Below are 57,244 nucleotides of genomic sequence, written 5' to 3' on the forward strand. Positions count from 1 at the left end.
AGCCCCACCGCGCCCCAGACGCGCAGTCTCTGCCTGCAATCGATGCGCATCCACAACCCATGGAGCATGGCTCCCGCGATCAACCGGCTGACGCGCGCGCCGAGCCGATGATATGAGGTTACGCGGCCGTTCATCATGACCGTGCGATCGCCGTCCATTTACGGTCGTTCGCACCATGACAGTCGCGTGACATGCGGACGTGACGCGGTCGGCGCGGCGTCCTATATCGCTCGTCTGATCAAACGGATGGCCCTTATGCTCGACACACCAACCGCGCTGGACGCACAGGTTCCGACGCTCAGCCTCGCCGACCAGGCGCGCGACCCCGACGGCTTCGCCAAGGCGTTCGGCGAATCGTTCGAACGATTCGGCTTCGCGATCGTCGCCGACCACGGCATCCCGCAGGATCTGATCGACCGTGCCTGGTCCGAAACCGAGGCGTTGTTCGCGCTGCCCGAGGCGGAAAAGCGCGACTATTTCGTCGCAGGCGGCGGCGGCGCGCGCGGCTACACCCCGTTCAAGACGGAGATCGCCAAGGACGCCAAGCACGTCGACCTCAAGGAATTCTGGCACATCGGCCGCAATCTGCCGGAGGGGCATCGCTACGCCGACAGCATGGCACCCAACATCTGGCCGGCGCGGCCCGAGGGGTTCAAAGACACGTTCCTCGAACTGTTCACCGCCTTCGATCGCGCGGGCGACAAGCTGCTCTCTGCGATCGCGCGCCATCTGGGCCTCGCCCCCGACTGGTTCGATCCGGCGGTGAAGGACGGCAACAGCGTGCTACGCCTGCTCCACTATCCCCCCATCCCCGTCGATGCGGAGGGCGTACGCGCCGGCGCGCATGAGGACATCAACCTCATCACCCTGCTGCTCGGCGCCGAGGAAGCGGGCCTCGAACTGCTCGACAAGAACACCGGCGACTGGCTGGCGATCAAGCCACCCGAAGGCGCGATGGTCGTCAACGTCGGCGACATGCTGCAGCGGCTGACCAACCACGTCCTGCCGTCGACCACGCACCGCGTCGTCAACCCGCCGGTCGAACGCCGCGGCCATTCGCGCTATTCGATGCCCTTCTTCCTGCACCCCGCGCCCGATTTCCTGATCGAAACGTTGCCGCAGACGATCAGCGCCGAACGGCCGAACCGCTATCCCACGCCGATCACCGCGCATGACTATCTTCACGAACGGCTCGTGGAGATCGGCCTCATCAAGAAGTAACGGCAGAAAGAGCCGCGACACCCACTTCGTCACCCCGGGCCTGATCCCGGGGTCCCGCTGTTTCGCCAGGGCCGCAAAAGAAGCGGGACCCCGGCTCTTCGGTCGGGGTGACGGGTTACCAGATAGCAGCCCGTCCCCCGCCCTCGCTCAATCGAACCCGGTCTCCAGGAACCGCGTCGCAATGGCGCAATGCATCGCCACCCCCTTCGCCATCACCGATTCCTCGATCGTCATCCGCGTATTGTGCAGCGGCGGATTGGTCGCGGGGTCGCTGCCCACCGGCGCGACGCCGATGAAGGCGAAGGCACCGGGCGTCTCACGCAGCACGTAAGAAAAGTCTTCGGCACCCATCATCGGCTGCGGCATCGCCGCAAAGGGCTGGCCGAGCGTGCCCGCCACGCCCTCGATCAGCGCTGCGCCGCGCGGGTCGTTGACCGTCACTGGATAGCCCGCCTCGATCCGCGTCTCCGCGGTCGCGCCATGCGCGGCGGCGATATGCTCCGCAATCCGCCGGAACGCCGCCTGCATCGTCGCTCGCGTGCCCTCCGACAGCGTGCGCAGCGTGCCGAGCATCGTCACCTCGCCCGGCACGATATTGTGTGCCGACCCCGCCTGGATCTTCGTCACCGACAGCACGGCAGGGTCGGTGACGGGAATGGCTCTCGCGATGTAGGTCTGCAGCGCGGTGACGATCTCGCAGGCGACGGGAATCGGATCGATGCAATCGTGCGGCATCGCCGCATGCCCACCCGCGCCGCGGATCGTCGCGTGGATCGTGTCCGCCGACGCCATGATCGGCCCGCCGCGTGTCACGACGACACCCGCGGGCGCATTGGGCGTGATGTGCAGCGCGAACGCCGCATCGGGCTTGGCGATGGCGAGCAGCCCGTCGTCGATCATGAAGCGAGCGCCGTGATAGCCCTCCTCGCCCGGCTGGAACATGAAGACGATCGTGCCCGGCAGGCTTTTCCGGCGCGCGCACAGCGCCTTGGCCGCGCCGACCAGCATCGCGGTGTGCGAATCGTGCCCGCAGGCATGCATGCGGCCGGGAATGGTGCTGGCAAAGGGCAGCCCCGTCTCCTCCTGCATCGGCAGCGCATCCATGTCGCCGCGCAACAGCACGGTGCGGCCGTTATCGCCCGCCTGCCCCTTCAGGATCGCGATGAAGCCTGTGGTGGACGTGCTGTCGTGAATCTCGAGCGGAAGGCCGGCGAGCGCCGCCTTGATCTTTGCGGTGGTCAGCGGACAGTGCAGTCCGACTTCCGGTTCGGCATGGATCGCACGGCGCAATGCGATCGTATCGTCCAGCCCCGCTTCGCCCGCAGCGGCCCAGTCGGTGGAAAACGTCTCGTCTAGGGACATGAATAGGCTCCGTTACTTGAGGCACATGGTGCGCCTCAGGAGCCGTTTTGTCGAGGTGGGGGGCGGCACGGCGCGCAGCCGAACCGCCCCGAAAAGACCTCAGCCGATCTGCCCGAACACCCAGCGCAGCACCGCCTTCTGCGCATGCAGCCGGTTTTCCGCCTCGCGCCAGATCAGCGACTGCGGCCCGTCGATTACTGCATCGACCACTTCCTCGCCGCGATGCGCGGGCAGGCAGTGGAGGAAGCGCGCGTCGGACTTGGCGCGCGCCATCAACGCCTCGTCGACCTGGAACGGCATCATCGCGGCAAGCTTGGTATCGGCATGCGCCTGGCCCATCGAGATCCAGGTGTCGGTGACGATCACGTCCGCGCCCTCGACCGCCTCGGCCGCGGTGCCGACGACACGTGCACGGCCCTTGCCCAGCGCGACGTCCGCCTCGTTCGGCTGATAGCCCTGCGGACAGGCCGCGACGACGTCGAACTGCATCAAGCCCGCCGCTTCCATGATCGAGGCGAGCACGTTGTTGCCATCCCCCAGCCACGCGACCTTCAGCCCGGGCAGCGCCTTGCCGTCCTCCAGGATCGTCTGCAGGTCGGCCATGATCTGGCAGGGGTGCGACGCGTCGGTCAGACCGTTGATCACGGGCACGCTGGCGTGACGCGCCATATCTTCGACCTTGGCGTGATCGTCGGTGCGGATCATGATCGCATCGACATAGCCCGACAGCACGCGCGCCGTATCCGCGATGCTTTCGCCGCGGCCTAGCTGCATGCTGCCCGCATCCATCACGATCGACGTCCCGCCCAGCTGGCGGATCGCCATGTCGAAGCTGACTCGCGTGCGCGTCGAGTTCTTTTCGAAGATCATCGCCAGCACATGACCGGCCAGCGGTGCGTCGGCATCAACGCGCCCCTTGGGCCAACCAGCCCGCGCCGCCTTCCGGGTCAGCGCATCGTCGAGCATCGCGGCAACGCCATCGGCGCCGGCATCGGTGAGATTCAGGAAATGACGCACTATTTATCCTCCCCGGCATGGATTGGCAGGTGGATTGCCCCCCGGGCAATCCAGATCATGCCGGGGGCATGATCGGCCTGCCAATGGGACCGCTCGGCGCCAGCCGAGGGGTGGAGGGGGATCTCCGCGAACGATCCCGCCTGCCGCACTCCCCCTCCACCATGCCCTTTGGCATGGTCCCCTCCCCGCGAGCGGGGAGGATGTCAGTTGTTCAATCGTCGCTCGCCGGCGCGAACACCCGCGCCGCCGCACTCAGCTTGTCGATACACTCGGCGACATGCGCATCCTCGATCACCAGCGGCGGCAGCATACGCACCACATTCTCGCCCGCCGCGACCAGCAGCAGGTTGTGGTTGTCGCGGGCATGCGCGACGAACTCGCGCGGCTCGACCCCAGCCTTGAGCTTCAGGCCGAGCATCAGCCCCTTGCCGCGCACGCCTTCGAAGACGTGGTCGTGGTTGGGGATCATCTGCTCCAGCGCGCCGCGCAGCCGCTCGCCCATCGTCGTGACGTTCTCAAGGAAGCCGTCCTCCAGCATCACGTCGAGCACCGCCTGCCCCGCCGCCATGGCGAGCGGGTTGCCGCCATAGGTCGACCCATGCGTGCCGATCACCATGCCCTTCGCCGCCTCCTCGGTGGCGAGGCACGCGCCCAGCGGGAAGCCGCCGCCGATGCCCTTCGCGACCGACATGATGTCGGGCTCGATGCCGTAATGCTCATACGCCCACATCTTGCCGGTCCGGCCATAGCCGCACTGCACCTCGTCCAGGATCAGCAGCAGGCCGTGCTCGTCGCACGCCTTGCGCAGGCCCTGGATGAACTCGGGCGTGCTCACCGACACGCCGCCCTCGCCTTGGATCGTTTCGACCATAAAGCCAGCGGTCGTGTCGTCGATCAGCGCCAGCGCGGCGTCGAGGTCGTTGAACGGCGCATAGGCGAAGCCGGGCAGCAGCGGCTCGAACCCGTCACGCATCTTAGGCTGATTGGTCGCCGAAATCGCCCCCATCGTCCGCCCGTGGAAGGCGTTGTTGAAGGTGATGATCGTGTGCCGCTGCGGATTGCCGTTGGCGAAGTGATAGCGCCGCGCGGTCTTGATCGCGCACTCGACGGCCTCGGTGCCCGAATTGGTGAAGAACACCGTATCGGCAAAGCTGTTCGCGACGATCCGCTCGGCCAGTGCCTCGCCTTGGGGGCTGCCGTAGAGGTTGCTGACATGCATCAGCGTCGCCGCCTGCTCGGCGATCGCCTTCACCAGATGCGGGTGGCCATGTCCCAGCGCATTGACCGCGATCCCCGCCGCCATATCCAGATAGCGGCCGCCATCCTCGCTGATCAGATAGCACCCCTCACCTCGGACCGGACGCACCCCGCACCGTGGGTAAACGGGCATGAGCGGCGTAATGGTCACGAGAGGTCTCCTCTTCTCTTCAACGAGAAAGGGCGGCCCGTGGTGGCCGCCCTTTGCTGTCTTACTGGAGGGGGAAGGGCGGGGTCAACTCGCCAGGATGAGTCGTTTATCTAACTCGCAGCAGGATGGCGGTACGCTAACGTGATGTCCGTAGTCTCTAGCTGACCCCTGCCCGATCGGATCGGTATGCGCGCCCCTGTCGCTATGCCGAGCGGATAGACCATCGAATAACGCTCGACTTTGTACACGCCCCGACTGTCGGTCGTGCCTTTAAGCGGTGCATATCGCCTGCCGGCCACCGCTTTCAACTTCCGCGCAAGCCAGGACCCCGGCGGGCTCTTCGATCGCCCCACGACATCGACGTCCGCGACGGACCCATCTGCCCGCACCCAGAATGCGACGTCCGCCCATTCGGGATCGGTATTGCCGCCATCCTTGCCATTCAATCCGTTCTCGGATGCCGTGAACCGTGTTTCAGGTTCACTGAGCAACACTGCTTCGTCGCCGGTGACGGGCTTGGCGCTAGCGACTATGCGGTCCCGATCACGCGGCTTGGCGTTCAACGCCGCGATCTGCGTATCTAATAGTCCCAGGGCTTCGCGATACTCGGCGAACTCGGACTCGGTCCGCTTGGCAATCCGATTGCGCCATAACTTGGCCGTATCCCGATAATCCGGGTTGGCGTTGGCCAAGGCGGCGTACAGCGTCGCACCGCGGAACAGCGCCTGTGCCTCGACGCCGTAATAGCCCTTTTTATGCGCCTTCGCCGCGACATCATCCAGGATCTGGCGTGCCGCGATAATGCGCCCCTCCTTCGCAAACTGCCCAGCCGTATCAAGGCGCTGTAGCAAAATAAGGGGATCGTCCGGCGACAATCCTGCCTTTAGCGCATCCGCCGCATCCAACGCCGAAAGTCTGGCCGAATCGGGTCGGCCATCAAGATTTGCAAGAGTGTTCAGGGCCCGATGGAGGTCCGAGACCTCCATCGGATATTTGGCATCGAATTTGGCGGTGCGGCTGCGGGTCTTCAGCAATGTGTGCCGTGAGGACGCATAGTCCCCCGCCAAGAACTGCCGTGTCGCATAGACCAATGCCGCTTTAATCTCTTCATTGGGCGGACATTCCCGCGCGATGCAGGCGTCCAGTGCGCGCTTCGCCCCTGCAACGTTACGCGCTACCACGATGATGTCGCTTTCGGGGGGCGGAGCAGGCGCCGCAGCAGTTACTGCCTGAAGTAAAAACGCCCAACCGATCATGATTTAACCTCCGAACGCGACACCTCGTAATATGAGCGAGGATCAGGCGTTCGTCCAGCGCTTACGCATCGATCGCCTCTTCATCCATCCGCGCCGCATTTTCCTGAATAAACGCAAAGCGGTGCGCCGGATTGTTGCCCATCAACCGATCGACCAAGTCCTTCACACCCGCCCGTTCTTCATATTCTTGCGGCAGCGTCACGCGGATCAGGCTGCGCGTGTTGGGGTCCATCGTCGTTTCGCGGAGCTGGCCCGGATTCATTTCGCCAAGCCCCTTAAAGCGAGCTACATCGACCTTCTTGCCCCTGAACGCGGTGCGCTCCAGCTCGGCGCGATGGGCGTCGTCGCGGGCGTACAAAGACTTGGCGCCAACGGTTAGGCGATAAAGTGGCGGCTGCGCGAGGTAGAGGTGTCCGCGCCGCACCAAGTCGGGCATCTCTTGGAAAAAGAACGTCATCAGCAGCGTCGCGATATGCGCGCCATCGACGTCGGCGTCGGTCATGATGACGATGCGTTCGTAACGCAGCTGGCTGGCGTCGCAGTCCTTGCGCGTGCCGCAGCCGAGCGCCTGGATCAGGTCGGCGATTTCCTGATTGGCGACGATCTTCGCACTCGTCGCGCTGGCGACGTTGAGGATCTTGCCGCGGATCGGCAGGATCGCCTGCGTCTTGCGATCGCGCGCCTGCTTGGCGGAACCGCCGGCCGAGTCGCCTTCCACGATGAACAGCTCGGTGCCTTCCGGTGAGTCGGCCGCGCAATCGGTCAGCTTGCCGGGCAGGCGCAGTTTTCGCGCGCTGGTGGCGGTCTTGCGCTTGACCTCGCGCTCGGCCTTGCGGCGCAGGCGCTCGTCCATCCGGTCGAGGACATAGCCGAGCAGCGCCTTGCCGCGCTCCATATTATGGCCGAGCCAATGATCGAAATGATCGCGCACCGCCTTTTCGACGAGGCCCGCGGCCTCCGGCGACGTCAGCCGATCCTTGGTCTGGCTCTGGAATTGCGGATCGCGGATGAAGACGCTGAGCATCAGTTCGCTGCCGACCATCACGTCGTCGGCGGTGATATCCTTCGCCTTCTTCTGGTTCACCAGGTCGCCGAACGCGCGCAAGCCCCGGACTAGCGCCTGGCGCAGGCCCTGTTCGTGCGTGCCGCCGTCGGGCGTGGGGATGGTGTTGCAATACCAGCTGTAGCTGCCGTCGCTCCACAGCGGCCAGGCGACCGCCCATTCGACGCGCCCCGCGTCACCCGGAAAGTCCTGCCGCCCGGCAAAGAAATCGGCCGTCGCGCATTCGCGACCACCGATCTGTTCGCGCAGGTGGTCAGCAAGGCCGCCCGGAAACTGGAACACCGCCTCGGCGGGCGTGTCGCTGCCCTCGACCAGTTCCGGCGCGCAATGCCAGCGGATTTCGACGCCCGCGAACAGATACGCCTTGGATCGGACGAGCTGGTGCAGCCGCTTGGGCTTGAAGCCAAGCTCGGGCCCGAAAATCTCGACGTCCGGCGTGAAGGCGACCGACGTGCCGCGACGATTGGGCGCCGCACCGACATGCTCGAGCGGCCCCAACGTCTGCCCGCGGCTGAACCGCTGCCGGTACAATTGCCGATCGCGCGCGACCTCGACCACCGTATCGCTCGACAGCGCATTGACCACCGACACGCCGACGCCATGCAGGCCGCCGCTGGTCGCATAGGCCTTGCCGGCGAACTTGCCGCCCGAATGCAGCGTCGACAGGATCACCTCCAGCGCCGACTTGTCGGGAAATTTCGGATGCGGGTCGACGGGAATGCCGCGACCGTTGTCGACGATGGTCAGGCGGTTGCCCGGCTCCAACGTGACTTCGATCCGCGTCGCATGGCCCGCCACCGCCTCGTCCATCGCATTGTCGAGCACCTCGGCGGCAAGGTGGTGCAACGCGCGTTCGTCCGTACCGCCGACATACATGCCGGGGCGGCGACGCACGGGCTCCAGCCCCTCGAGCACCTCGATCGACGAAGCGTCATAGCTGTTGGCGGGGGTAGCGGACGAAGCGAACAGATCCTGGGCCATCGCGCGGAACCATAAGGGAACATCCACGCCGATACCAGCATCGCGCGATACAGCGATGTTGCTACAATATGTCTCAGGTGATGCATGAAAGCCACAGGTTCAGCATTTGGCTGATCTGACGCATATTTTCCGTCGGAGTGGACGTTCCTTGCCCGACTGTCACGTCTGTCGGGAGAGACATATGCGTTCTATTCTGGTCGCCGGCGCGCTTGCCGCGGCTTCGTTCACCACCGCCGCGCAGGCGCAGGAGATGACCGACGATACGCCGTTCAGCGGCATCTATATCGGTGCGGCCGGCGGTTACGACGTGCAGCCGAACGATGTCGGCTCGTCGATCCTGTTCGATCGTGGCTCGAACGGCAGCTTCGGCGACACGGTGTCGACCGCGGCGGGCGCCAACGCCTTCTCGCCCGGCTTCTGTAACGGCCGCGCGCGCGGCGCGACGCCGACGCCCGGCGGCTGCGCCAACGATCGCGATGGCTGGTCGTACTACGGGCGGATCGGCATGGATTCGCAGCGCGGCAACATCGTGATCGGTGCGGTCGGCGAATTCGGCAAGAGCGAGATCACCGACAGCGTCAGCGCCTTTTCGACGACGCCGGCCAATTACGTCATGACCCGCAAGCTGGATTGGGAAGCGAGCATCCGCGGCCGCGTCGGCTACGCGCCGGGCACGACGCTGTTCTATGGCACGTTCGGACCGGGCTATGCGCGCATCGACCGCGAATTCACGACGACCAACACCGCCAATGCCTTCAGCCAGTTCGGCAAGCGCAACCAGTGGGGCATCGTCGGCGGCGGCGGTATCGAACAGAAGCTCGGCAAGAACTTCTCGATCGGCATGGAATATACCTATCACCAGTATCGCGACGACGATGCGCGCGTGCGCGTGACGCAGGGTGCCGCGCCGACGACGAACCCGTTCGTGCTGGGCGGCACGACGACGGACTTCCGCCGCTCGGACACCCAGTTCCGCTGGCATTCGCTGCGCGCGACGGCGGCGTTCCGGTTCTAAGGCGCACGGCGGCCTGAGCCATGCCAAGCGTGGCTCAGGACTCGCCCAGGCCCGGCCAGCGTACCACAGAGCGGACACGACTGACGACGCGGCGTCGCCGCGGCGAGGGCCGAACAGGTGGAATGCACCGTGACCACCGCGAGGGTGGCGTATGTGGAAACGCCCCTCCACCACCCGCTGCGCGGGCGGTCCCCACCTCGCCGGCCTTTGACCCTTCCGCCCGAAGACGTCACCCCAGCGCAGGCTGGGGTCTCTCTCGGCTCAGTTGCGCTCCTAACGGCAAGATCCCAGCCTCCGCTGGGATGACGAGTCTAATGCGGCTGGGTCGGCCTCCCGCGCGCGGAAGAACAGAAAAAGGCCGCATCCCCGAGCAGGGAGCGGCCTTTTCTCTACCAAGCCCGTCATGGGGCTGAACCCCATGACGTCGGACGCGGCTTTCCGCCGCGCCGGCCGGGCGGCCCTCAAGCCGCGTCCGCTGAGGCTGCGCCTCAGCGGACGCGCGGGCCGCCGAACGGCATCGGCGGGGGCGGACGGCGGTCGCGGCGCGGCAACTGCGCCTGATACGCGTGGCCACAATGTTCGACGCAATAGGGGAAACCCGGGTTCACCTTCTCGCCGCAGAAGTGGAAATCCGGTTCGCCCGGATGGCCCAGCGGCCACTTGCAGATGCGGTCGTTGAGGTCGAGCAGCGTCGTCTTGCCCGCGATTTCGGGCGAGGGCTTGGCCGGCACCAGCCGGCGCGGCGGCGCGGGCGTGGCGGGGGGCTGCTGCTCGCCGGGCGACTGGCGCACGAAACCACCGGGGCCAACCGACCGCAGGATCGGCTGCGGCTCGCGACGCGGCGCGGCGACGACGGCGTCCGTGTCGTCGTCATCCTCGTCTTCGTCGTCATGCACGTCCGCCGCGACCACGACAGGCTCGGGCGCCGGCGTCGGCTTCGGCGCGGGCGGCGGCGGAGCGGGCGGCGCCGCGACGACGGGTTCCGGCTCGGGCGCGGCCGGCACCGGTGCGGGGGCCGCAGCGGGCTCGTTCGGCTTCACCGGCGACGGGCGCGATTGCAGCCCCAGGCGATGCGCCTTGCCGATCACGGCGTTGCGGCTGACGCCACCCAGCGCCTCGGCGATCTGGCTGGCGGTCTGGCCCGCTTCCCACATCGTCTTGAGCGTGTCGATCCGCTCGTCGGTCCAGGACATTCGTACTTCCCTATATTCTCACAGCCGGGTTGCGGGCGGCTGCGCAGGCGATTACCCGCTTCGCTCATGAGCAGCCAGCCCCCAATCGGCGAAATCCAATCGGCGATCCGGTCCGCACCCGGCGTGCCGGTGATCCGGAACGTAAATTGGGGCGGCCTGAAGACCCTCTATGTGAAGGAGGTGCGCCGGTTCTTCAAGGTGCAGCTCCAGACGGTGTGGGCGCCGGCGATCACGACCTTACTGTTCCTGATCGTCTTTACCATCGCGACCGGCGCGAAAAGCCCGGTGCAGGTCGGCGGCACCATCGTCCCCTTCGCCGATTTTATCGCCCCCGGCCTGATCATCAGCCAGGGCATGGTGGGCCCCGCCTTCGCCAACGCCAGCTTCTCGCTGCTGGTCGGCAAGATCCAGGGGACGATCGTCGATTACCTGCAACCGCCGCTGTCGACCGCGGAGCTGCTCGCGGCGCTCGTGGGTGGCGCGATGACGCGCGCGTTCCTCGTCGGCTTCATCTGCTGGTGCGCGATGGCGCTGTATCCCGGCGTCCACGTGACGCCCGCGCATCCGCTGGCGATCCTGTGGTTCGGCTTCCTCGGCGCGGCCTTCCTGTCGTTCCTCGGCGTGCTGACGTCAATCTGGGCGGAGAAGTTCGACCATGCCGCCGCGGTCACCAATTTCGTGATCGCGCCGCTGTCGCTGCTGTCGGGCACCTTCTATTCGGTCGATCGCCTGGCCCCCGCGTTCCGGGCGTTCAGTCATGCCAACCCCTTCTTCTATATCATCTCGGGCTTCCGATACGGCTTCCTCGGCACCGCCGATTCGCCCATTATGGTCGGCAGCATCGCGATTCTGGCGGTGGACGTCGTGCTGGGGGTGACATGCTACGTGCTCTTGCGAAAAGGCTGGAAGCTCAAGAACTGATCGCCGCGCTGGCGCTGGGCTGCCTCGCGCCCGTCACGGCGAGCGCCCAGACGACGCCGCCGCCCGCCGCGGCCCCCGTCGCAGCGGACGCCGATCCGGCACTGCGCACGCAGGCGGAGGCGCTGCTGCCGATACTCGCCGGTCGCACCGGCTATGACACGCTGTTCGCCCCCGCCTTTCGTCAGGCCGTGCCGCTGGGCCAGTGGCAGGCGCTCACCGCGCAATTGCGCGACTCGCTGGGCGCACCGCAGCGGATCGCAACGCTGACCCCGAAAGGCCGCTACGCCGCGCAACTGCTGGTCGGCTACGAGCGCGGCACCGCGACGATGCTCATCGCGATCGATCCGGCCGGCCCCCACGCGATCACCGGCCTGCGCATCACCGGCACCACTCGCAGCGACGACAGCGCCGCGACGATCGAAAAGGACCTGTCGGCGCTGCCCGGCACGACACGGCTCGGCGTCTACGCGCTGGACCGCGCGACGCCGATGCCCGTGCTGGCGATCCGCGACGCCCAGCCTGCCCCGCTCGGCTCCGCGTTCAAATTGTGGGTGCTGGCCGAAGCCGCGCGGCAGGTCGCCGCGGGTCAGCATCGCTGGGACGAGGTGGTGCCGGTGGCCGCGCCGTCCCTCCCCTCCGGCATCCTGCAAGGCTGGCCCGTGGCGACGCCGGTGACACTCCAGACGCTCGCGACGCTGATGATCTCGATCAGCGACAATACCGCTACCGACACGTTGATCGGCGTGCTGGGCCGCAGCCAAGTGGACGCCATGGCCGCGCGTTTCGGCGCCACCGGCCCGGTGCTGACGACGCGCGAGGCCTTCGCGATCAAGGCCGATCCCGCGCGCATCGCCGCATGGAAGGGCGCCGACGCCACCGGCCGCCGCGCCCTCCTCGCCGCGCAGGGACGGGCGATGGCAACCCAGCGCATCGACCCGATGATGTTCTCGTCGGGTCCGATTGCCAACGACAGCGTCGAATGGTTCGCCGCGCCGCGCGACATGGCGCGCCTGCTCGCACATTTGCGGGACGCGGGACCGGTGGTGCGCGGCATCATGGGCGTCAACCCGGGCATTGACCCCGCCACCGCGGCGCGTTTCCGCTATGTCGGGTTCAAGGGCGGGTCGGAGCCGGGGGTGATCACGCTCAACCTGCTGGCGCAGGCACAGGACGGGCGCTGGTATGCGGTGGTCGGCGACTGGCACCGTCCCGATGCGGCGGTCGATGATGCCGCCTTCGTCGCATTGGTATCGCGCGCGCTGGCGCTGGTCGCTACGCCCGCCACTCGTCCCTGAGCAGGCCGTAGATCACCGTATCGCGCACGCCGATATGCGTCTCCCATTCCGCACGCAGGCGACCCTCCAGCGCGAAGCCGAGCCGTTCGACCAGGCGGATCGAGGGAGCGTTGTCGGGGTCGATGTCGGCAAACACCCGCCGCTGCCCCTCGGCGAACAGCTGCGTCAGCAGCGCGCCAAGCGCTTCGAAGGCGACGCCCTGCCCCCAGGTTTCGCGCGCGAACAGATAGCCGATCTCCGACACGCCCGCCCGACGCTGGCCAGCGGCAACGAAGCCGATCGCGCGGTCGTCCTCCCGAAACGTCACGGCCCAGCCGCGCCAGTCGGGATGCACCTTGGCGAAATGCGCGCGCAGATCGTCGACCTGCGTGAACGGCGGATAGGACCACCAGCGCATCGCCTCGGCATCCGCCATAGTGGGGAACAGCGCCTCGGCATCGTCCGCCACGCGCGGCCTGAGCGTCAGCCGCGCCGTCTGCAGGATCGGCGTCACGCCGTCAGCGCGTCGACCAGCGCCTTCACCTTCGCCTGCCGCCATTGCGGCAGCGGCGCGACCAGCCAATAGCCAAGCCGCGACGGCTGCGCCTCGCCGATCGTCACCAATTGCCCCGCCGCGATCGCCCGCGCCGCCAGCAGTTCGGGCACCGTCGCGCGCCCCAGCCCCGCCACCGCCGCATCGATCGCCAGCCCTGCGTCGGCCACCTTCACCAATGCCGCCCCGTCGCCACCCGGCGCACCCGGCCAGCCGATCGCCGCGTCCCCGCCGCCCGGCGCCGCCACCGTCACCATGCCTTCCGACTCGAGCGCCTCGCCCTCATGCTCGCCCGGCCCCTCGCCCCAGCGGATCGCCAGGTCGAGGTTCGCCTCGGTGAAGTCGCCCGTATCGTCGGCGGCCAGCAGCACGAAACGCAGCTCCGCATCCGCCTGCGCCACCTCGGCAAGGCGCGGCATCAGCCATTTCTCGGTCAGGTCGCGCGGCGCGGCGATCGTCAGCGACTTGGACGATTGCCCCGCCTGCATCGCGCGCACCGCTTCCTCGAACTGCAGGAAGCCATCGCGCAGCGCCGGCAGCCCCGCCTCCGCCTCGGGCGTCAGTTCCAGCCCGCGCGTCGTTCGGCGGAACAGCACCACGCCCAGCGTATCCTCCAGCGCGCGGATCTGCTGGCCGACCGCGGCCGGCGTCACCGCCAGCTCGTCCGCCGCGCGCGTGAAACTGAGATGGCGGGCCGCCGCATCGAGAACGCGCAGGCCATTCAGCGGCAGGTGCGTGCGCTTCATAGCCGCTCCCTATCCGTCACCCCAGCGTAGGCTGGGGTCTTTCGCGAGTGAAGCGGATCACGCGCCACGAGGATACCCCAGCCTGCGCTGGGGTGACGTGCGGAGGGGGCAGTCCAACCCCTCACGTTTCCACCGCCGGCGCCAGGAGCGCAAACCTGGGGATCGACGCGTCGAACGCCTGCCCGGCCTCATCGATCAGCCGGTAACTCCCCTGCATTGCGCCACTCGGCGTTTGCAGCGGGCAGCCGGACACGTAATCGAAGCTGCCGCCCGGCGCGATGACCGGCTGTTCGCCGACGACGCCCTCGCCCTCCACCGAATGGCGCGCGCCGCGGCCGTCGGTGATGATCCAGTGCCGCGTCAGCAGCTGGATCGTCCGATCCGAATCATTCTCGATCCGGATATGATAGGCCCAGAACCAGCGCCCCCGCTGCGGCTCCGACTGTTCGGGCAGATAGCTGACCGCGACGCGCACGGTCACGCCATCGGTGGTCGCGGCATGGGGGAACAGCTGCTTCACGGCCGTTCTACAGCCCGACCGCGCGCAGCGCCTGGTCGAGGTCGTCGATCAGGTCCTGCGGGTCTTCGAGCCCGACGTTGAGCCGCAGCATGCCCTCGGTCACGCCCATCTCGGCGCGCGTCTCCGCCGACACGCCGGCATGCGTGGTGGAGGCCGGGTGCGTCATCAGCGAGCGCGAATCGCCGATGTTGTTGGAAATATCGATCAGCGCCAGCGCATCGAGCAGCCCGTGCGCCTGCGCGCGGTCGGCGACCTCGAACGCGAAGATCGGCCCCGTCGCGCGCATCTGGCTCATCGCCAGCGCGTGCTGCGGATGGCTCGGCAGCCCGGGGTGCAGGATCTTCGGCACGCGGGCTTCCAGGAAACGGCCGACCGTCAGCGCACTTTCCGACTGGCGGGTGATGCGCAGGTCCAGCGTCTCCAGCCCCTTTAGCACCACCCAGGCGTTGAACGCCGACAGCGTCGGGCCGGTGTTGCGCGTGAACGGCAGCAGCGTGTTGGTGATGAAATCCTCGGTCCCGCAGACCGCGCCGGCTAGCACGCGACCCTGCCCGTCCATCATCTTGGTCGCGGAATAGGCGGTGACGTCCGCGCCCATGTCCATCGGCCGCTGGAGCGCGGGCGTCGCAAAGGCATTGTCGACCACTGTCGTGATCCCACGCTCGCGCGCGATGCCGCAGACGGCGCGGATATCGACGACGTCCATCGTCGGATTCGCCGGCGTTTCGAAGAAGAACACCTTCGTCTGGGGCCGCACCGCGTCCAGGAATTGCTGCGGGTCGCGCGCATCGACGATCGTGGTCTGGATGCCGAACTTGGGCAGCAATGTATCGGTCAGCCAGCGGCACGATCCGAACGCCGCGCGCCCGCCGACCAGGTGATCGCCCGCCTGCAGCTGGCACAGCAGCACCGCGGTCATCGCCGCCATGCCGCTCGCCATCGTCCGGCACGCCTCGGCACCCTCCAGCAGCGCGATGCGCTGTTCCAGCATCTCGACCGTCGGGTTCTGCAGGCGGGAATAGGTCATCCCCTCCTGCTCGCCGGCAAAGCGCGCCGCGGCGTCGCCCGCCTTGTCGTAGGTATAGCCAGAGGTGAGGAACAGCGCCTCGCTCGTCTCGCCATATTCGCTGCGTGCCGTGCCACCACGGACGGCCAGCGTCGCGGGGCGCCAGTTGGCGGTGATCGAACGGTCCTGACCTGCCTTGCGCTTCATGCCGCCCGCTTTGCCGGACGGCGACGGGGGGTGCAAGGGTGAGGCTGCCTTCCAGTCCTCCACCGCCACGGCAGGGCAACTCCCAATCGTCCATGCCCGTCACCCCGGCCTTGAGCCGGGGTCCCGCTTTTTACGGCCGACTTAAAGCGGGACCCCTGGTCGAGCCCGAGGTGACGATCAGATAGGTCGGCCCCCTCATGTCGATCATCCCCCACGCAACGCTTGCCAACCAGCCCCGACCTGCGGACAAGCCCCCCGTGCGCCTGTTCCACCGCCCCCTCCCCGCTGCGCTCGGCCTCGGCCTGATCGCGCAACTGCTGTTCAGCTGGCGGCTCACCACGCCGCACACTTTGGTGTTCGACGAGGTGCATTACGTCCCCGCCGCCCGCATGCTGCGCGACCTCGGCGGGCCGGTGAACATCGAACACCCGCTACTCGGCAAGACGCTGATCGCCGCCGGCATGGCGCTGTTCGGCGACGATCCCCTCGGCTGGCGGATCGGTTCGACTCTGGCAGCGACCGCGGTGGTCGTCGGCGTCTTCGCGATCCTGTATCTGCTGTTCGGCCGCGTCCGCACCGCCGGCATCGGTACGACGCTCGCCATCCTCAACTTCACCGTCTTCGTGCAGGCGCGCACCGCGATGCTCGATGGCTATATGGCCGCCTTCGTCGTCACCGGCGTCGCGAGCTTGCTGTGGGCGATGCAGGCGGACACGCGCGGCGCCGCGTGGCGACGCTGGATCGCGGGCGCGGTGCTGCTCGGCCTCGCCCTGGGCACAAAATGGACCGCGCTGCCCTATATCGGATTTGCGGGTCTGGCGTTCCTGCTGACGCATCGCACGCAGCCGCGCCTGAACCCACTTGCCGCGCTCGCAGTGCTCGGCGCGGTCGCCGCCCTCACCTACGCGCTCACCTTCTGGCCGGCCTTCCTCTACCGCACCCAGCCGCTCACGCTATCGACGCTGCTCCCCTTCCAGCTCGAAATGTACGCGCGCCAGACGCAAGTGCTGCCGCCGCACCCCTATCAATCCGCCTGGTGGACCTGGGCGTTCGACTGGCGGCCGGTCTGGTATCTGTACGAACCTGTCGACGGCGCGCAGCGCGGCATCCTGCTGCTCGGCAATCCGGTGGTGATGTGGGGCGGCCTGATCGCCGTCCTCGCCTGCCTGTACGCCTGGGTGCGCGGCAACGTTCGCGCCGGCGGCGTCGCGCTGCTATGGATCGCCAGCGTCGCGATGTGGGCGCTGATCCCCAAGTCGCTCGGCTTCTTCTATTATTACTATCTGTCCAGCATCTGGCTGTGCGTGGTCATCGCCGCCGCCTTCGACCATTGGCGCGCGCGCCTGCGCTATTGGGACGAAGCCTTTCTCGCCGCCGCCGCGGTGCTGTTCGTCCACTTCTACCCCATCCTCGCCGCGACACCGCTCAAAGGCGCGGGCTCGTTCCACGGCTGGATGTGGCTGAAGAGCTGGATCTAGTAGCGGCCCCAGACGAACTTCGACGACAAGGCATAATTCCACACCGCACCGACCAGGATACCGATCAGCGCCGACGCCGCCGCGCCGCCGTTGCGGAAATCGTGGACGAAGGCGGCGATGCCGACATTCGCCACCAGCCCCACCGAACACACGACGCAGAACGACACCCAGCCGTCGAGCAGCTGGCGGAAGCCCTTCAACCGCCGGTCGCGATAGGTCAGCGCATTGTTGAGCGCGAAGTTGAACGTCATTGCCGCCATCGCGCCCAGGATCTGCGCGAACAGGAAGTCCGCACCCGCCAGCATCGCCAGCCCCAGCACGCCCATGTGCACGCCGACGCCCAGCACGCCGATGCCGGAAAACATCGCGAAACGCACCGGCACGAACCGCCCGAACATCCGGTCGTACAGCGCGATCAGATATTCCATCGCCACGACGTGATCGAGCTTCGATTCGCCCTCCGTCCGCACCCGGAACGTATAGGGCAGCTCGGCGAAGTTGAGCGGCCGCGTGCTCGTCGTCATCAGGTCGAGCAGGATCTTGAAGCCGATCGCCGACAGGTCGGGCACCAATTCGCGCACCACTGCGGTGCGGATCGCGAAGAACCCGCTCATCGGATCGCTCAGGTCGCCCTTCAGCACGCGGCGCGACAGCTTGGTCGCGAACGCCGACTTGGCGACGCGATCGCGGTCCCAGTCGCCCGTGCCGCCGCCATCGACGAAGCGCGATCCGACCACCACGTCGAGCGCCTCGTCCGCCTGCAACAGGTCGAGCATCTTGGGCAGCAACGTCTCGTCATGCTGCAAATCGCCGTCGATCACCGCAACGACGGGCGCCGCGGTCGCGCACATCCCCTCGATACACGCCGACGACAGGCCGCGCCGGCCGATACGGTGGATCACTCGCACCCGCGGATCGATCCGGCCGAGCTCGCGCGCCACGTCAGCGGTGCCGTCGGGGCTATCGTCATCGACGAAGATCGCTTCCCAGCGCCGCCCGGCGAGCGCCTGGTCGAGCCGCGCGATCAGCGTCGGCACGTTGGCGCGCTCGTTGAAGGTCGGGATGACGACCGCGATCTCGAGGAGCGTGCTCATGCGCGTCGCTTACAGCGCGGCGAGGACCGCGTCGCCCATCGCGGCGGTGCTCATCGTACCGCCCAGGTCCGCGGTGCGCGCGCCGTCGCGGATCGCCTGCGCCACCGCCGCTTCGATCCGGTCCGCCGCCGCGGGCTGTGCCAGCGAATGGCGCAGCATCATCGCCGCCGACAGGATCGCCGCGCACGGATTGGCCTTGCCCTGCCCCGCGATATCGGGCGCCGAGCCGTGGATCGGCTCGTACAGCCCCTTGCCCGCGTCATCCAGGCTGGCCGACGGCAGCATGCCGATCGAGCCTGCGCACATCGATGCCTGATCCGACAGGATGTCGCCGAACAGATTGCCGGTGACGATCACGTCGAACTGCCCCGGATTGCGCACCAGCTGCATCGCGGCATTGTCGACGTACATATGCGTGAGCTGCACGTCCGGGTATTCGGCCGACACCTCGATCACCACGTCGCGCCACAATTGCGAAGTTTCGAGCACGTTCGCCTTGTCGACCGAACACAGCTGCCCGCGCCGCTTCGCGGCCGCCTGGAAGCCGACATGCGCGATGCGGCGCACTTCGGTTTCGTCGTACGACATGATGTCATAGCCTTCGCGCGCGCCGTTCTTGCCCTCGCGCCGGCCCTTTTCGCCGAAATAGACGTCGCCGTTCAGCTCGCGCACGATCAGCAGGTCGATCGCCTTCGCGACCTCGGGCTTCAGCGCGCTCGCATCCTCCAGCCCTTCGAACAGGGTCGCCGGTCGCAGGTTGGAAAACAGCCCGAGGTGCTTGCGCAGGCCCAGGATCGCCTGTTCGGGCCGCAAGCCCCGCTCCAGAGTGTCGCACGTCGGATCGCCGACCGCGCCGAACAGCAGCGCATCTGCGCGCCGCGCCACGTCCAGCGTCGCCTCCGGCAGCGGATGGCCCGCCTGATGATAGGCGACGCCGCCGACCAACGCCTCTTCATAGGTAAGGTCGAGGTCGAGCGCGTCGAGCACGCGGCGCGCCTGTGCGACGACTTCGGGACCGATGCCGTCACCGGCGAGGAGAGCGATCATTGCCATGGCCGCTGCCTAGCCGCGCGGGCCTTGCTCACGCAACGGCCCTTTTCAGCATGGCGACCAGCCGTGCGCGTGCGGCGAGCGGATCGGCGTGGGCGTGGGTCAGCACGTCGCGGCTGAGGAAATGGCCGGTAATCGCCAGCCCCGCAAAGATATCCGGCCACTCCGCCGCCCCGCCCGCGTGCAGAAACGCCGGCAATGCGAACAACTTCTCCTCATAGCCATAGGCCGCCCCGCGCGACACCGCCCCCCCGCTGCGCGGCGAGACATAGGCCAGATCCGCATCGCCGCCCCTCACCACGCACCGTTCAAGGTCCAGCCCGAACCCCAGTTCCGCCAGCAGCAGCAGCTCGTACCGCACCAGCACGCTCGCCCATCCACGCGCCGACGGCGCCGCCTCTACCGCGTCGAGCACCGCGCTTAGCCCGTCATATATCCTCGGATAGGGTTGCGCCTCGGGCAGCGCCGCCGCGGTCAGCGCGGTCACCCAGGCGAGCGCCGCCGCCGCCAGCGGCTCGCCGTGCAAGGCGGCGCGACTGTGCAGCGGTTCGATGGTCAGCGCCGGCAATTGCTCCCCCGTCCGCGCCCGCCATTCCCCTTGAATTGCATTGGCCGGCTGCAGGATGGGCCGCATCTGCCGCGACCGACCGCCCCGGACATAGCCCGGCTGCACGCCATCGTCGCGCGTCAGCGCCCGCACCACGGCCCCATGCTCGCCATGCGCACGAACAGCGAGAACGATGGCAGGCGTACGCAGATGCATAGCGCCGATATAGGCGCCCGGCGGGGAGAAGTCGCGGGGTCGTGGTGGAGGCAGAAACAGCGCCCACTCCACCCGTCACCCCGGCCTTGAGCCGGGGTCCCGCTTCTTCAACCGCGCGGAGTAGCGGGACCCCGGATCAAGTCCGGGGTGACGAAATGGGTGGGGCAAAGCTCCCCGTCACCGCCGCATCAAATTCCCCAGCACGCTCCGCAGCACCGTCCCCACCAGACCGCCGGACGACGACGACCGCCGCGATCCCGTACCGAACACCTGCTTGCCGATCTCGTTCGCCACCTGTCGCCCGATCGACGAGCTCGCCGCCCGCGTCGCGGAGGTCATCGCCTTCGCCCATGGAGAATTGGCCGCCTCGCGTTCCGCCGCCCGCTGCGCCTGCGCCTCCGCCTTGGCCTGCGCCGCCGCGGCCCGCGCCGCTTCCTTGGCGGCCTGCGCGTCCTGCTTGGCCTGCACCGCCGCCGCCTTTTCCGCATCGTCCGCAGCCCGGGCCGCCGCCGCCGACGCCGCCGCCTCCTGCGTCTTGGCGGCGAGGATTTCCTCGGCCGATTCGCGATCCACCGCCGTGTCGTATTTGTCGCCAATCGCGTCGGTCTGGATCATCACGCCCCGCTCCTGCGGGGTCACCGGGCCGACGCGGCTGGCGGGCGGCTTGATCAGCGTACGCTCGACGGGCGACGGCGACCCATCGGGCTGGAGCAGCGACACCAAAGCCTCGCCGACCTTCAGTTCGGTGATCGCGGTCGCCACGTCGACGCCCGGGTTGGCGCGAAACGTCTCCGCCGCACTGCGCACCGCCGCCTGGTCGCGTGGCGTGAAGGCGCGCAACGCATGCTGCACGCGATTGCCCAGCTGCCCCGCCACCGTATCGGGAATGTCGATCGGATTCTGCGTGATAAAATAGATGCCCACGCCCTTCGACCGGATCAGCCGCACGACCTGTTCGATCTTGTCGAGCAGCGCCTTGGGCGCATCGTCGAACAGCAAATGCGCTTCGTCGAAAAAGAACACGAGCTTGGGCTTATCGGGATCGCCCACCTCGGGCAGATGCTCGAACAGCTCGCTCATCAGCCACAATAGGAAGGTGCTGTAGAGCTTCGGCGCCGCCATCAATTTGTCGGCGGCAAGCACGTTGACGATGCCGCGCCCCTTGTCGTCGGTGCGGAGGAAGTCGTCCATCTCCAGCGCCGGCTCGCCGAAGAAATGCTCGCTCCCCTGCGTGCGCAACTGGAGCAGCGACCGCTGGATCGCGCCGATCGACTGTTTCGACACGTTGCCATAGGTCGTCGTCAGCTCGTCCGCCCGCTCCGCACAATGCGCCAGCATCGCCTGCAAATCGTCGAGGTCGAGCAGCAGCAGCCCTTCCTTGTCCGCGACGTGGAAGGCGATCGTCATCACGCCTTCCTGCACCTCGTTAAGGTCGAGCAACCGGCTGAGCAGCAGCGGCCCCATCTCGCTGACGGTGGTGCGGATCGGATGCCCCTGTTCACCGTACAGGTCCCAGAATTGTACGGGATTGTCGGCATAGGCCCAATCGCTCTCGCCGATCTCCGCAGCGCGCGCGGCGAAGGCGGCGTGCGTCTTGGCGGTCGGCGATCCGGCCATGGCGAGGCCGGACAGGTCACCCTTCACGTCGGCGACAAAGCTCGGCACACCGACCTTGCTGAACCCCTCAATAATCCCCTGCAACGTCACCGTCTTGCCGGTGCCGGTCGCCCCCGCGATCAGCCCGTGGCGGTTGGCGCGGCGGAGGTCGAGCACCTGCGGCTTGCCGCCCTCGCCTTCGCCGGCCCCGATGAAGATCCCGTCCGCCATGCCTCGCGCTCCTGCTTGTTCTCGGCGGCAGACGTAGCGCGGCGGCCCGGCAAAAGAAAAGGGCCGGAGCTCCGGAGAGCGCCGACCCTATTCTCGTCACCTCGGGCTCGACCCGGGGTCCCGCTTTTTCAAGCCGTCCGGTGAAGCCAGACCCCGAATCTTCGGCCGGGGTAACGGCGTGCTGAAAGCGATTACTTCACCTTGAGCGGGATGAAGCCCGGCGCGCCGCGGCCACGCTGCACCAGCAGCAACACCTGCGGACGGCCCGCCGCCTTCGCCTGCGCGACGATCCGCGCAACGTCCGCCGCGGTGCGCACAGGGTTGCCATTGATGCCTTGGATGACGTCGCCGCGCTTCAGCTTGCCGGCGGCGTCGCTGCTCGCGTCGACCGTCGCGATGACGACGCCCTGCACCGTCGGATCGACGCCGATCGCGCGCGCGATACCCGGCGTCAGCGGCTGGACGTTCAGACCGAGCGGGGCCGTCGTCCCTTGCGTCGTGCCGTCATCCGACCCGTCATCGTCGCCCTGACCACCGTTCGGCCCGAAGCCGCCCGAATCCTCGCCGCCGTTGGCGCGCGCCTGCAACTGCTCGTTCGACGGACGCGTCGCGACGGCGATGTTGATCGTCATCGGCTTGCCGCCGCGCAGGATATCGAAGCGCGCGGTCGTGCCCGGCTGCAGGTTCGACACCAGATAGGTCAGCGTCTGGTTCGGATTGACGTCCTGGCCGTTGATCCGCGTCACCACGTCGCCCGAGCGCAGGCCCGCCTTCGCCGACGGCCCCGTCGGTTCGACCCCGGCGATCAGCTCGCCCTGGCCCTTGGGAATGCCCAGCGCCGCCGCGGCATCGTCGTCCACCGCGCCGCCGATCGTCACGCCGATATAGCCTCGCGTGATCTTGCCGCCCTTCATGAACGTCTCGATGATCGGCTTGGCGGTTGCCGCAGGAATCGCGAAGCCGATGCCGATATTGCCGCCCGACTGGCTGAAGATCTGCGAATTGACGCCGATCACATTGCCATTGAGGTCGAACATCGGGCCGCCCGAATTGCCCTGGTTGATCGAGGCGTCGGTCTGGATGAAGCGGTCGTACGCACCGCCCTGGCCGGTGACGCGGTTGATCGCCGAGATGATGCCGGCGGTCACCGTGCCGCCCAGGCCGAAGGGCTCGCCGATCGCCAGCACCCAGTCGCCGACCCGCGCCTTGCTGCTGTCGCCCCACTTCACATAGGGCAGGTTGGTCGCATCGATCTTAAGCAGCGCCAGGTCCGAATCCTGATCCTTGCCGATGACGCGCGCGGTATATTCCTTGTTGTTGTTCAGCGTGACGGTGATCGAATTGACCGTCGCGCCCTGTGCGCCCGGCGCGATGACGTGGTTGTTGGTCACGACATAGCCGTCGGGCGAGATCAGGAAGCCCGAACCCAGCGACGCGCCTTCGCGCTTCACCGGCGCGCCCTGCCCGCCCATGCCCATGCCACCGAACAGGTCGCCGAACGGCGTGCCCGCCAACGGGTTCTGCTGGCGCTGCACGATCGTCTGCTTGGTCGAGATGTTGACGACCGCCGGCTGCAGCTTGGCGACCATGTCGGCAAAGCTCATCGGCGCGCCCGAGCGCGGCACGCTCGCCTGGATGGCACCCGGTTCGTTCTGGGCCTGCTGGGCAACGCTCGGCTGCAGCGCGAGCGTGGCGGTCGCACCGCCGAGGAGAAGCGCACTGGTGATGGCGTAGGCGTAGCGCACTAGGGGGAAATCCTCTTCTTGAATGGCGTCCCGGAGCGGGGCCGTACTGGCCCCGAACGCCTGAACGCCGCTTGAATGTTCATGGCATAGAAAGCCCGGACTGTTCAGCTGGGGAGCGGGGCTCCGACAATCAACGCCCCGCTGGCCTCCCCATTACCGACCACGCCCTTCGAACTCGCGCAAGTAACTGTTGTTCGGCGACAGGATGATGTTCGTCGACCCGCTGGGGGCCGGGCCGCCGTCTGCCCCGAACGTGTGACGATACGACTGCATCGCACGGTAGAAGTCGTAGAAGTCCGCATCCTTGGTGAAGCTTTCGGCATAGATGCGCGCGGCCTGCGCATCGGCTTCGCCGCGGATGATCTGCGCGTCCTTCTGACCCTGCGCGCGGATCGTGATCGCCTGCTGCTGGCGCGCCGTCGCCATCCGCGCGAGCGCACGGTCGAGCGGGCTGCCGTCGGGCAGGTCGGCATGCTTGATGCGCACGTCGACGATCTGGACGCCATATTGGCTGGCGAGCCGCTGCAGGCGCGCCTGGATATTGTCCATCACCTGATCACGCTCGGGGCTGAGCAATGTCGCGAACGGCTGGTTGCCGAGCTCGTTGCGGATCGAGCTGCCGAGCAGCGGCCGCAGCGCGTCGGTGATCGCGCTTTCGGTCTGGGACGTACTGCCGGTCGCATTCACCGCCTTCAGCGGATCGATGATGCGGAAGCGCGCATAGGCATCCACCTCGAGCCGCAGCTGGTCGGACGAGAGCACCTGCTGATTGTCGTAATCGACGTCCAGCACGCGCTTGTTGAGCCATACCAGCCGGTCGACGAACGGAATGCGCAGGATCGGCCCCGCGCCGGTCCGCCCGAACTGTTCGTTCGGCTTCCACGCGTTGACCGTGCGCACCGGCTGTTCGAAGCGCAGGATCACCACCTGCTGCGTCTCGGGCACGATCACGATCGTCGCGGCGAGCAGGATGACGAGGATCAGCGCCGCCATGCCAAGCGCGATCGGGTGCCGCCAGAGCCCCTTCACTGGCCGCCTCCCGTCGTGGTGACGGGCTGGGTCGGCGTCACCGCGGCCGGTGCCGCCGGCACGCTGTCGGGCAGGCGGCGCGCGCCCTGCGACTGCAGATAGGGCACGACGTTGCCGGGTTCGACGATCGTCTTGTCGGACTTGGCCAGCACGGCCTCCATGGTCTCGTAATACATGCGGCGGCGGGTGACGGCGGGGGCGAGCTTGTACTGCTCGTACACCTTGTCGAATTGCGACGCCTCGCCCTCGGCGCGCGCGATCACCTGCTTGGCATAGGATTGCGCCTGGTTGCGCACGCCCTGCGCGTCCTGCTGAGCGGCGGTGACGTCCTTGAACGCATCGTTGACGCGCGCGGGCGGATCGGCCTGCTTGATGCCGACGCCGACGACGACGATGCCCGACTTGTAATCGTCCAGCACCTTCTGCATCCGCTCCTGCGCCTGGTTCTCCATCTGCGCACGACCCGGCCCGAGCGCCGCGTCGAGCGTCTGGTTGGCGACCACTTCGCGCATCACGCTTTCGGCCGTCGCGCGCACCGTCTCGCGCGGCTTGTCGATCTGGAACACGTAATCCTGCGGGTTCGCGATCTTCCAGCGCACCGCATAGGCGAGGTCGATGATGTTCTGATCGCGCGTCAGCATCAGGTTTTCCGAGCCGGTCTCGGGAAAATTCTCGATGCGGATGTTCTGCACGTCCACCTTCACCACGCGCGCGATCGGCGCGGGCATCGTCATTGCGATGCCGGGATCGAGCGTCCCCGAATAGCGGCCGAGGTAGGTCACCACGCCGCGCTCCTGCGGCGCGATCGGGTGGATCGAGGTGTAGAGGATCCAGGCGAGCAGGATGATCCCCGCCCCGATCAGCCACAGCGCGCGCGGATTGGGCGACACGGGCAGGCCGCCGAAGCCGCCGCCCCCACCATTGCCGCCGCCACCGCCGCGCGCCTTCTTCAGGAATTCGTCGAGCGCCGTCGGCTTGTTTGCGGGCTTGCGACCGCCCGGCGGCAGCGCCCAGGGGTTGCGCGGGCCACCGCCCTGATCGTCATCGCCCGATCCCCACGGGCTCTTCGGCGGTTCGGCGGCGAGAATGGGAGGGCGATTGGTGTTGCCCGGCAGGATCGTCATACCCTCTGTTATAGGAGGGTGTTTGCGGAAAAACAGTGCCAAGCCGCAGGCGGGCCCCTATCTGCGCCGCCATGACACAAGACGTTACGATCGCCGCCGTCCGCGCCGCCGCCGGCAGCCGCGCCACCTTGCGCTTCGAGGGAGACCGCGCCGGCATCGTCCTGGACGCGACCGGCCTGTCGGCAAGCGAGCGCGCGACGCTGGAGGCGGAGGTCCGCGCCGCCGCCGAACGCAGCTGGGCCGGCGAGGTCCGCCTCGTCGTCACCGCCGAGCGCGTCGCCCGTCGGCTGATCGCGGTGGCGAGCGGCAAGGGCGGCGTCGGCAAGTCGACGCTCGCCGCCAACCTCGCCATCGCCCTGAAGCAGACCGGCCGCCGCGTCGGGCTAGTCGACGCCGACATCTACGGCCCCTCGCAGCCGCGGCTGATGGCCGCCGAGGGCCAGCGCCCGACCGCGAAGGACAAGGTGCTCAATCCGGTGCCCACGCCCTATGGCGTGCCGATGCTGTCGATGGGGCAGCTGGTCGAAGACGGGCGCGCGCTCGCCTGGCGCGGGCCGATGGTCGCGGGCGCGCTGACCCAATTGGTCGAGGCAGACTGGGGCGCGACCGACACGTTGGTGCTCGATCTGCCGCCCGGCACCGGCGACGTGCAGCTGACGATGGTCCAGAAGCACAAGCCCGCGGGCGCCGTGATCGTCTCCACCCCGCAGGACCTCGCGCTCATCGATGCGACGCGTGCGATCGACCTGTTCGACAAGGCCGGCGTGCCGGTGATCGGCCTCGTCGAAAATATGGCGGGCTATGCCTGCCCGCATTGCGGCAAAATCTCCGATCCCTTCGGCCAGGGCGGCGCCGAAGCCACCGCCCAGCGCCTCGGCCTGCCCTTCCTCGGCCGCGTGCCACTGGCGATCGACATCCGCACCGCCTCCGACGCCGGCAAGCCTCCCGCCGCTGACCCGAACGACACGATCTTCGCCCCCATCGCCGCCCGCGTCGCGGATTGGCTCGCGACGCACTGACGCCTCCCCGCCGCCCCGCCCCCATACGCCCCCAAGGAACCACCGCCCCCGGCAACGGTATATCTCCCACCCAGCCGGAGACGCACCGATGCCCCTCACCGACGATGCCGCGATCAAGACGCTGCTCGAAACCGCCCGCACGATCGCGCTGGTCGGTGCGTCCGATCGCCCCGATCGCCCGTCGTACCGCGTGATGGCGACGCTCCAGAACCACGGCTATCGCGTGATTCCGGTCAATCCGCAGATCACCGGCGAACATCTGCATGGCGAATTCGTCTTCCGCGATCTCGACCAATTGGGCGACCCGATCGATATCGTCGATATCTTCCGCCGGTCGGACGCGGTCGGCCCGATCGTCGATCAGGCGATCGCGATCGGCGCCAAGGCGGTGTGGATGCAATTGGGCGTGATCGACGATGCTGCCGCCGCCCGCGCCGAGGCCGCCGGATTGCAGGTCGTGATGGACCGCTGCCCCGCGATCGAAATCCCGCGCCTGCAGGTCGCCCCGGTTAGCGCTTGATCGTCGCGCCGTTTCGGCCAACATTCGTTCCCACCAAAGCCGTTCGGGAGTGCCCGTCCCATGTTCGCGCTGCTGTTGCTGATCCCGTCCGCCCCCAGCGACGCCGTCGCGGGCTTCAAGCTGACGCCCTCCAAACCGACGCTCGGCTGCATCAGCGGCGCCTGCACGCCGCCGCCCCGGCAAGAAGACTATCGCGTTCCCTACGAACCCGATCCCCTCGCCCGCACGTCGAAGGATCGCGCCTTCGCCAATGACGGCACGAAATGTCAGGTTGTCGGCGACAAATTCTGCACCAGCCGTGGGCGCACGATCTTCAAGACCGACTTTGACGACTGATCGGAGACGATTGACCGAACGCGATCGACCCGCGACGATAGGCCCTGCCCGCATGAGGGGGGATGCATGATCTGGATGATGCTGCTGGCCGCACAGGCGGGTGACGATGCGCAGGGGCTGATCGGGCGATCGCGCGACGTGATCGTCGGCGAACGCTGCGTCGCCGATCCCAACACGACCGACATCACCGTCTGTGGCCGTCGCCGTGCCGACCGCTTCCGCGTCCCGTTCATCGTCCATGACGCGGGCGATCCGCGCTACGAAGCGGTCATCGTCGAACGCGACCGCCTGCTCCACCGCACCAACCCGGTCGAGGAGCTCTCGCCCTTCAAAGTCGGCGGCGGCATGGCAGGCGTGACGATGAACAGCCGCCACGGTCTGACCGGCGCAACCGACCGGCCGCTCGCGCCATGATCCTGCTCGCCCTCGCCCTGCAGGCTGCCGCCCCGACGCAGCCGGTCACCGCCTCGCAGCCGGCCGCCACGCCGCAGCGCTTCTCGATCCTCGCCAAGCAATGCGGCCAGCCCGACGACAAGGGCACGATCGTCGTCTGCGGCAATGGCGACACCGGCAATCGCCTGCCCCTGCCCGACGAACGCGACCCGGCCCCCGGCCGCGGCGCCAACCCCGAACTGTCGAGCGTCCGCGCGCTGGAGTTGCAGGGAACGCCCTGCGCAGCGCGCCAGGGCGGCTGCACGGTGGGCTTCGGCCCGCCGATCGTGCCGATGGCGATCGCTGCGGCCAAAGCGCTCAAATCCGCCTTCGCCAAGAAACCCGACAAACGCGGCCGCATCGCCATCCCGCTCGACGACCCGGCGCCCACGGGAACGGTGACGGTCACGCCGTAGGCGCCACTTCCTCCCATTCGTCATCCCGGCGCACGCCGGGATCCATGGATACGATGTAAGCTGTGGCTCGCGTAAAACCGCCCGCACCGCGACCATGGATCCCGGCATTCGCCGGGATGACGAAATTGGAGGGAGCAACACGTGCCAACGAAAAGCGGTGGGACACTGCCCCAAGAGCTGGCCCACTTACCGTCATCCCAGCGAAGGCTGGGATCTCTCGGTTGCACGGCCCGACAGGAGCCGCGAAAGACCCCAGCCTACGCTGGGGTGACGTATCGAGCGGGCACGCTCAATCCCCAGGACCAACCCTGTAGGATCGCACACCCGGCAAGCCAATGACTCGCCACGCAAAATCACCCACCCCTGTCCTACACACGCCGACCGGCGTAAACCAAAGCCCAGTCCCGACCCGCTCTTTCTCAAAGCTCCATTTCGGAAACGATAGCCCCCGAACGTTTCCGTTCAGGTGTTCATGTTGTCTATCTTCCTCGAAATGGCGGACATCACCCCAGGATCGGCATCCACAGCGGCTGGCCGGCAAGGCTCTGCGATCCCCGCAGTTTCTCCAGCGCATGCGCGACGCTGCGTTCCGGCCCTTCGTGCGTCACGATCGCGACGATCACGCTACCATCGGCGGCGACGCCGCGCTGGATCAGGCTTTCGATCGACACGCCGGCATCGCGCATCGCCGCGGCGATCTCGGCGAGCACGCCCACCTTGTCCTCGACGGTGAAGCGCAGATAGGCCCGCGCGCGGCGCTCACCGCTATCTGCCTTGGGCTCCGCGGTCAGCGAGGCGGCGGGCATCGCATAGGGCGGGCCGAACTCGCCGCGCGCGATATCGATCAGGTCGGCGACCACCGCGCTCGCGGTCGGCCCCTCACCCGCACCGGCGCCCTGGAAGAACAGCCGACCGACGAAATTGCCCTCCGCCACCACCGCGTTGAGCGACCCGGTGACATGCGCGAGCGGATGGTCGATCGGCACCAGATGCGGGTGGACGCGCTGGAACAGCCCGTTCGCGCCGGATTCGGCGACCCCGACCAGCCGCACCTTGTACCCGAGCGCCGCCGCCTCCGCGATGTCCGCCGCGATCACATGGCGCACGCCCGTCGCCGCGACGTCCGCAAACGCCGGCCGCGTACCGAAGGCGATGCTGGCCAGGATCGACAATTTGTGCGCGGCGTCGACGCCGTCGATGTCGAAGCTCGGATCCGCCTCGGCATAGCCCAGCGCCTGTGCCTCGGCGAGCACCTCGGCGAAATCGCGCCCCTCGGCTTCCATCTTGGACAGGATGAAATTGCACGTACCGTTGAGGATACCGTACACCCGGCCAATCGCATTGGCAGCGGCGCCTTCGCGCAGCCCCTTGATCACCGGGATGCCGCCCGCGACCGCCGCCTCGAACTTCAGCGGCACGTCCGCCGCCTCCGCCGCCTGCGCCAGCTCCAGGCCGTGGTGCGCCAGCATCGCCTTGTTGGCGGTGACGAAGCCCTTGCCCGCCGCCAGCGTCGAGCGTGCCAGAGTCAGCGCCGGGCCGTCGGAACCGCCGATCAGCTCCACCACCACATCCGCGTGCGGGTGCGACGCCAATTCGCGCGTGTCGTCCACCCAGTCGAAACGGGTCAGGTCGATCCCACGGTCCTTGCTGCGATCGCGAGCGGACACCGCCACCACTTCGATCCCGCGGCCCGCGCGCCGGGTGATGAGGTCGCGGTTCGCATCGAGCAGGCGGATGACGCCGCCGCCCACCGTACCGAGACCGGACAAAGCGACGCGCAAGGGTGTGTTCGTGTTCATGGCCGCCGCCTAGCGGAAAGCAGCGTCCGCTGTCGAGATAGCGCAAGCTTATGTCGCACGGACGCCCGCCATTGCCGATCCGCCATGCGACGTGCAGAACCACGCGACACCTCACTTTTTGCCGACGAGTGCCCCGATCCATGGCCACCGCCCCCTCTTCCCGGTCCGACCGCACGACGCCCGTCGCCGAACTCACCGTTCGCGGCATCCTGCTCGGCGGGCTCATCACGTTGCTGTTCACCGCGGCGAACGTGTACCTCGGGCTGAAGGTCGGCCTCACCTTCGCAACGTCGATCCCCGCCGCGGTCATCTCGATGGCGATCCTGCGCTATCTGCCGGGCGCGACGATCCTCGAAAACAACATCGTCCAGACGGTCGCCTCCGCGGCGGGCACGCTCGCGGCGATCATCTTCGTGCTCCCCGGCCTCGTCATGATCGGCTGGTGGCAGGGGTTCCCCTATCTGCTCACCGCCGGGATCACGATGACCGGCGGCATCTTGGGCGTGATGTTCTCGGTCCCGCTACGCCGCGCGCTCGTGGTCGATACCGACCTGCCCTATCCCGAAGGCCGCGCCGCCGCCGAAGTGCTGATGGTCGGCGCCGGTAGCCGCGCGGGCGAAGCGGAAAGCGGCAAGGGCCTCAAGCTCATCGTCGTCAACGCGATCGCCTCGGCTGGGTTCGCGCTGCTCACCCAGACGAAGCTGGTCGTCGCAGAGGCCGCGCAATTCTTCCGCGTCGGCGGCGGCGCGACCGCAATCTCCGGCGGCCTGTCGTTCGCGCTGATCGGGGCCGGGCACCTCGTCGGCCTGTCGGTCGGCCTCGCGATGTTCGCCGGCGTCGTCATCGGCTGGTGGGTCGCCCTGCCGATCCTCACCGGCCTGTCGCCTGCCGCCGCGGGCGTCGGTCTGGAGGCTTGGGTCGGCGGCGTGTTCCGCACCGACGTACGCTTCTTGGGCGCGGGCGTCATCGGCGTCGCAGCGATCTGGACTCTGCTCAAGATCATCGGGCCGGTAATCGCCGGCATCCGTTCGTCGATCGCGGCCAGTGCGGCGAAGCGCAGCGGCGCGACGCTGGCGCTGGGCGAGCGCGATCTGCCGATCGGTATCGTCGCGCTCGTCAGCCTCGCGACGCTGGTGCCGATCGCGGGCCTGCTCTGGTCGGTGATCGCCCGTGGGCCGCTGGCGGGATCGGCGGTCGTGCTGATCGCCGGCGCGTTGGTGTTCGTGCTCGTCCTTGGCCTCGTGATCGCGGCAGTGTGCGGCTACATGGCGGGCCTGATCGGCGCGTCGAACAGCCCGGTGTCGGGGATCGGCATTCTCTCCGTCCTCGCCGCCTCGCTGATGCTGGTCGGCCTGTTCGGGCGCGGCGCCGGGGCGGACACGACGCAGGCGCTCGTCGCCTATGCGCTGATCGTCACCGGCATCGTCTTCGGCGTCGCCACCATTTCCAACGACAATCTCCAGGACCTCAAGACCGGCCAGCTGGTCGGGGCAACGCCATGGAAGCAGCAGGTCGCGCTGATCTTCGGCGTCATCTTCGGCAGCCTCGTCGTGCCGCCGGTGCTCGAACTGCTCGCGACCACCCTCGGGTTCCAGGGCGCGCCGGGTGCCGGCCCCAATGCGCTCGCGGCGCCGCAGGCGGCGCTCATTTCGGCGTTGGCGAAGGGCGTCCTCGGCGGCAACCTCAACTGGGTGATGATCGGTTACGGCGCCCTCATCGGCGTCGGCGTCATCGCGCTGGACGAGACGCTGGGCCGCACCGGCAAGCTCCGCCTGCCGCCGCTCGGCGTCGGCCTCGGCGTCTATCTGCCGATGGCGGTGACGCTGCCGGTCGTGCTCGGCGCGGTGATCGGCGCGCTGTACGACCGCTGGGCGGACCGCACGCCCGACGTCGAATTCGCCAAGCGCATGGGCGTGCTCACCGCGACCGGCATGATCGTCGGCGAAAGCCTGTGGGGCGTCGCCTTCGCGGTCATCGTCTATGTCACCGGGTCCGACGCCCCTTTGGCGATCGCCCCCGCGGGGTTCGACACGATCGCGCTAGTCGGCGGCACGATCGCCTTCCTGGCCCTGGTCGCGGGCCTCTATCGCCTGACGCGCCGGTCGGTAACGCAGCCCTAATCCCGAAAAGCGACGAACCGTTCGTCGCGCCGGGAACCCTTCCAGATGCACGCCGTTATGCCCTCAGAACCCGGTGATCGCCCAGCCATCCCCCCCCCGGCCGGCGATCGCCGGGTTTGCCGTATGCGTCATTTGGGGTCAGTCGTGACATCGTCAGCACAGCAGCATCGCGACCGGTTCAGCACCGTTGGCCGTACGCTGCGTCGTAGCATGCCCGTGCCCACCGACACGTTCATCACCGACGACATTCCACTGCTGCTGACCAAGTTGTCGCAGATTCCCGCCACGCGCGATCCGCGCGACGCCCGCTAAGACGCGCAGTCGCTCATCATCACCGTGTAAACGTCATTCCGGCGCGGGCTGGGATCGTCTCGCGATGGCGCGCATTAAAGCCGCGCACAGTCCCAGCCTGCGCTGGGACGACAATCACCATGCCGTAACGCGTTGGTCGAACCGCCCGCTCACACCATCGCGGCGAGCAGGTCCTTGATCGCTACGAACGCGAAGCCCACCGAACTGTCTGCGATGCCATAGGGCAGGAACAGCGTATCGCCGTGCCGGATCGCGCCGCAGCTGTAGACGACGTTCGGGACATAGCCCTCGCGATCCTGATCCTTCGCGGCGAGGATGGGTTCGCGTGTGCGGCCCAGCACCTTAGACGGATCGTTCTTGTCCAGCAGCGCCGCGCCGATCGAATATTTGCGCATCGCGCCGACACCATGGGTCAGCAGCAGCCAGCCTTCGTCCAATTCGATCGGCGGACCGCAATTGCCAATCTGCACCAGCTCCCACGGAAAGACGGGGGTCAGGATCTTTTCGCCCTCGTCCCAATGCTCCAGGCTGTCGGACTTCAGCAGGAACAGGTTCTCGCCGTCCTGCCGGCCGATCATCATATACTGGTCGCCGACCTTGCGGGGGAACAGGCCCATGCCCTTGTTCCGCGCCGCAGAACCGGACATCGGCACGAGGTCGAAGCTGCGGAAATCGCGCGTGCGCATCAACTCCGACTGGATCACCGACCCGTTATAGGCGGTGTAGGTGCCAATCCATTCGAAGCTGCCGTCGTCATGCTGGAAGTGGCTGATCCGCAGATCCTCCAACCCCTTGGACTGCGCCTGCGTAATCGGGAAGATCACCGTGCCCGACAGTGTCGAATCGCGATGGCGCCAGACCGTGACCGGCCCCGCCGGCATCTCTTCCTCACCGCCGATCACGTCCGTGGCGGTGGCGAAGGGCGGCTCCGGCGCCAATTCCAGTTCGTGGCCGTTCGAGATGATGCCTTCACGGAACGCGACGGACGAAATGTGCCCCTCGCCGACCGAACGCAAGCTCATCAGAATGCGCATCGATCCTTCGGGCATGCCCGACTGGTCGAAATGCGGTACCGCACTGGGATTCATCAGCGCCGCGGCGGCATAGCTATATTCGTGGCAGAAATAGGCGCCGATCAGCTGACGCTTTTCGTCGCTGATCTCGGTGCCGTCGAGGCCGAGCAGCTCCTCGATTTCGTCGTAGCGCGTCATGAAGACACGCCGGGTCTGCCAGTGGCGTGCCTCGAAATCTTTCAGCACGGCCTCGAGCTGATCGCGCGCTTCTTCCGTCGACATGGCAAGCACTTCGCCGACCAGGCGTTCGGTGCGGTTGGGTGCGCCGCCCTTGCCGCCCCACGCGATGTGGAACGGGCGGACGACGACGCGGGACGGATCGGCGTGCAGCCGCAACCCGTGATTGAACAGATCCATCGCGCTTCAGAACCCTCGTCGACCGGTCGTTATGACGTCGTCACCCGATCGTATCAGGCGACGGCGCGCGATGTCCCTGCCACGCCTTGGGTCGCCTTTGAAAGCCCCGAAATCGCACAACTTGCCAGCTGCAGCGCTAGGATCGACTCCGCACCCTGATTGCGATTGAGCCCGGTCAGCATCAGGCCGTCGAAACAGCCGCCGTCCGCGGCCGTCGCCAGCGGCAGGTCGAGGTCGTTGTGGCCCAGATACCAGCCATACGCCCGCTCCGCCTCGGCGACCCAGCGCGCATCGCCCGTTGCACGCCAGGCGGCGAGACAGGCATCGACCGTCGCCTGCGCCTCCAACGGCTGCTGATCGAACTGCAACGGATCGGCATAGGGGCGATGGAAGCTCTCCGTGCCCACCGCGCGGAAGCGACCCTCCGGCGACGTCTGCTTGGCGACGATCCAGTCGAGCGTCTCCAGCCCGCAATCGATCAGATCCTGTCGGCCAAGCGCCTGACCGGCAACGACCAGCGCCTGCGGCAGGCGTGCGTTATCATAGGCCAGCACGATCTCGAACCAGCGCCATTCCGGCCGGCGTGCTGCCGCCAGCAGTGCAAGGTGATCGTCTGGGAAGCGTTGGAGGATCGACCGCGCGAGCTCATGCCCCGGCGACGTCTCCAGCATCGCCGCGGCACCCAGCATCGCGAACGATTGCGCGCGGAGCGACCCCAGTTCCAGCGCCAGACTGGCGGTGCGATCAAACATCGTCCGCGCCCAGTCGCGATGCTTGGCGTCCTTGCCGTCGCGCGCGGTGACGCCAAGCGCCCAGATCGCGCGACCGTTGGAATCTTCGGAGCCCACGTCTTCGCACCAGGTCCGGTCGAAGTTCATGAAGTTGCGGAACCGTCGCGCCTCCGGATTCCACGCATACTGGATGAACGAGGCATAGATGGTCGTCCATTTGTCCCGCGCGATCGGATCAAGATCGTCCATCGCGCTCATCAGCATCAACGCGCGGGCGTTGTCGTCGATGCAATAGCCATGGCGGCGATCAGGGACCGAGTAGATCGAATGCTGGAGCATGCCGGTCGCATCACTCATCCGCTCGACCGCCGCGAAGTTGGGCTCCAGCGCGCGCAAACCATGCGGCGCCGACTGGGCGAGACGGCGCGGGCGCGATGCAACCGCGACCTCCAGCTCGTGCAGCGCCGATTCGGCGAGCCGCGGCCAGATCATCGTGCGGCCGCGATCATAGGCGCGCTGCGCCAGCCGCGTCCGGTCGCGCTTGCTCGACAGCAGGCGATCGATCTCGCGCGCAAACGCGGCGACGTCACGGAAGTCGACCAGTACGCCATGGCCATCCGCCAGAATCTCGGTCGCGTGGACGTAAGGGGTCGAAATGACCGCCTTACCGACACCGACGGCGTAAGACAGCGTTCCACTGGTGATCTGCGCGGGGTTAAGATAAGGCGTCGCATAAATGTCGGCGGCCTGCAGATAGTCGAGCAGTTCGTCATGCTCGACGAAGCCGTCGATGAACGCGACATTGTCGCCGACGCCAAGCTGGTCGGCCAGTGCCTTCAGCCGGTCGCGATACGCCTCACCTTCATGTGCCACGAGATTGGGATGGGTGGCGCCCAACACCGCATAGAGGAGATTGGGATGGCGCTCCGCGATCGCAGGCAGCGCTTCGATGATGGTCTCGATGCCCTTGCCAGGTGCTAGCAGACCGAAAGTCAGCACGACATCGCGTCCCTGCCAGCCGAAACGGGGCTTCAGCGTCTCGGGATCGACGAACGGGCGGTCGGGAACACCGTGCGGGATCATGGCGATCTGGCGCGGATTTGCGCCATAGACGCGGCGCAAGATGTCGCGACCGCGCTCAGCCATCACCACGATCTTGGCAGCACGATGCAGCAGACCTTCCAGCACGCGACGCTCATCGGCGTTCGGCTTTTCCAAGACCGTATGCAGGGTTACAATGACCGGCAGGGTGGTGCGATCGAGCAGGCTTAGCAGATGCTCGCCGGCCGGTCCGCCGTAGATACCGTACTCGTGCTGCACCCAGATCGCCTGCGCGCCGCTCGCTTCAATCGCACGAGCGGTCGATAGATAGGCAGACAGATCCTGCTGCGGGATGGTCCCCGTCACCGCCGGCGGATAGGCGTAACGGCCCGGATGATCGTCCATCGCATAAACATCGACCTGCACGTCCGGAAAGCGATCACGCATCGCCTGCCACACGTCGGTCGTGAAAGTCGCCAGACCACATTGGCGCGGCAGGAAGTTCCCGATCAAGGCCAGATGCCGGATCGCGTCGCCCTGTGCTGCCGTGGTCACCATACCTCATCCTTCGCTGGCGCAACATTACGGGCAGAGCCGCGACCTTGCCGAGGGATGAACAGCCGATCAGCCGAAAGGTTGCACTCATGTTGCAGTGCAACCTGGCAATGATGCTGATCTCGATCAACCTCGCCCGCGGTACGGGGCTACGCCCTGATCGGGCAGCCACAGGTCGGTCGGCGGCGCGCTCGACTGCCAGAAGACGTCGATGGGAATACCGCCGCGGGGATACCAATAGCCGCCGATCCGCAGCCATTGCGGCTTCATCTCGTCGAATAGCCGCTGACCGATGCCGACGGTGCAATCCTCGTGGAAGGCCGCATGGTTGCGGAAGCTGCCGAGGAATAGCTTCAGCGACTTCGATTCGACGATCGTGTCGCCCGGCACATAGTCCAGGACGAGGTGCGCGAAGTCGGGTTGCCCGGTCACCGGACACAGCGACGTGAATTCGGGCACCGCAAACCGAACGAGATAGGTCGTGCCGAGACGCGGATTGGGAACATAATCGAGCACCGCTTCTTCGGGAGAGGCGGGCAGTTGGCTGGTCTGGCCAAGGTGCATCGGGGTCATAGCGGCCCATGTAGGAGACGCGAGGCCGGATGAAAACGCTTGTTCCCGTATTGGGCGACCAGTTGACGCCCACGCTGTCCTCGCTGCGCGATGCCGACCCTGCGGAGACGATCGTGCTGATGATGGAGGTTGGCGACGAGACGACCTACGTCCGCCATCACAAGCAGAAGATCGCGTACATCTTGTCGGCCATGCGGCACCATGCCGCTGCGCTGACGAAAGCGGGATGGACCGTCGACTATGTCCAGCTCGACGACCCCGACAATTCCGGCAGCTTCACCGGCGAAATGGCGCGAGCGGTGGAGCGGCACGCGCCCGACCAGATCGTCGTGACCGAAGCGGGCGAATGGCGCGTTGCGGCGATGCTGGAGAGTTGGGAAACGATCTTCGGCATCCCTGTCGACATCCGCGCCGACGATCGGTTCGTCGCCACCCATGCCGAATTCGACGCCTGGGCCAGCGAGCGCAAGCAGCTGACCATGGAGTTCTTCTATCGCGACATGCGCCGCAAGACCGGGCTGCTGATGGACGGCAAGAAACCCGTCGGCGATCGCTGGAACTTCGACAAGGAGAACCGCAAGCCCGCCAAGGCGGACCTGTTCATGCCGCAGCCGCATGTCTTCAAGCCCGACGCCATCACCAAAGAGGTGCTGGCGCTGGTGGCGAAGCGCTTTGCCGACCATCCCGGTACGCTCGACGGCTTCGCCTATGCCGTCACCGCCAAGGATGCCGAGAAACAGGCCGCCTATTTCATGGCCAAGGCACTACCGCAGTTCGGCGATTACGAGGACGCGATGCTGACCGGCGAGCGCTATCTGTGGCACTCGATCCTGTCGCCCTACATCAATTCGGGCCTGCTCGATCCGCTCGACCTGTGCCGCCGTGCCGAGGCGGAATATCGGGCTGGTCGCGCGCCGCTCAACTCGGTCGAGGGCTATGTCCGCCAGATCATTGGATGGCGCGAATATATGCGCGGCATCTATTGGCGCGAGGGCCCCGATTATGTGACCCGCAACTTCCTCAACCATAAGCGCAAGCTGCCCGGCTGGTATTGGACCGGCGACACCGACATGCACTGCCTGAAGGAAGCGATCGGGCAGACGCTGGAGACTGCGCACGCACACCATATCCAGCGGCTGATGGTGACGGGCAATTTCGCGCTCTTGATCGGCGCCGATCCGGCCGAGGTGCATCGTTGGTATCTCGAAGTCTACATCGACGCCTATGAATGGGTCGAGTTGCCCAACACGCTTGGCATGAGCCAGTTCGGCGACGGTGGTCTGCTGGGATCGAAGCCATACATCTCGTCGGGCGCCTATATCGACCGGATGAGCGATTATTGCGGGCATTGCCGCTACGACGTGAAGAAGCGGGTGGGTGAGGATGCCTGCCCGTATAACGCGCTCTACTGGGATTTCCTGGCCCGGCACGAAGGCAAGCTTAGCGACAACCAACGGCTGCGCATGCCGTACGCGACATGGAAGAAGCAAAGCGCGCAATCTCGTAATGAAACACGTGGCCAAGCTAAAACTTTCTTACAGAGTCTCGACACCGCATGCGAATCCGGTTATTGAGACATCCGGGCACTCCTCCCCAGCGTAGCCCGAACGTGAACGTGCAAACGTGAATGGAGAGAGTGTGATGGACGCGTTGGTGACGACCGAATGGCTGGCCGCAGAGATGGGCGCAAGCGACCTGCGGATCGTCGATGCCACCTATTTCGCCAACTTCCCCGGCGAGGCGCCGCGCGATGCCGCGGCGGAATATGAGGCGGCGCACATTCCCGGCGCGGTGTTCATGAACCTGGGTGAGCTCCGCGATACCGACAGCGATCTGCCGATGATGCTGCCCTCTGCCGAGAAATTCGCCAGCCGCATGCAGAGCCTGGGGCTAGGCGATGGCAGCCGCATCGTGCTCTACGACAATTCGCCGCATCACACCGCGGCACGCGCATGGTGGATGCTGCGGACGTTCGGCGCGCATGACGTCGCGATCCTGGACGGCGGCCTCGCCAAATGGCAGGCGGAGGGGCGCGCAACGGCGAGCGGCAAGGAAGCGCTGCGCCATCGCCACTTCACCGTCTGGGCGGACCAGAAGAACGTCCGCACGCTCGACCAGATGAAGGCGAACGTCGACAGCGGCGCCGAACAGGTCGTCGATGCCCGCTCGGCCGCGCGCTTCACCGGCGAAGAGCCCGATCCGCGCCCCGCGACGCATGCCGGCCACATCCCCGGATCGAAGAACTTGCCGCAGGGCCAGCTGTTCAACGCCGATGGCACATGGAAGACGGGCGACGCGCTGCGTCAGGCGTTCGCCAGCGCCGGCGTCGACCTCGACAAGCCGATGGTCGCGACCTGCGGGTCGGGGATCACCGCCGCGGTGCTGGCCTTCGGCGCGCATCTGGTCGGCAAGGCCATGCCGATCTATGACGGCAGCTGGTCGGAATGGGGAGCGGATCGCTCGACGCCCAAGGCCATGGGAGCCAAGGAAGCCGTTGACGCGTAACTCCGACGACGAAACCTCCCCGGAAGCTCGCCTGGGCGACGCCACGCGCGTCGTCCAGGCGGGCCGCCGCCCCGAATGGACCGCCGGAATCGTCAATCCGCCGGTCTGGCGCGCCTCGACCATCCTCTACGACACTATCGCCGACCTGCGCGCCAACGGTCATGGCGACACGCACCACCGCCTCTATTACGGCCGCCGCGGCACGCCGACGCAATGGAGCCTCGCCGATGCGCTGACGAGCCTCGAGCCGGGGGCGGAGGCGACGTTCCTCTACCCCTCGGGCGTCGCGGCGATCGCCGCGGCGTTGCTGTCCGTCCTGTCGCCGGGCGACGAGCTGTTGCTGGTCGACAGCGCCTATGACCCGACGCGGGGGCAGGCGATGCAGCTGTTGAAGCGGTTCGGCGTCACCACGCGCTTCTACGATCCGCTGATCGGCGCGGGGATCGAACAGCTGATTGGCCCCGCCACCAAGGCGATCTTCCTCGAAAGCCCGGGCAGCCTGACCTTCGAGGTGCAGGACCTGCCCGCGATCGTCGCCGTCGCCAAGCGCCACGGGCTGACGACGCTGCTCGACAACACCTGGGCGACGCCGCTGTTCTTCCCGGCGATCGAGAAGGGCATCGATCTCACGATCCTCGCCGCGACGAAGTATGTCGTCGGGCATAGCGACGTGATGCTGGGGTCGGTGACGGCAGCACCCGGTCATTATGCGGCGCTGCGCGACGTCAGTTACCAGCTGGGGCAGGTGACATCGCCCGATGACGCCTGGCTCGGCAGCCGCGGCCTGCGCACCATGGCGGTCCGCCTCGCCCAGCATCAGAAGAGCGCGCTCGCGATCGCACAATGGCTTTCGACCCGACCGGAGGTCGCGCAGGTGCTCCACCCCGCCCTGCCCTCGTGCCCCGGCCACGACCATTGGGTGCGCGACTTCAAGGGATCGAGCGGGCTGTTTTCGTTCGTGCTCAATGGCGGCGGCGAAGCCGCACGAGCCGCGCTGATCGATGCGCTCGACCATTTCGGCATCGGTTATAGCTGGGGCGGATTCGAAAGCCTTGCCATCCCCGCGGATCCGGCGCGCATCCGTACCGCGGCGCCGCGGGACTATGCCGGGCCGCTGGTCCGCCTGCAGATCGGCCTGGAAGACCCGGACGATTTGATTGCCGACCTCGACCGGGGGCTCGCCGCGTTTCGGGCGCGTGCCTGACCGGGCAGGCGCCGCTGCTTCCGCGGCGGCAACATAGACAACATGAACACCTTAACGGAAACGTTCGGGGTCCATCGTTTCCAAATGCGACCGTGAGAAAGAGCGGAACGGTTCGTCGTTCCGCTCCCCGGCGGGATGACGTCCGGCCTAACCCCGTGTCGTCATCGCGAGCGAAGCGCGGCGATCCAAGGCGTCCTGGTCCGGCTCTGGATTGCTTCGCTGCGCTCGCAATGACGTACTCTTCAGAGGTCGTCCCGCTCCATAGAGGACTGCGCAGATGTAGGACAGGGCCGGCGATTTTGCCTGTTATTCGAACGACTTGCCCGACCATCGATCCTATCGACGATCGGGCAGCGCGTCCCGGACTCGGGGAAAGCCTTACTTCTTGGTCGCCGCCGCGCGGGCGTCCTGGCCGTCGCCTTCGGGGGCGGCAACGATGTCGCGCGTCGTCGCGCCCTTGTCGACGACGTTGGTCTGCGGATCGCCGACCTCGGAGCGGATACCGGCATCCGCCGCGTCGCCGCCGGCCTGGTTGACGACGCCATTCTCCGCGGCGCTGCGTGCCGTGTTGCCGCCGAACAGCGCGTCGAGCGTCTGTGCGGTCGCCTGATTGTCCTGCGGGCGGGCGGCGCCCGGCTGCGGCGGGACCAGCGCAAAATCGGGCGGGATCACCAGCGGCGCTTGACGCGCGACGGCGAATTCGTCGGGACGCGCACGGTCGTAGCCGCGCTTGCCGCAGCCCGAGAGGAGAACGACGCAGGCGAGGCCGGCGAGAATCGGAACTGACTTACGCATGGGGATTCTCCGAGGGAATGTCGCGCTTGTCGCGCATCAGGAGCGCGCGGACAAGCAGCACCAGCACGCCGAGGGTGATCGCGGCATCCGCGACGTTGAAGACGAGGAACGGGCGCCAATCGCCGAAGTGCAGATCGGCGAAGTCGACGACATAGCCGAAGCGCACGCGGTCGACGATATTGCCGAGCGCGCCGCCCAGGATCGCGCCCAAGGCGATCCGATCCGGCCGCGCCGGCTCGCGCGTCATCCAGATCGCCACCGCGATGGCGATCGCGCCGGTCATCGCGACCAGCGCCCAGCGCATCGTGTTGGTGTCGGCGTGGAGCAACCCCAGCGAAATGCCGTGGTTGGCGACGAAGCGCAGGTTGAAGAACGGCGTGACGTAGCGTTCGGCGGTCAGATCGTTGAGCTGGAGCACGTCGGTGATCGCGAACTTCGACGCCTGATCGGCGACGAAGAGCAGCGCGGCTGTGACCAGGCCGGAAACGGGCGGGTTACGCATGACCGACGACGCTCTCGCAACGCGCGCACAGATCGCCATCCACCGCGACTTCCGGCAGGTGGCGCCAGCAGCGGCCACACTTGTTGTAGTCGGTGCGCGTCACCGTCACCTCTTCGCCCTCACCCACCCGCGCGACGATGAACGTCTCGGCAAGTGCCGACGCATCGAGCGGCATTTCGGGCACGGTCACGTCGGCTTCGAGGCTCGACTTCACCTTCTTCTCGCGGCGCAGCGGCTCGATCGCCTCGGTGACGCTGGCGCGCAGGCGGCGGACGTCGGCCCAGTCGGTGCCGAGCGGCTCGTCACCCGGCAGCGCGGGCAATTCGGGCCATTCGAGGAAGTGGACCGAGCCGTCCTCGCTCGGGAAGCGTGCCTGCCACACTTCCTCGGCGGTGAAGCACAGGATCGGCGCGGCATAGCGGACGAGCGCGTGGAACAGCACGTCGAGCACGGTGCGATAGGCACGGCGCTTCGGATCGGTCGCCGCATCGCAATAGAGCGAATCCTTGCGGATATCGAAGAAGAAGGCCGACAGATCTTCGTTCGCGAAATCGGTCAGGCGGCGCAGGTAGCGGTTGAGCTCATACGCCTCGGCCGCCTCGCGCAGGTCCATGTCGAGCTGGCCGAGCAACGTGAGGACGTACCGTTCCAGTTCAGGCATCGCCTCGACCGGCACGCGCTCCGCTTCGGTGAAGCCGTCGAGCGCGCCGAGCAGGTAGCGGAAGGTATTGCGCAGCTTGCGATAGCCGTCCGACGCGGTGCCGAGCACTTCCTTGCCGATGCGCACGTCGTCGAAATAGTCGGTCGAGGCGACCCACATGCGCAGGATGTCCGCGCCGCTTTCGCCGATCACCTTCAGCGGATCGACGACGTTGCCGAGGCTCTTCGACATCTTGCGCCCTTGCCCGTCGAGCGCGAAGCCGTGGGTCAGCACCGCGTCATAGGGCGCGCGACCGCGCGTGCCGCAGCTTTCGAGCAGCGACGACTGGAACCAGCCGCGATGCTGGTCGCTACCCTCGAGGTACAGGTTGGCGCGCACGTCGGCGCCGTAGCGCGCCTCGACGGTGAAGACGTGCGTCGAGCCGCTGTCGAACCACACGTCGAGAATGTCGTTCTGCGGTTCGAAGTCGGCGAGGTCGTAGTCGGCACCGAGCAGCGCCTGGTGGTCTGCGGTGAACCATGCGTCCGCGCCGCCGTCGCGGAAGGCGGCGACGATGCGCGCGTTGACCGCGGGATCGTTGAGATAGTCGCCGGTGGCGCGGTTGACGTAGAGCGCGATCGGCACGCCCCAGGCGCGTTGGCGGCTGATGACCCAGTCCGGGCGCCCCTCCACCATCGAACGGATGCGGTTGCGGCTGCGTTCGGGCACCCAGCGCGTATGTTCGATCGCGTCGATCGCGGTCTCGCGCAGCGTCGCGCCATTGCTGGCGCGGCCCTCGCCGTCGTTCAGGATCGCGCGGTCCATCGGGATGAACCATTGCGGCGTCGCGCGGAAGATCACCTTCGCCTTCGACCGCCACGAATGCGGGTAGCTGTGGGCGAAATCGTCGCTCGCCGACAGCAGGGCGCCGGCCGCGCGCAGGTCCGAGCAGATCGGGCCTTCGGCGCTGGTGAACTTCTTGTTGATGACGCTGCCCTGACCGCCGAGCCACGCCCAATCCGGCCGGTACATGCCCGCGCCATCGACCGCGAAGACGGGATCGATGCCATGCGCCTTGCACAGCAGGAAGTCGTCCTCGCCATGATCGGGGGCCATGTGGACGAGGCCGGTGCCGGCGTCGCGGGTGACGAACTCGCCTGCCAGGAACGGCCGCGGCTTCGCGAAGAAGCCACCCAGCGCGTGCATCGGATGCTTCGCCGTCGCGCCTTCCAGCACCGCGCCCTTCACCAGCGCGATAAACTCTTCCATCTTCAGGCCGGTGCGCTTCATAAACGCACCCATCAGGTTTTCCTCGACGAGGAAACGCCGGCCGCCGCAGCCGAAGAGGATGTAATCGAGCGCCGGATTATAGGCGAGCGCCTGGTTGACCGGGATCGTCCAGGGCGTCGTCGTCCAGATCACCGCGGTGACGCCGACCAGGATGTCGGCTTCGGGTGCGTGGTCGATCTCGAACCCGACGTCGATCTGGGTCGAGACGATGTCCTCATATTCGACTTCGGCTTCGGCGAGCGCGGTCTTCTCGACCGGCGACCACATGACGGGCTTGGCGCCGCGGTACAGCTGGCCGCTTTCGGCGAATTTCAGCAGCTCGCCGACGATCGTCGCCTCCGCGTCGTAATTCATCGTGAGATAGGGATCGGCCCAGTCGCCCATCACGCCGAGGCGCTGGAACTGGTCGCGCTGCACGCCCACCCATTTGTCGGCATAACCGCGGCATTCAGCGCGGAACTGCGCGACCGGCACCTCGTCCTTGTTCTGCTTCTTGGCGCGATACGCCTCTTCGACCTTCCATTCGATCGGCAGGCCGTGGCAGTCCCAGCCGGGCACATAGGGGGCATCCTTGCCCATCAGCGACTGGCTGCGGACGATGATGTCCTTCAGCACCTTGTTCATCGCATGGCCCATGTGGATGTCGCCGTTGGCATAGGGCGGGCCATCGTGAAGAACGAACAAATCCCGGCCCTTACGCTGTTCGCGCAGGCGATCGTACACGCCGATCCGCGCCCAACGATCGAGGATCGCGGGCTCCTTGGCGGCGAGGCCCGCCTTCATCGGGAAGTCGGTCTTCGGCAGGAAGACGGTGTCGCGCCAATCACGGGGGGTGCTGGGGGCGGCGTTGACGGCGGTGTCGGGCGTGTCGCTCATAGGTCGTTACGGCTTAGCGGCAAGGTGTGAACGTGTCATTCACAATGCTCGGGCCGCAGCGGAGAGCCGCGCCCGCGCCTCGGCACAGTCGGCCTCCATCTGGGCGGTAAGCGCGTCGAGGCTGTCGAACTTCGCTTCGGGGCGGATATAGTCGATCAGCGCGACCTCGATGGTCTGGCCGTACAGGTCGCCGGAAAAGTCGAAGAAATAGGGTTCGAGCAATTCCTTGGGCGGATCGAAGGTCGGGCGGATGCCGAGGTTGGCGGCGCCCTGCACCTGACGCCCGTCCGGCAATCGCGCGGTGACGGCATAGATGCCGTAGGCGGGGCGGAGATATTTGCCCATGTCGAGATTGGCGGTGGGATAGCCGATCGTCCGGCCGAGCTTGTCGCCGTGCTGCACGGTGCCTTCGATCGCGAACGGGCGGGTGAGCAGGCGTGCGGCGCCGCGCGGATCGCCGGCGCGCAGCAACTCGCGGATACGGCTGGACGACACCGTCTCCCCGTCCAGCGTCACGGCGCCGACCGTTTCCGCGGTAAAGCCGTAGGTCGTGCCCAGCGCCGCCAGCATCGCGACGTCGCCGCGCTTGCCCTGGCCGAAGGTGAAATCCTCGCCGGTGACGACGCCCGCCACCTGTAATCGCGCCGCCAGCCGTTCGGCAAAGGCCTCCGCGGACAAAGCCGCCAGGGCCGCGTCGAAGGCGAAGACGACCATCGCATCCACCCCCGCCGCGGCGAACAGGCGTTCGCGCTGGTCGAGCGTGGTCAGGCGGAAGGGCGGCGTGTCGGGGCGGAAGTGGCGGACGGGGTGCGGATCGAAGGTCGCGACCAGCGCCGGTCGCCCCTCGGCCCGGGCACGCGCGACCGCTTGCCCGACCACCGCCTGGTGACCGAGGTGAAAGCCATCGAAATTGCCGAGCGCGACGATCCCCCCGGCCAGATGCGGCGGCACCGTCGAGCCGCCGTCCAGCCGCTCCATGTCATGCGCGCCCTAGGACCGTGACGCCCCCGGAGCAAGAGCGGGCGCGAGGCCGTTTCGCAGGAGCCGCAGCACGTTGCCGCCCATCACCTTGGCGATCTCATCCGGCGTGAAGCCGCGATCGAGCAGCGCCTGCGTGATCCCGACGAGCTGGCTGGTATCGAAGCCGGTCGTCACCGCGCCGTCGAAATCGGAGCCGAGGCCGACGTAATCGACGCCGACGAGGTCACGGACATGCGCGATGGCGCGGGCGACGGCGGCGGGATTGGTCGCGCAGACCGCCGCATCCCAATAGCCGATGCCGACGACCCCGCCGGTCGCGGCAATGCCCTTGATCTCCGCGTCGGTCAGGTTGCGGTTGACGCGACAGGTCGCCTGCACGCCGCCATGGCTGGAGACGACGGGGCGCCTGGCGACGCGCAGGATGTCGGCGACCGCGGCGTGGCTGGCATGGGCGACGTCGACGATCATGCCCTTCGCCTCCATCGCCGCGATGACCTGCCGTCCGAAGGGGGTCAGGCCGCCCTTGGCGATGCCGTGCATCGATCCCGCGACGTCATTGTCGAAGAAATGCGCCATCCCCGCCATGCGAAAGCCCGCCGCATACAGGCGATCGAGATTGTCGAGCCGTCCTTCGAGGTCCTGCAACCCCTCGATCGACAGCATCGCACCGACCGGCGCGGCGGTGAGGCAGTGATCGCCATAGCATTGCGTCCACGCCTTGCGATCGGCGAGCAGGCGGTCGACGTCGGCGGGCGCGCGCACCAGGCGCAGCTGACCGCCCGACGCCGCAACGGCGCGGTCCAGCTTTTCCGCATGCCATAGCGAGCGTTGCAGCAGCGACCCCCAGGTGCGCGGAGGCTGCATCTGCGCGATCGCGAGCAAGGTGATATTGTCGGTGTCGGCGCCGTTGGCATCGTAATTCTGGTGCTTGGGCGTCTTGGTGACGGACGAGAACACCTGGAGCGCGACATTGCCCGCCTGCAACCGCGGCAAATCGACCTGCCCGCGCGAGGCGCGATCGAGCAGGTCGCGGCGCCATAGCAACGTATCGGCATGCATATCGGCGATGGCGAGCGTGCGGTGGAGCGCGCGGGCCTGCGGCGTCACACGGATCGGCACGGGTACGACGCGGTTCATCGACCGTTCGACCAGCACCGGCGCGAGGCCGAAAAAGCCGGCGAGTGCCAGTGCGAGGATCACACCGCCGCCGATCAGCCATTTGCGCATGCCGCCGTCTCCCACGGGGATCGTCCGCCCCCTGAAGGGGACTATGGGCAATCGCCGGGGCGTGAGCCACCCGAAATCGCACCTCGCCGATGGGGCCCGCGCCCGATGTCCAAACCGTCAGCCAATCGTAAGCCCGGGCGGATAAAGCCGGAGCGCCGTCGGCGGTACGCGCGCGTCCCCATCCGCCGCGCGAACGAGGATCGACCATGCGTTATCGAATCTTGCCCGCCGCCCTGATCGCCATCGCCAGCGCCCAGCCGGCCCTTGCCCGCCACCACGCCCGCCCGCCGCAGCCGGCGGAAGACCCGGCGTCGTGGCTCGGCGCGATGGATTATCCCCCGGCTGCAATGCGCATGGCCGAGCAGGGCGATGTCGCCGTGACACTCGCCGTCGACGAACAAGGCCGCGTCACCGGCTGCCGGATCGAGCACAGCAGCGGCTTCGCCGACCTCGACGCGGGCACATGCCTGCGCCTGTCCCGGCGCGCGCACTTCCAGCCCGCCATCGACGCGCAGGGCCAGCCGACCGCCGGCGTCTACCCCCGCACCGTCCGCTGGCGCCTACCGGGCTGACCGGCGGCCCGCGGACAGGTTTTACGGCGTATCGAAGAGCGCCGCGAGCTGTTCGATGATCGTGCCGCCCAGTTGCTCGGCATCCATGATCGTGACGGCGCGGGCGTAGTAGCGCGTGACGTCGTGGCCGATGCCGATGGCGACGAGTTCGACCGGGCTCTTGCCCTCGATCCAGCCGATCACCTGGCGCAAGTGGCGTTCGAGGTAGCTGCCTGAATTGACCGACAGCGTCGAATCGTCGACCGGCGCACCGTCGCTGATGACCATCAGGATGCGCCGATCCTCGGGCCGGGCGATCAGACGGTTGTGCGCCCACAGCAAAGCCTCGCCGTCAATATTTTCCTTGAGCAGCCCCTCGCGCATCATGAGGCCGAGGTTGTTGCGCGCGCGGCGCCACGGTTCGTCCGCCTTCTTGTAGACGATGTGGCGAATGTCGTTGAGGCGGCCCGGCTGCGGCGGGCGACCGGCGGCGAGCCATGTCTCGCGGCTCTGTCCGCCCTTCCAGGCGCGGGTGGTGAAGCCGAGGATCTCGGTCTTCACGCCGCAGCGTTCCAGCGTGCGCGCGAGGATGTCCGCACTGATCGCGGCGATGCCGATCGGGCGGCCGCGCATCGAGCCCGAATTGTCGATCAGCAGCGTGACGACGGTATCCCGGAAATCGGTCTCGCGCTCGATCTTATAGCTCAGCGACTGCGTCGGGTTGACGACGACCCGGGCGAGCCGCGCCGCATCCAGCATGCCCTCGTCCTGATCGAAGTCCCAGCTGCGCGATTGCTGCGCCATCAGCCGGCGCTGCAACCGGTTGGCGAGCTTTGATACCGCCGATTGCAGGTGCGCGAGTTGCTGGTCGAGATAGCCGCGCAGACGGGCGAGCTCATCCGCATCGCACAAATCGGTCGCGGCGATCACCTCGTCGAACTGCGTCGTCCACGGCTTGTAATCGAACTGCGGCATGTACTCGCCGCTCGGACGGTTGGGCCGAACGGGCTGCGTGCCGTCGTCGCCGTCCTCGCCCGCTTCGCCGTCGAGGTCGTCCATCGAGTCCTCGCCGAACTCTTCGCCTTCGCTGTCGTCGCTGTCCGACTGCTGCTGCTCGCCGCGCGCGTCGACCTGGCCTTCGCCCTGGCCGGCGTCCTCGTCCTCGCTGTCTTCGCCCTCGTCCTGCTGCTGGTCGTCGGTGCCCTCGTCCTCCGACCCGCCGTCGTCCGCCTCCTCGGGCTTTACCTCGCCTTCGATCAGCTCCAGCTCGGCGAGCATCTTCATCGCGAGCGACTGGAAGGCGCGCTGGTCTTCGAGCGCGAGCGCGAGGCTGGACAGGTCGGTGCGCTGCTCGATCCATTCCCGCACCAGCGCAAGGCCGGGCGCGGCGGTGGCGGGCGCCTGCTTGCCGGTCAGCGCCTCGCGTACCATCAGCGACAGCGCGGTCGACAATGGTACTTCCTCGCGCGTGCGAGCGCGGGTGATCGGATCGGCGCGCAGCCGCACGTCGAGCGCATGGCCCAGATTGTCGGCGATGCCCGCATAGCCGCGGCTGCCCAGCGCCTCGACACGCGCGCCCTCGACCGCGTCGAACACCGCACGTGCCACCGCTTCCGCCGGTGCGTGGCGGAGGTGCATCGCACTGTCGTGATGCTTCAGTCGCAACGCGAAGCCATCGGCGAAGCCGCGCGCCTCCGCCACCTGCTCGGCCGGCAGCGCGCGTGCGGGCATCGGCACCTTGATATGCTTGCCCGACTGCGACGGCGCATCGGCGGTGAAGGCCAGTTCGACCTCCGGCTCCTCCGCGATCGCGCGCGCCGTGCCGGACAGGACCGCCTTGAACTGGTCGAGAGGGGTTTCGTTGGCCATTACCACAGGGTCTCGCATCCGAACGCCGCCATCTCACGATCACACGTCACCAGCACCATATTCTCCAGCAACGCCTGCGCCGCCAATATGCGATCGAAAGGATCCTTGTGCGCGCCATGCAGCGCCCCGCCCTTGAGCCCGTGGATCATCGCGACGGGCAAGGTCTGAAATCCATCAGCAACGACATCTTCTTCGAAACGATCGATCCGATCACGCATCGCCGCAAGCTGTCCTTTTCGTACCTTGGTCGCAATTTCCCAGGCGGTTGCGGCGCTGACGAAGACAACATTATCCCCATCCTCGATCGCAGCGGCGGCACGAGGCGGCAGGGCCGGATCAGCGAGCCACCACCAAAGTAGGGCGTGGGTATCGAGCAGCAGCCGCATCAGACGTGGGGCGGGAAAACGCTGGCGTTCTCGATCTCGTCGAGTTCCGCTGGCGTGAAACACGGCGCCATGATGTCATCATACGAAAGCTTCAGGTCCTTCCACCGGCCCGGTTGCCGCTTGCGCTTCGCAACGGGCTCGATCGGCACCAATTTGGCATAGGGCACACCTGCCTTGGCGACGATGATCTCCTCGCCGGCATGGGCGCGGTCGACCAGCTTCGAAAACTGCGTCTTCGCCTCGTGGACGTTGAACGTCTTCTGCGGGTCGGCCTCTGCCATCGTGCATCTCCGATAGGCGGACTAAGTAGGTTAGTCCATCCGGTCGATCAAGCCTTCCCCACCACGCTTTCCGGCAGGTCCTGGCCGAAGACGCGCTGGTAATATTCCGCGACCAGCGGGCGTTCGTTCTCATCGCACTTGTTGAGGAACGACAGCCGGAACGCGAAGCCGACATCGCCGAAGATTAGCGTGTTCTGCGCCCAGGTGATGACGGTGCGCGGGCTCATGACGGTCGAGATGTCGCCGTTGATGAAACCCTTGCGCGTCATGTCGGCGACGCGGACCATGTTGTCGACCTGGCGCTTGCCCTCAGGCTTGTCGTATTCGCCCGATTTGGCGAGCACGATCTGTGCCTCGGTCGCGGCGGGCAGATAGTTGAGCGTCACGACGATGTTCCAGCGGTCCATCTGGCCCTGGTTGATCTGCTGCGTGCCGTGATACAGGCCGCTCGTGTCGCCGAGGCCGACCGTATTGGCGGTCGCGAACAGGCGGAACCATTTGTTCGGGCGGATGACGCGATTCTGGTCGAGCAGCGTCAGCTTGCCCTCGGTTTCCAGTACGCGCTGGATCACGAACATCACGTCGGGGCGGCCCGCGTCATATTCGTCGAAGACCAGCGCCGTCGGCGTCTGAAGCGCCCAGGGGAGCAGACCTTCGCGGAATTCGGTGATCTGCTGGCCGTCCTTCAGCACGATGGCGTCGCGGCCGATCAGATCGATGCGGCTGATGTGCGCGTCGAGGTTGATGCGGATGCACGGCCAGTTGAGGCGCGCCGCGACCTGTTCGATGTGGCTCGATTTACCGGTGCCGTGATAGCCCTGCACCATCACGCGGCGGTTGTGGGCGAAGCCCGCCAGCACCGCGAGCGTCGTGTCGGGATCGAAGACATAGGCGGGGTCGAGATCGGGGACGCGTTCGTCCGCCTCGCTGAACGCCGGCACTTCCATGTCGCTGTCGATGCCGAACAGGTCGCGGATGCCGACCATCTTGTCGGGAGCGTCGAGGATCGTGGTTTCACGGCTGTCAGGCTGGGTGTTGGGAATGTCGGTCATCGGGTCGGGGCACCGTTTTCGAAGCGAGGCAAGAGGCAGCCACCCCCAACGCATGACGCGCGCGAATGACCCACTGGCTACCAGTGGAAACGGAACGGCGCGGCGTCAAGCGATGGCGGTGCCTTCAGTGCGCCGCGTCGGGGCGGATCAGCGTCACGAAGCTGTAGGCCGGGCGGTCGCCCTTGGCGGGGTGATCCTCGCGGGCCACCTCACGCCAGCCGTCGAACGGGGGGACGGTGGCGTCGCCGGGATAGTCGCCGTGGACTTCGGTGAGTTCGATGCGGTCGGCCTGGGGCAGGAACAGCGCGAAGACCTCTGCGCCGCCGATCACCGCGACGTCGCCGCCCGCCAGCGCCAGTGCGGCGGCGGGGGTGTGGGCCACCTCGGCACCCGCCGCGGCCCAGGCGGGGTCACGGGTCAGGACGATGTGGCGGCGGCCGGGGAGCGGCGACGGGAAGCTTTCGAACGTCTTGCGCCCCATTACCATCGCGCGGCCCATCGTCTGCGCCTTGAAGCGCTTCAGATCGGCGGGCAGCCGCCAGGGGAGCTGCCCGTCGCGGCCGATGACGCCATTGTCGGCCCGCGCGAGGTGGAAGGTGATCATGGGCGCCCACCACAGTAGGACTTTGGTGGGGTCCTCATACCGACACGGCCGCCTTGATGTGCGGCTGCGCGTCGTAATCGTGCAGGACGAAGTCTTCGTAGGCGTATTGGTCGATCGCCGGGGGCGTGCGCACGATTTCGAGGCGGGGCAGCGGGCCGGGCTGGCGGGTCAGCTGCAGGCGCGCCTGGTCGAGGTGGTTGGTGTAGAGGTGGCAATCGCCGCCGGTCCAGATGAACTCGCCGACCTCCAGCCCGCATTGCTGCGCGAGCATGTGGGTGAGCAATGCATAGCTGGCGATGTTGAACGGCACGCCCAAAAAAATGTCGGCGGAGCGCTGGTAGAGTTGCAGCGACAGCCGGCCGTTCGCGACATGCGTCTGGAACAGGCAGTGGCACGGCGCGAGCGCCATCGCGTGCAGCTCGCCGGGGTTCCACGCCGACACGATCTGGCGGCGCGAGGCGGGCTGCGTCTTGATCTGCTGAATCAGCTCGGCGATCTGGTCGATGTGGCGGCCGTCGCCCGCGTCCCAGTCGCGCCATTGCTTGCCGTAGACGGGGCCGAGCTCGCCCGCTTCGTCGGCCCATTCGTCCCAGATGCTCACCCGTTGCTCCTGCAACCAGCGCACGTTGGTGTCCCCGCGCAGGAACCAGAGCAGTTCGATGATGATCGAGCGCAGGTGCAGCTTCTTGGTGGTGAGCACCGGAAAGCCCTGAGCGAGATCGAAGCGCATCTGCGCGCCGAAGACGGAGAGCGTGCCGGTGCCGGTCCGGTCCATCTGCTCGGCACCGCTGGTGAGCACGCGGTCCATGAGGTCGAGATATTGGCGCATCCCCGCTGGGTAGCGGAGGCGGGTGCGAGTCGCCACCCCGGCGGGACTCGATCCGAAACGGATGCGCGTGGCGCTGCGCCCGGCGGCGGGGCGTGACAGGACACGGGCGTGACGACGACGCCCCCCTTGCCGGTCGTGGCCCCCTTGCCCGCTTTGAGCCCCGCCCCCGTGGTGACCGGCGCCGCGGCGGCGGCGCGGCTGTTCGCCGGGCTGGCGGAGGGCGCGGTGGAGCGCGCGGCGGTGCTGTATCTCGATCCGAAACGGAGGCTTCTCGGCCGCATCGATGTCGGCGGCGGGCGGGCGTCGGTCGCGCTGTCGCTGCGCATGGTGATCGCAGGCGCGCTGGCGCATGACGCCGCCGCGCTGATCCTGGGCCACGGCCATCCGAGCGGCGACGCCACCCCCAGCCCCGCCGACCTCGCCTATACCCGCGCGCTCGCCCGCGTGTGCGCGGCGGTGGAGGTGGACTTGCTCGATCATCTGATCCTGGCGGGCGACCGCATCACCAGCCTGCGCGCGCTTGGGATGGTGTGAGTCGGGCGCGGATTCGGACGTGGCGGGGCCGTACCGCGGGTTCCAAAGTGGACAATACGTAACGTGCGGGATCGGGGACCCGCATGTTCGAACCGGAGACTGGAAGGGGGCAGCGGGGCAAAGCGCTCGCGGCATGAGGGATATGTGGGGTGGGTGGGGTGAGATTGGAAGGGGCGGTTATGATCCATGACGCCACCTGAACCATCTGATAGCAATCGCCCAATAGCGGACATACAGGACCCGGTGCCCGCACCTTGCCCCGCTATCAGACGGAGGGATATTCTTGCGAGCCTGTAAGGCAGACTGCAATCGTAACCGGGGGAGCAGAGCATGCCAAAATCGCGCGGGCGAAAGCCAAAAAAGCAAGCCGTAGCGCGGCATCAAGGCAATCCGAACGGGATGATTTTTAGAAAGTTGGATTTCGGTATCGGAGACCGTCACGAGGAGTTTAAGCAAGCCCTCGTTAAATCCGCTCGCGAGGATGTTGAGGAATATCCAAAGCTTCTCGATCAGTTGTTCGGGGTATTGAAAGAGCGCATGCCGGAGAGCGTCGTCTCGACGTTCGCATTTTATGGCACTCGCGCTACGATAAACGGCAAGGGCGAAACCCGCACGCTGACCAAAGGTATCGAGCAGCATCACATTGAGCTGCTTCAAGGTATAGCCCTCACGCTGCCAGCCGCCGAATGGGGCGAGGTGCCTTCTACGGCGGAAGCGATGCAGACCGTGTTCGACATCGTGCCGCAAATTTCCGACACAATTTTCAAGCGGCGACTGATCGCCGAGACAGACAAAGTGGATGACGCCCAGCGGGCCCTTATGTCACTTCAGGAGAAAGTGAGGCTGCACACTCAGGCTGTCCGGAACTGGGGATATTTCAGCGAGGTCAAACTGATCTGTCGCGAGTTATACGCGCCGCTGGATGCCAAACTGGAAGCCGCTGAGGGTTACACCTTCAGCGATATTCTCGACATATCCGAGACAATTTTAGCGACGATTGAGCTGCGCGGTAACGACCATATGGACGCCTTGAGGGGCGTGCTGCGCGGGCGCGACGGCAAAAGCTTGGTTGAGGGCTATTTCCGTGAATTCCCAGATCTCGTCGGCACTGCTGAGGACTTGTTCGCAATCATACCGGAAGGAACACAACGCGAAGGAGTTATAGGTTTCCTTATTTCGCATTCGGACCTGCGGCATTCGGGGAATATGTCCGTCACGGCCGTGGAGATCGCCGCGCTGACGGGTAAGGACGCTGATCGGGTTGATCGCATTTTGCGCATGCTCTCGTTCGAACCTGGGGAACTCGCTGGCCAGAAGATCGAACATATGTTTCTTTCGAATCCGGTCTGGTCTCGCCCCGGAATTTATCTGGGTGGTGAGTACATGTTTGTGACGCCGCAAGCGATCTTCAGCCATATCAATGAAATCATGTGGAACGTCGCAACCTCTGCGAAGATCGAAGCCGACCTGTCGGACCGTCGCGCGACCTATCTCGAGGACAAAACGGAATCGGTGATCCAGTCGGTCCTACCCACGGCAAGGATTGCCAAAAATGTAAAATGGATGGACGGCGTTCAACAGTTCGAAACGGATATACTCGCTGTCGTCGATAACACGGTGTTTCTTGCCGAAGCAAAGTCACATCGGTTGACGCCTCAGGGTTTGCGCGGCGCGCCTGACCGCCTCAAACGTCATTTGAACGACATGGTAATCGCACCCTCCGTTCAATCCGAACGGCTAGCCGGGCACATTGTCGCTGCGCGCGGTGGCGATGCAGCCAGCCTCGTGATAACGCAGTCTCTAGGTCTGGATGCGGAAAAGATTGATCAGATTATCCGGATATCGCTGACGCTCGACGATCTGTCTATTCTAAGCTCGTCGGAAGAAGAGATGGCGAAGTTGGGGCTTATCCCCGCCAACCACAATCTGGCCCCGACGATGCATATCGCGGACCTGTGTTGCATCGGCGATATTCTCGACGAAGAAATCCCATTTCTACATTATCTTTCGGAGCGCTTTCACTTCCAGAAACACTTCGAATTATTTGGGGATGAGCTAGACTTTCTTGGCGTCCACCTTTCAACGGGCTTCAATCTCGGGAGGCAACGAGCAGATTTCCGTCATCTGATGGTGTCGGGCATGTCTGACGTGATCGATCGGTATTATAATGCTCGTGACGCCGGGATAGCATTGCAGAAGCCCGCACCGACGATTCACCGATGTTACAAGGAAATCATCGACAAACTGGCTAGGACGAAGCCGGACGGATGGACCACCATTGGCATTTCCATCCTCAGCTCTGCGAGCCCCGAAGAGCAGCCGAATGTTGAGCGCGGTCTGAAAAGGCTAAGGCAATCGGTCACGCGCAAGAATGCGAAGCCCGGTCACGAATGCTTCATGGAGATCGTGCCCCCGCTCGATCGTAAGGCGACGGTTGGGTTCTATGTCCATCAGGATGAAAACACTCACCTGCGGCGCCGGCATATGGAACATTTCGCAGCAGAAGCGCTAGAGCGCGAAGAGACCGCGAGCTGTGTCCTGTTCGCCAAGAATACCGACAACTGGTCGTCGCCCTACGAAGCGGCGCTACTCGTACAGCGCCGAGGAAAAGTCGTACCCGAGCTTAAAAGCTGACAGGCCGCTTTCTCCCATCACTGAACATTCGGGCTTCGGCTTATTCGTCGCCAACCCGTCAACTGGCACTAACGTCTTGGATCAATCCCGCATCACGCACGGCTTGATCGCCTCGGGCTCCGGCCGCGGGCCGACCGCCTTGAACGTCGCCATATAGCCGCCGGCGGACGGCATGTCGGTCATCGCGACCTGGCGGTAGCCGACCGCCTCGAATTCGCACTTCAGCAGCGCAGGCGGCGTGCCGTGGTTCTTGGTCTGGCGGTTGGCGTCGACGACGACGACCAGGCCCTCGGGCTTGAGCGAGGGCCTGAGGCGCCAGAGGAATTCGTAGGGTTGTTCGATCTCGTGGTACATGTGGACCATGAGGACGCGGTCGAAGCTGGCCGGGGGCAGCTTGGGGTCGGCGGGGGTGCCGAGGCGGACGGCGACGTTTTCGAGGTCTTCGCGGGCGACGCGTTCCGCCAGCGCATCGCGGACGCTGGCGACGATATCCTCGGCCAGCACGCGGCCGTGTTCGCCGACGCGTTGCGCGAGGCGGATGGTGTAATAGCCCTCGCCCGCGCCGATGTCGGCGACGGTCATGCCCTTGGCGATGCCGGCCTTGTCCATGACTTCGGCGGCTTCGTTGAGGCGATCGCGCGCCTCTTCGTTCGACCAGCGCGACGAGACGATGTGCGCGACGGGGCGGTCGGCGTCAGGAAACTCGCTCGGCGCGTCGTCGCGCTTGAGCAGGGGCTTGGACCCGTCGCACGCGGCCGCGACGAGGCACAGCCCCGTGGCGGCGGCGATGGCGAAGGCCCGGGCGCGCATCAATCGACGTCCTCCACGTCGACCTTCTCGCCCGTCACGCGCTGCGACAGCGCGGCGGCCATGAACGGATCGAGCGCGCCGTCGAGCACGTCGCCGGGCGCGGTGGAGGTGGTGCCGGTGCGCAGGTCCTTCACCAGCTGATAGGGCTGGAGCACGTAGCTGCGGATCTGATGGCCCCAGCCGATGTCGGTCTTGGTGGCGTTTTCGGCGTTGGCGGCCTGTTCGCGCTTCTGCAGTTCGAGTTCGTACAGGCGCGCGCGCAGCTGATTGTACGCCTCTGCCTTGTTCTTGTGCTGCGAACGCTGGTTCTGGCACTGCACGACGATGCCGGTCGGGATGTGCGTGATGCGCACCGCGGAATCGGTGGTGTTGATGTGCTGACCACCGGCGCCCGACGCGCGATAGGTGTCGATGCGCAGGTCGCTTTCGTTGTAATCGACGACGATATTGTCGTCGATCACCGGATAGACCCAGACGCTGGAGAAGCTGGTGTGGCGGCGGGCGGCGCTGTCATACGGGCTGATGCGGACGAGGCGG

The 57,244-nt window shown here is 66.7% G+C and carries 52 protein-coding genes (1 of these 52 running past the window's edge); 18 read left to right on the forward strand and 34 right to left on the reverse strand.

The features are described from left to right. The first annotated feature begins 255 nt into the window (after positions 1–255). The gene (locus ACGVWT_RS06380; protein WP_315461797.1) at positions 256–1,221 is read left to right on the forward strand and encodes an isopenicillin N synthase family oxygenase; all 966 of its coding nucleotides are present in this window, start codon (positions 256–258) and stop codon (positions 1,219–1,221) included. Positions 1,222–1,368: 147 nt separating this feature from the next. On the opposite strand, the gene ACGVWT_RS06385 is transcribed toward ACGVWT_RS06380, so the two are convergent. The 5 genes from ACGVWT_RS06385 to parE all read right to left on the reverse strand — a co-directional run bounded on the left by ACGVWT_RS06385 (position 1,369) and on the right by parE (position 8,308). Next, the gene (locus tag ACGVWT_RS06385; protein ID WP_315461798.1) at positions 1,369–2,583 is read right to left on the reverse strand and encodes a M20 family metallopeptidase; all 1,215 of its coding nucleotides are present in this window, start codon (positions 2,581–2,583) and stop codon (positions 1,369–1,371) included. Positions 2,584–2,682: 99 nt separating this feature from the next. Next, entirely contained in the window at positions 2,683–3,600 is a 918-nt protein-coding gene (argF, locus tag ACGVWT_RS06390; RefSeq protein ID WP_315461799.1) for an ornithine carbamoyltransferase, read from the reverse strand. Positions 3,601–3,811: 211 nt separating this feature from the next. Continuing rightward, positions 3,812–5,008: an aspartate aminotransferase family protein gene (locus ACGVWT_RS06395; protein ID WP_315461800.1), complete on the reverse strand. Its 1,197-nt coding sequence runs from the start codon at positions 5,006–5,008 to the stop codon at positions 3,812–3,814. A 110-nt stretch (positions 5,009–5,118) separates the two neighbouring features. After that, positions 5,119–6,264, reverse strand: coding sequence for a hypothetical protein (locus ACGVWT_RS06400; RefSeq protein WP_315461801.1), 1,146 nt, complete (start codon positions 6,262–6,264; stop codon positions 5,119–5,121). A gap of 61 nt (positions 6,265–6,325) precedes the next feature. Further along, complete coding sequence (gene parE, locus ACGVWT_RS06405) at positions 6,326–8,308, reverse strand: DNA topoisomerase IV subunit B (protein ID WP_315461802.1); 1,983 nt, start codon at positions 8,306–8,308, stop codon at positions 6,326–6,328. A 181-nt stretch (positions 8,309–8,489) separates the two neighbouring features. Here parE and ACGVWT_RS06410 point away from each other — a divergent pair, with 181 nt between their 5' ends. Further along, a complete protein-coding gene (locus ACGVWT_RS06410; RefSeq protein WP_116462060.1) occupies positions 8,490–9,323 on the forward strand; it encodes an outer membrane protein in 834 nt (277 codons plus the stop codon). A gap of 488 nt (positions 9,324–9,811) precedes the next feature. On the opposite strand, the gene ACGVWT_RS06415 is transcribed toward ACGVWT_RS06410, so the two are convergent. Next, the gene (locus ACGVWT_RS06415; protein WP_116462059.1) at positions 9,812–10,516 is read right to left on the reverse strand and encodes a GcrA family cell cycle regulator; all 705 of its coding nucleotides are present in this window, start codon (positions 10,514–10,516) and stop codon (positions 9,812–9,814) included. Positions 10,517–10,582: 66 nt separating this feature from the next. On the opposite strand from ACGVWT_RS06415, the gene ACGVWT_RS06420 reads away from it, so the two are divergent. Continuing rightward, positions 10,583–11,437 (forward strand): ABC transporter permease, encoded by an 855-nt coding sequence (locus ACGVWT_RS06420; protein WP_315461803.1) that lies wholly within the window; start codon positions 10,583–10,585, stop codon positions 11,435–11,437. Then, positions 11,395–12,732 (forward strand): serine hydrolase, encoded by a 1,338-nt coding sequence (locus ACGVWT_RS06425; protein WP_315461804.1) that lies wholly within the window; start codon positions 11,395–11,397, stop codon positions 12,730–12,732. Before ACGVWT_RS06420 ends, ACGVWT_RS06425 begins: the two co-directional genes overlap by 43 nt. On the opposite strand, the gene ACGVWT_RS06430 is transcribed toward ACGVWT_RS06425, so the two are convergent. The 4 genes from ACGVWT_RS06430 to ACGVWT_RS06445 all read right to left on the reverse strand — a co-directional run bounded on the left by ACGVWT_RS06430 (position 12,710) and on the right by ACGVWT_RS06445 (position 15,743). Next, the gene (locus ACGVWT_RS06430; RefSeq protein ID WP_315461805.1) at positions 12,710–13,225 is read right to left on the reverse strand and encodes a GNAT family N-acetyltransferase; all 516 of its coding nucleotides are present in this window, start codon (positions 13,223–13,225) and stop codon (positions 12,710–12,712) included. The genes ACGVWT_RS06425 and ACGVWT_RS06430 overlap by 23 nt on opposite strands. After that, on the reverse strand, positions 13,222–14,010 hold the full coding sequence (locus ACGVWT_RS06435) for a LysR family transcriptional regulator (RefSeq protein ID WP_116462057.1): 789 nt from the start codon (positions 14,008–14,010) through the stop codon (positions 13,222–13,224). The genes ACGVWT_RS06430 and ACGVWT_RS06435 overlap by 4 nt, the downstream gene beginning before the upstream one ends. 121 nt (positions 14,011–14,131) lie before the next feature. Further along, positions 14,132–14,530 carry a Co2+/Mg2+ efflux protein ApaG gene (gene apaG, locus ACGVWT_RS06440; protein WP_315461806.1) on the reverse strand — a complete coding sequence of 133 codons (399 nt, stop codon included), beginning with the start codon at positions 14,528–14,530 and terminating at the stop codon, positions 14,132–14,134. Positions 14,531–14,537: 7 nt separating this feature from the next. Then, complete coding sequence (locus ACGVWT_RS06445; protein WP_315461807.1) at positions 14,538–15,743, reverse strand: PLP-dependent aspartate aminotransferase family protein; 1,206 nt, start codon at positions 15,741–15,743, stop codon at positions 14,538–14,540. A 257-nt stretch (positions 15,744–16,000) separates the two neighbouring features. On the opposite strand from ACGVWT_RS06445, the gene ACGVWT_RS06450 reads away from it, so the two are divergent. Then, positions 16,001–17,221: a phospholipid carrier-dependent glycosyltransferase gene (locus tag ACGVWT_RS06450; protein WP_116462127.1), complete on the forward strand. Its 1,221-nt coding sequence runs from the start codon at positions 16,001–16,003 to the stop codon at positions 17,219–17,221. Here ACGVWT_RS06450 and ACGVWT_RS06455 read toward each other — a convergent pair. From ACGVWT_RS06455 to hflK, 7 genes are all read right to left on the reverse strand, one after another. Next, a complete protein-coding gene (locus ACGVWT_RS06455; RefSeq protein ID WP_116462054.1) occupies positions 17,218–18,315 on the reverse strand; it encodes a glycosyltransferase family 2 protein in 1,098 nt (365 codons plus the stop codon). The genes ACGVWT_RS06450 and ACGVWT_RS06455 overlap by 4 nt on opposite strands. 9 nt (positions 18,316–18,324) lie before the next feature. After that, positions 18,325–19,362, reverse strand: a complete 1,038-nt coding sequence (gene leuB, locus ACGVWT_RS06460; protein ID WP_315461932.1) for a 3-isopropylmalate dehydrogenase — start codon at positions 19,360–19,362, stop codon at positions 18,325–18,327. A gap of 34 nt (positions 19,363–19,396) precedes the next feature. Then, the gene (recO, locus tag ACGVWT_RS06465) at positions 19,397–20,128 is read right to left on the reverse strand and encodes a DNA repair protein RecO (RefSeq protein WP_315461808.1); all 732 of its coding nucleotides are present in this window, start codon (positions 20,126–20,128) and stop codon (positions 19,397–19,399) included. Positions 20,129–20,305: 177 nt separating this feature from the next. Then, positions 20,306–21,955, reverse strand: a complete 1,650-nt coding sequence (locus tag ACGVWT_RS06470) for a helicase HerA-like domain-containing protein (protein ID WP_315461809.1) — start codon at positions 21,953–21,955, stop codon at positions 20,306–20,308. 191 nt (positions 21,956–22,146) lie between these two features. Then, entirely contained in the window at positions 22,147–23,700 is a 1,554-nt protein-coding gene (locus ACGVWT_RS06475; RefSeq protein WP_315461810.1) for a Do family serine endopeptidase, read from the reverse strand. Between the two features lie 153 nt (positions 23,701–23,853). Continuing rightward, on the reverse strand, positions 23,854–24,693 hold the full coding sequence (gene hflC / locus ACGVWT_RS06480; protein ID WP_394425848.1) for a protease modulator HflC: 840 nt from the start codon (positions 24,691–24,693) through the stop codon (positions 23,854–23,856). A gap of 32 nt (positions 24,694–24,725) precedes the next feature. Continuing rightward, entirely contained in the window at positions 24,726–25,853 is a 1,128-nt protein-coding gene (gene hflK, locus ACGVWT_RS06485; protein ID WP_315461812.1) for an FtsH protease activity modulator HflK, read from the reverse strand. Positions 25,854–25,924: 71 nt separating this feature from the next. On the opposite strand from hflK, the gene ACGVWT_RS06490 reads away from it, so the two are divergent. The 5 genes from ACGVWT_RS06490 to ACGVWT_RS06510 all read left to right on the forward strand — a co-directional run bounded on the left by ACGVWT_RS06490 (position 25,925) and on the right by ACGVWT_RS06510 (position 28,576). After that, the gene (locus ACGVWT_RS06490) at positions 25,925–26,872 is read left to right on the forward strand and encodes an Mrp/NBP35 family ATP-binding protein (protein WP_315461813.1); all 948 of its coding nucleotides are present in this window, start codon (positions 25,925–25,927) and stop codon (positions 26,870–26,872) included. An 88-nt stretch (positions 26,873–26,960) separates the two neighbouring features. After that, positions 26,961–27,392, forward strand: coding sequence for a CoA-binding protein (locus ACGVWT_RS06495; RefSeq protein WP_315461814.1), 432 nt, complete (start codon positions 26,961–26,963; stop codon positions 27,390–27,392). A 60-nt stretch (positions 27,393–27,452) separates the two neighbouring features. Next, positions 27,453–27,728 (forward strand): hypothetical protein, encoded by a 276-nt coding sequence (locus ACGVWT_RS06500; protein ID WP_116462045.1) that lies wholly within the window; start codon positions 27,453–27,455, stop codon positions 27,726–27,728. 66 nt (positions 27,729–27,794) lie between these two features. Further along, positions 27,795–28,142, forward strand: a complete 348-nt coding sequence (locus ACGVWT_RS06505; RefSeq protein ID WP_116462044.1) for a hypothetical protein — start codon at positions 27,795–27,797, stop codon at positions 28,140–28,142. Continuing rightward, the gene (locus tag ACGVWT_RS06510; RefSeq protein WP_116462043.1) at positions 28,139–28,576 is read left to right on the forward strand and encodes a hypothetical protein; all 438 of its coding nucleotides are present in this window, start codon (positions 28,139–28,141) and stop codon (positions 28,574–28,576) included. The genes ACGVWT_RS06505 and ACGVWT_RS06510 overlap by 4 nt, the downstream gene beginning before the upstream one ends. Before the next feature lie 503 nt (positions 28,577–29,079). Here ACGVWT_RS06510 and ACGVWT_RS06515 read toward each other — a convergent pair. Next, complete coding sequence (locus ACGVWT_RS06515; protein ID WP_315461815.1) at positions 29,080–30,375, reverse strand: homoserine dehydrogenase; 1,296 nt, start codon at positions 30,373–30,375, stop codon at positions 29,080–29,082. A 140-nt stretch (positions 30,376–30,515) separates the two neighbouring features. On the opposite strand from ACGVWT_RS06515, the gene ACGVWT_RS06520 reads away from it, so the two are divergent. Together ACGVWT_RS06520 and ACGVWT_RS06525 are read left to right on the forward strand one after the other, a co-directional pair. Further along, complete coding sequence (locus tag ACGVWT_RS06520; RefSeq protein ID WP_315461816.1) at positions 30,516–32,495, forward strand: OPT family oligopeptide transporter; 1,980 nt, start codon at positions 30,516–30,518, stop codon at positions 32,493–32,495. 144 nt (positions 32,496–32,639) lie between these two features. Continuing rightward, entirely contained in the window at positions 32,640–32,807 is a 168-nt protein-coding gene (locus ACGVWT_RS06525) for a hypothetical protein (protein WP_165800890.1), read from the forward strand. A 149-nt stretch (positions 32,808–32,956) separates the two neighbouring features. On the opposite strand, the gene ACGVWT_RS06530 is transcribed toward ACGVWT_RS06525, so the two are convergent. The 3 genes from ACGVWT_RS06530 to queF all read right to left on the reverse strand — a co-directional run bounded on the left by ACGVWT_RS06530 (position 32,957) and on the right by queF (position 37,137). Continuing rightward, the gene (locus ACGVWT_RS06530) at positions 32,957–34,237 is read right to left on the reverse strand and encodes a glycoside hydrolase family 130 protein (RefSeq protein WP_043059863.1); all 1,281 of its coding nucleotides are present in this window, start codon (positions 34,235–34,237) and stop codon (positions 32,957–32,959) included. Positions 34,238–34,290: 53 nt separating this feature from the next. Beyond that, positions 34,291–36,567, reverse strand: a complete 2,277-nt coding sequence (locus ACGVWT_RS06535) for a glycosyltransferase (RefSeq protein WP_394425655.1) — start codon at positions 36,565–36,567, stop codon at positions 34,291–34,293. A gap of 123 nt (positions 36,568–36,690) precedes the next feature. After that, positions 36,691–37,137 carry a preQ(1) synthase gene (gene queF, locus ACGVWT_RS06540; RefSeq protein ID WP_315461818.1) on the reverse strand — a complete coding sequence of 149 codons (447 nt, stop codon included), beginning with the start codon at positions 37,135–37,137 and terminating at the stop codon, positions 36,691–36,693. 29 nt (positions 37,138–37,166) lie between these two features. Between queF and ACGVWT_RS06545 the strand changes: the two genes are divergently transcribed. The 3 genes from ACGVWT_RS06545 to metC all read left to right on the forward strand — a co-directional run bounded on the left by ACGVWT_RS06545 (position 37,167) and on the right by metC (position 40,846). Continuing rightward, on the forward strand, positions 37,167–38,711 hold the full coding sequence (locus tag ACGVWT_RS06545) for a cryptochrome/photolyase family protein (protein ID WP_315461819.1): 1,545 nt from the start codon (positions 37,167–37,169) through the stop codon (positions 38,709–38,711). A gap of 67 nt (positions 38,712–38,778) precedes the next feature. Continuing rightward, complete coding sequence (gene sseA / locus ACGVWT_RS06550) at positions 38,779–39,642, forward strand: 3-mercaptopyruvate sulfurtransferase (protein WP_315461933.1); 864 nt, start codon at positions 38,779–38,781, stop codon at positions 39,640–39,642. After that, complete coding sequence (gene metC / locus ACGVWT_RS06555) at positions 39,632–40,846, forward strand: cystathionine beta-lyase (RefSeq protein ID WP_315461820.1); 1,215 nt, start codon at positions 39,632–39,634, stop codon at positions 40,844–40,846. The genes sseA and metC overlap by 11 nt, the downstream gene beginning before the upstream one ends. Before the next feature lie 378 nt (positions 40,847–41,224). On the opposite strand, the gene ACGVWT_RS06560 is transcribed toward metC, so the two are convergent. From ACGVWT_RS06560 to ACGVWT_RS06580, 5 genes are read right to left on the reverse strand one after another with little or no spacing between them, the layout of a single operon-like run. After that, a complete protein-coding gene (locus tag ACGVWT_RS06560) occupies positions 41,225–41,641 on the reverse strand; it encodes a DUF3035 domain-containing protein (protein WP_017977575.1) in 417 nt (138 codons plus the stop codon). Continuing rightward, positions 41,634–42,143, reverse strand: a complete 510-nt coding sequence (gene lspA / locus ACGVWT_RS06565; RefSeq protein ID WP_315461821.1) for a signal peptidase II — start codon at positions 42,141–42,143, stop codon at positions 41,634–41,636. Before lspA ends, ACGVWT_RS06560 begins: the two co-directional genes overlap by 8 nt. After that, positions 42,136–44,949 carry an isoleucine--tRNA ligase gene (gene ileS / locus ACGVWT_RS06570; RefSeq protein ID WP_315461822.1) on the reverse strand — a complete coding sequence of 938 codons (2,814 nt, stop codon included), beginning with the start codon at positions 44,947–44,949 and terminating at the stop codon, positions 42,136–42,138. The genes lspA and ileS overlap by 8 nt, the downstream gene beginning before the upstream one ends. 39 nt (positions 44,950–44,988) lie before the next feature. Continuing rightward, positions 44,989–45,927 (reverse strand): bifunctional riboflavin kinase/FAD synthetase, encoded by a 939-nt coding sequence (locus ACGVWT_RS06575; protein WP_315461823.1) that lies wholly within the window; start codon positions 45,925–45,927, stop codon positions 44,989–44,991. A 12-nt stretch (positions 45,928–45,939) separates the two neighbouring features. Then, on the reverse strand, positions 45,940–47,157 hold the full coding sequence (locus tag ACGVWT_RS06580; protein WP_315461824.1) for a dipeptidase: 1,218 nt from the start codon (positions 47,155–47,157) through the stop codon (positions 45,940–45,942). Positions 47,158–47,363: 206 nt separating this feature from the next. Between ACGVWT_RS06580 and ACGVWT_RS06585 the strand changes: the two genes are divergently transcribed. After that, a complete protein-coding gene (locus ACGVWT_RS06585; protein ID WP_116462031.1) occupies positions 47,364–47,729 on the forward strand; it encodes an energy transducer TonB in 366 nt (121 codons plus the stop codon). Between the two features lie 21 nt (positions 47,730–47,750). Here ACGVWT_RS06585 and cobT read toward each other — a convergent pair whose 3' ends face one another. The 6 genes from cobT to ACGVWT_RS06615 all read right to left on the reverse strand — a co-directional run bounded on the left by cobT (position 47,751) and on the right by ACGVWT_RS06615 (position 52,729). After that, entirely contained in the window at positions 47,751–49,577 is a 1,827-nt protein-coding gene (gene cobT, locus ACGVWT_RS06590) for a cobaltochelatase subunit CobT (protein ID WP_315461825.1), read from the reverse strand. Beyond that, the gene (locus tag ACGVWT_RS06595; RefSeq protein ID WP_315461826.1) at positions 49,577–49,963 is read right to left on the reverse strand and encodes a type II toxin-antitoxin system VapC family toxin; all 387 of its coding nucleotides are present in this window, start codon (positions 49,961–49,963) and stop codon (positions 49,577–49,579) included. Before ACGVWT_RS06595 ends, cobT begins: the two co-directional genes overlap by 1 nt. Beyond that, positions 49,963–50,244: a type II toxin-antitoxin system Phd/YefM family antitoxin gene (locus ACGVWT_RS06600; protein ID WP_315461827.1), complete on the reverse strand. Its 282-nt coding sequence runs from the start codon at positions 50,242–50,244 to the stop codon at positions 49,963–49,965. The genes ACGVWT_RS06595 and ACGVWT_RS06600 overlap by 1 nt, the downstream gene beginning before the upstream one ends. Positions 50,245–50,291: 47 nt before the next feature. Further along, positions 50,292–51,296, reverse strand: coding sequence for a cobaltochelatase subunit CobS (gene cobS, locus ACGVWT_RS06605; RefSeq protein WP_315461828.1), 1,005 nt, complete (start codon positions 51,294–51,296; stop codon positions 50,292–50,294). Between the two features lie 124 nt (positions 51,297–51,420). After that, complete coding sequence (locus ACGVWT_RS06610) at positions 51,421–51,900, reverse strand: dihydrofolate reductase (protein ID WP_315461829.1); 480 nt, start codon at positions 51,898–51,900, stop codon at positions 51,421–51,423. Positions 51,901–51,934: 34 nt separating this feature from the next. After that, positions 51,935–52,729, reverse strand: a complete 795-nt coding sequence (locus tag ACGVWT_RS06615) for a thymidylate synthase (protein WP_315461934.1) — start codon at positions 52,727–52,729, stop codon at positions 51,935–51,937. Between the two features lie 108 nt (positions 52,730–52,837). Here ACGVWT_RS06615 and ACGVWT_RS06620 point away from each other — a divergent pair, with 108 nt between their 5' ends. After that, positions 52,838–53,263, forward strand: coding sequence for a JAB domain-containing protein (locus ACGVWT_RS06620; RefSeq protein WP_315461830.1), 426 nt, complete (start codon positions 52,838–52,840; stop codon positions 53,261–53,263). Between the two features lie 330 nt (positions 53,264–53,593). Beyond that, entirely contained in the window at positions 53,594–55,897 is a 2,304-nt protein-coding gene (locus ACGVWT_RS06625) for a hypothetical protein (protein WP_315461831.1), read from the forward strand. Positions 55,898–55,978: 81 nt separating this feature from the next. On the opposite strand, the gene ACGVWT_RS06630 is transcribed toward ACGVWT_RS06625, so the two are convergent. Together ACGVWT_RS06630 and prfB are read right to left on the reverse strand one after the other, a co-directional pair. Beyond that, positions 55,979–56,707 (reverse strand): class I SAM-dependent methyltransferase, encoded by a 729-nt coding sequence (locus ACGVWT_RS06630; protein ID WP_315461832.1) that lies wholly within the window; start codon positions 56,705–56,707, stop codon positions 55,979–55,981. Then, on the reverse strand, positions 56,707–57,244 hold the end of the coding sequence (prfB, locus tag ACGVWT_RS06635; RefSeq protein WP_315461833.1) for a peptide chain release factor 2. The gene runs 590 nt beyond the window's last position; the window shows 538 of its 1,128 coding nt (coding positions 591–1,128); the start codon falls outside the window, past its right edge; its stop codon occupies positions 56,707–56,709. The genes ACGVWT_RS06630 and prfB overlap by 1 nt, the downstream gene beginning before the upstream one ends.

This window comes from Sphingomonas sp. S6, from assembly GCF_043498045.1.
In the GTDB taxonomy this organism is placed as follows: Bacteria; Pseudomonadota; Alphaproteobacteria; order Sphingomonadales; family Sphingomonadaceae; genus Sphingomonas.

Coding starts and splice junctions, on each gene's coding strand:
- ACGVWT_RS06490 (WP_315461813.1), top strand. CDS start 25,925: ATGACACAAGACGTTACGATCGCCGCCGTCCGCGCCGCCGCCGGCAGC.
- ACGVWT_RS06600 (WP_315461827.1), bottom strand. CDS start 50,244: ATGGCAGAGGCCGACCCGCAGAAGACGTTCAACGTCCACGAGGCGAAG.
- ACGVWT_RS06505 (WP_116462044.1), top strand. CDS start 27,795: ATGATCTGGATGATGCTGCTGGCCGCACAGGCGGGTGACGATGCGCAG.
- ACGVWT_RS06455 (WP_116462054.1), bottom strand. CDS start 18,315: ATGAGCACGCTCCTCGAGATCGCGGTCGTCATCCCGACCTTCAACGAG.
- ACGVWT_RS06500 (WP_116462045.1), top strand. CDS start 27,453: ATGTTCGCGCTGCTGTTGCTGATCCCGTCCGCCCCCAGCGACGCCGTC.
- ACGVWT_RS06410 (WP_116462060.1), top strand. CDS start 8,490: ATGCGTTCTATTCTGGTCGCCGGCGCGCTTGCCGCGGCTTCGTTCACC.
- ACGVWT_RS06435 (WP_116462057.1), bottom strand. CDS start 14,010: ATGAAGCGCACGCACCTGCCGCTGAATGGCCTGCGCGTTCTCGATGCG.
- ACGVWT_RS06510 (WP_116462043.1), top strand. CDS start 28,139: ATGATCCTGCTCGCCCTCGCCCTGCAGGCTGCCGCCCCGACGCAGCCG.
- ACGVWT_RS06610 (WP_315461829.1), bottom strand. CDS start 51,900: ATGATCACCTTCCACCTCGCGCGGGCCGACAATGGCGTCATCGGCCGC.
- ACGVWT_RS06560 (WP_017977575.1), bottom strand. CDS start 41,641: ATGCGTAAGTCAGTTCCGATTCTCGCCGGCCTCGCCTGCGTCGTTCTC.
- ACGVWT_RS06615 (WP_315461934.1), bottom strand. CDS start 52,729: ATGCGCCAATATCTCGACCTCATGGACCGCGTGCTCACCAGCGGTGCC.
- parE (WP_315461802.1), bottom strand. CDS start 8,308: ATGGCCCAGGATCTGTTCGCTTCGTCCGCTACCCCCGCCAACAGCTAT.
- ACGVWT_RS06535 (WP_394425655.1), bottom strand. CDS start 36,567: ATGGTGACCACGGCAGCACAGGGCGACGCGATCCGGCATCTGGCCTTG.
- ACGVWT_RS06425 (WP_315461804.1), top strand. CDS start 11,395: ATGCTACGTGCTCTTGCGAAAAGGCTGGAAGCTCAAGAACTGATCGCC.
- ACGVWT_RS06385 (WP_315461798.1), bottom strand. CDS start 2,583: ATGTCCCTAGACGAGACGTTTTCCACCGACTGGGCCGCTGCGGGCGAA.
- ACGVWT_RS06630 (WP_315461832.1), bottom strand. CDS start 56,707: ATGCGCGCCCGGGCCTTCGCCATCGCCGCCGCCACGGGGCTGTGCCTC.
- ACGVWT_RS06415 (WP_116462059.1), bottom strand. CDS start 10,516: ATGTCCTGGACCGACGAGCGGATCGACACGCTCAAGACGATGTGGGAA.
- ACGVWT_RS06470 (WP_315461809.1), bottom strand. CDS start 21,955: ATGGCGGACGGGATCTTCATCGGGGCCGGCGAAGGCGAGGGCGGCAAG.
- ACGVWT_RS06445 (WP_315461807.1), bottom strand. CDS start 15,743: ATGAAGCGCAAGGCAGGTCAGGACCGTTCGATCACCGCCAACTGGCGC.
- ACGVWT_RS06585 (WP_116462031.1), top strand. CDS start 47,364: ATGCGTTATCGAATCTTGCCCGCCGCCCTGATCGCCATCGCCAGCGCC.
- ACGVWT_RS06595 (WP_315461826.1), bottom strand. CDS start 49,963: ATGCGGCTGCTGCTCGATACCCACGCCCTACTTTGGTGGTGGCTCGCT.
- queF (WP_315461818.1), bottom strand. CDS start 37,137: ATGACCCCGATGCACCTTGGCCAGACCAGCCAACTGCCCGCCTCTCCC.
- leuB (WP_315461932.1), bottom strand. CDS start 19,362: ATGATCGCTCTCCTCGCCGGTGACGGCATCGGTCCCGAAGTCGTCGCA.
- ACGVWT_RS06625 (WP_315461831.1), top strand. CDS start 53,594: ATGCCAAAATCGCGCGGGCGAAAGCCAAAAAAGCAAGCCGTAGCGCGG.
- ACGVWT_RS06575 (WP_315461823.1), bottom strand. CDS start 45,927: ATGGAGCGGCTGGACGGCGGCTCGACGGTGCCGCCGCATCTGGCCGGG.
- ACGVWT_RS06530 (WP_043059863.1), bottom strand. CDS start 34,237: ATGGATCTGTTCAATCACGGGTTGCGGCTGCACGCCGATCCGTCCCGC.
- ACGVWT_RS06380 (WP_315461797.1), top strand. CDS start 256: ATGCTCGACACACCAACCGCGCTGGACGCACAGGTTCCGACGCTCAGC.
- ACGVWT_RS06545 (WP_315461819.1), top strand. CDS start 37,167: ATGAAAACGCTTGTTCCCGTATTGGGCGACCAGTTGACGCCCACGCTG.
- ACGVWT_RS06515 (WP_315461815.1), bottom strand. CDS start 30,375: ATGAACACGAACACACCCTTGCGCGTCGCTTTGTCCGGTCTCGGTACG.
- recO (WP_315461808.1), bottom strand. CDS start 20,128: ATGCATCTGCGTACGCCTGCCATCGTTCTCGCTGTTCGTGCGCATGGC.
- sseA (WP_315461933.1), top strand. CDS start 38,779: ATGGACGCGTTGGTGACGACCGAATGGCTGGCCGCAGAGATGGGCGCA.
- cobS (WP_315461828.1), bottom strand. CDS start 51,296: ATGACCGACATTCCCAACACCCAGCCTGACAGCCGTGAAACCACGATC.
- ACGVWT_RS06520 (WP_315461816.1), top strand. CDS start 30,516: ATGGCCACCGCCCCCTCTTCCCGGTCCGACCGCACGACGCCCGTCGCC.
- ACGVWT_RS06495 (WP_315461814.1), top strand. CDS start 26,961: ATGCCCCTCACCGACGATGCCGCGATCAAGACGCTGCTCGAAACCGCC.
- ileS (WP_315461822.1), bottom strand. CDS start 44,949: ATGAGCGACACGCCCGACACCGCCGTCAACGCCGCCCCCAGCACCCCC.
- lspA (WP_315461821.1), bottom strand. CDS start 42,143: ATGCGTAACCCGCCCGTTTCCGGCCTGGTCACAGCCGCGCTGCTCTTC.
- hflK (WP_315461812.1), bottom strand. CDS start 25,853: ATGACGATCCTGCCGGGCAACACCAATCGCCCTCCCATTCTCGCCGCC.
- cobT (WP_315461825.1), bottom strand. CDS start 49,577: ATGGCCAACGAAACCCCTCTCGACCAGTTCAAGGCGGTCCTGTCCGGC.
- ACGVWT_RS06420 (WP_315461803.1), top strand. CDS start 10,583: ATGAGCAGCCAGCCCCCAATCGGCGAAATCCAATCGGCGATCCGGTCC.
- ACGVWT_RS06400 (WP_315461801.1), bottom strand. CDS start 6,264: ATGATCGGTTGGGCGTTTTTACTTCAGGCAGTAACTGCTGCGGCGCCT.
- hflC (WP_394425848.1), bottom strand. CDS start 24,693: ATGGCGGCGCTGATCCTCGTCATCCTGCTCGCCGCGACGATCGTGATC.
- ACGVWT_RS06580 (WP_315461824.1), bottom strand. CDS start 47,157: ATGCGCAAATGGCTGATCGGCGGCGGTGTGATCCTCGCACTGGCACTC.